The following is a 56,816-nucleotide window of genomic DNA, read 5'->3' as shown; positions in this document are numbered from 1 at the left end:
GAGCATTTGCTGTGAGAGCTGAAAGGGACAGCGCCAGGGCAGCTCCGCCCAGACCGGCTACGGCCATCGTCCACAAACGCATACGGTGATCTCCTCGCGGGTTGGCTTTTTTAACTGAAGGATTGCGGGCCGGCAGGCAATTGAAGCAGAAGGCCTGCGGCAAGTTACATGCGGCCCGGTGATGTCACCGGGCCGCTGGTGTTCGAAACGTCGGACCAACGCGGTCGATCCTCAGCTGCTTGGGAGGGCGAACACCGTGAGTTGGCCACCAAGGTTGGTATAGTTGGCCAGCGACTCATAAGCGCCGACAGCGCCGAGGCCGGCAGTGCTTTCCGTCAGACCGGCCGCCAAGCCGATGCCTGCCCAACCGCCGATGCCCGACAGGATGGCAACATACTGCTTGCCGTCGTGCTCATAGGTATTGACGTTGCCGATGATGCCGGATGGCGTCTTGAACTTGAACAGTTCGTCGCCGGTTTCCGGATCGACCGCCTTCAGATAGCCTTCCAGCGTGCCGTAGAAGACGACGTCGCCCGCCGTGGCCAAGGCACCGGACCACACCGAGAACGGCTCCGGCTTGGACCAGACGATCTCGCCTTTCGTGGCGTCCCAGGCGATGAAGTTGCCCAGCCCGCCATGGCTGTCGGGCGCCGGGTACATGGAAAGCGTGGCACCCACATAAGGCTGGCCGGCCGTGTAGGAGACCTGGAAGGGCTCATAATCCATGCAGACGTGGTTCGTCGGGATATAGAACAGTCCAGTTTTCGGCGAATAGGTCGAAGGCTGCTGGTCCTTCGTGCCGAGCGCGGCCGGACAAATCCCCTGCGTGTTGACGTCTTCACCCTGCTGGCCGGTGGAGTAGTCGGCCACGACCTGCGGTCGCCCGGTTTCCATGTCGACCTCGGTCGCCCAGTTCACGACAGGATCGTATTTCTTGGCGACGAGCAGTTCGCCCGTTTCGCGATCGAGCGTATAGGCAAAGCCGTTGCGGTCGGGGTGGACGAGTGTCTTGCGCATTTCGCCGTCGATCTCCTGATCGACGAGCATCATCTCGTTGACACCGTCAAAGTCCCACTCGTCATGCGGGGTCATCTGATAGACCCATTTGGCAGTGCCGGTATCGAGATCGCGGGCGAAGATGGTCATCGACCAGCGATTGTCTCCAGGCCGCTGCACCGGATTCCACGTACCGGGGTTGCCCGAACCGTAGTAAATCAGATTCAGTTCCGGATCGTACGTCGTCCAGCCCCAGGTGGTACCACCGCCGAGCTTCCACTGGTCGCCTTCCCAGGTGGCCGTACCGGAGTCCGCCCCCACCGGCTCACCGAGATGGGTCGTGTTTTCGGGGTCGAGGAGGGTCATGTCGTCCGGCCCGATCGAATAGGCGCGCCAGGCGATCGAGCCGTCGGAAATGTTGTACGCGGTGAGGTGGCCCTGGACGCCGAACTCGCCGCCGGAATTTCCGATCAGCACCTTGTCGCCTGCCACCAATGGTGCGGCCGTTCCGGTTTCACCCTTGGAAGGGTCGCCGTTCTTGACGGACCATTTCACCTCGCCCGTCTTGGCGTCGAGTGCGACCACCGTCGTGTCGGCCTGATGCAGAAAGATCGTTCCGTCCGCATAGGCGACGCCACGGTTGACCGTGTCGCAGCACATGACCGGAATGACGTTCGGATCCTGCTTCGGCTCGTATTTCCAGATCATCCGGCCGTCTTCGTTGAGGTCGAGTGCGAAGACCGTGTTCGGGAAAGGCGCGTGGATGTACATCACGCCGTCGATGACCAGCGGACCACCTTCATGGCCGCGCAGGACGCCGGTCGAGAAGGTCCACGCGACCTGCAGATCGCCGACATTGCCCTTGTTGATCTGGTCCAGTTCACTATAGCGGGTGCCCGCATAGTTCCCGAGCGGCATGACCCAGTTCTTCGGGTTTTTCTGCATCTCGACCAACTCGTCGTTTGCTAACCCGTGTGATGGGGCGAGGCCGATGACTGCAACCAACGAGCTGGCCGCCAAGAGTTTGAATCCGTGCATTTCCATCCCCTGATAAGTGGTTATTGGTCTGCAGTTCGCACCAGCGTCCGCTCCTGTTGCGAAACAACGCAGAGCAGGGATTCGAGCCTTGGTGCAGGTTACTTCGAGAGTTTGAATTGGCCCCTGTTTAATGTCGATAGAACCATAGTACTGACTTCAGAGAACGATGTGATCGGCGCGCAGGAAAACTTTCGTTCTCAAATATTGCGCCGCACAAATTATTGCGCACCTGCGTAAAGAGCTGCTGCAATTGGCTATCGCCTGTTCAAGCGCCGGTCCCGGTACTTGTGTCCACTTTTACCGTTGCCGGCGAAGACGCAGCCTAAGCGCGAACCGTTTGCGCATGATTTCGGGTCAATTCGTCGAGGAATTGCTGCAGGCGGCCCCCTAAGCGTTTCGAGCGCTCCATTGGAACGGCGACATCGCCGACGATCCTGGCCGGCCGGCCGTTCATGAGGAGCAGGCGGTCTGCGAGCTGTACGGCCTCGCGGACGTTGTGCGTGACCATTAGGACCGTAACGGCGTGCCTCCGCCACAACTCGATAAGCAGTTCACGCAGGCGCTCGGCCGTATGTTCATCCAACGATACGAAGGGTTCATCCAGGAGAAGAACATCTGGCATGACGGCAAAGGCCCGTGCGAGCGCCACGCGCCGCTCAAGCCCGAGCGAAAGCTCGCTTGGGTACCGATCGAGCATCGCCTGCAGGCCGAGCGTTGCAAATAGCGGTTGGATATCCGGTGTTGCGCCGGGCGGCAGGGCCAGGCGAACATTCTGCTCCACCGTACGCCAGGGCAACAGGCGCGGTTCCTGAAACACCGCCACTGTACGGACGTTGCCCGCCGGCATGGTCACCGTGCCGGAAAAGTCACGATCGAGTCCGAGCAGAATGCGCAGCGTTGTCGTCTTTCCGCATCCCGATGGTCCGATGAGGCAAGTGAAGGTTCCCGCCTGCAACGTGAAAGCGAGGTCGCGCAGGATTTCGCTTTCCTCGCCATCAGCGGACACGAACGCCTTGCGGGCTATGCAAACGTCAAGCGGGCTTTGGCCGCCAACGGGTGAGATGGTGTTCAAGGGGCTGGACCACGCTGAACTCGATGGCGAGCATGACGATCACGAAGGCCAGAGTATAGCCGAGGATCGCCGCCACATCGAAGAGTTGGAAATAGAGGTGAATCTGAAACCCGACCCCGTTGGACCGTCCCAGCAGTTCGACGACGAGCACGATCTTCCAGATGAGAGCCAATCCCGAGCGGCCGGCGGCCGCGATAAAGGGCTGCAGTTGCGGCAGCACCACGTGTCGGATCGTGCGCATGCGGGAAAAGCGGAAGACACGCGCCATCTCCGAGAGCTTCGGATCGAGCGACCTGGCACCTTCGCGCATTGTGATGACGACATTGGGAATCTTGTTGAGTGCCACGGCGGTGACCGCAGCGACTTCCGTAAGCCCCATCCAAATGTAGCACAAAACGATGATCACCAGGGCCGGTAGATTGACGAAAATGATGATCCACGGATCGAGAATCCGGTCGACGGCACGGTTCTGTCCCATGACGATGCCGATTGCCGAACCTACGATCAGTGAAATCAGAAAGGCCGCGGCAACCCGGCTCAAGGTGACTACCAGATTGTAAAACAGCTCGCCCGACAAAGCCTCACGCGCCACGAAAAGGCCGACTTCCGCAGGGCCAGGGACGTCGGGAGAATTGACCGCCGCGGCGATAACCGCCCATAGCAGGAAGAAACCCAGGACAGACAGAAGTTTCAGCGGTGCGCGCTTCACCTGTCAGGAGCCATCGACCAGGATGGACCAGAATGTGCCTGGCGCCATCCTCTTCGCCTTGCCGACCAGTTTTTCTCCGCCTATCTCCGCCAGGACCTCGTAGACTTTCGCCGTGTCGTCTCGTTCTTCGCTCAAGGGTCGGGAAGGAATCCCTTCGCGGAAGCGGTCACGGAGCGCCTGCAGCGTCTCGTCGTCCTCGGCGCCGGTCTTCTCGCGCAGTGTCTCCCATTCTTCGTTCGAGGTCCTGAGCAGGGTCTTGGCCTCGCGCGAGGCGTCGAAGAAGGCTTTGGCGGTCTCCGTGTTCTGCGCGGCCCACCCTTCATCGAAGACATAGCCGACGGCGGAGATCGGCCCATCCGCGCCAAGTTCCATGGCTGCTTCGTTGCCTCCGATCACCTGCCGAAAGCCCTTGGCTTCAAGGCGGGCGCTGTAGTGCCAGTAATTCAGCACGGCATCCACCTCGCCCTGCATCGCCTTTTTTGCGAGAAGGGGAGGGGCACCGAACACCTGTTCGCTCTCCGCTTCCAGGTCCAGGCCGTAATTGCGTTCGGCAAGGCCGCGGAGCAGCAGCCAACCCTTGTCCAGAGGGCCGCCGGCAATGGCGATCTTCTTGCCTTTCAGATCCGCCAAGCTGCGAATGTCGGAGTCCGGCGGCACCATCAGCGTGCCGACGGATGATGAGAAGGGAACGAAGGTGTAAGTTTTGCCGCTCGCCCGCTGACGCGACACCCAAAGCCAATCGGAGACGATCATATCGACCTCCCCCGCCTGCAGCGCAACCGTTGTAGCCTGGTTGCTGGCGAGGTTCACCTGGTCGATCTGGATTCCCTGTTTCTCATCGAGGCCGTGCCGCTTGATGACATCAAGCTCCCAGTTGACGGTGCCGAATTCGAGAACGCCAATGCGGATTGTGCTTTCGGCATGCGCCGAAAGGCTCCACACGCCGGCCACCATAAGCACGGCGGCCATGATCATCGACCGTGAGCGCATTTTCTCCTCCAACGTCCCGCCCCGACAACAGCCGAACGAGCGATATCTCTTCCCTCCACGAATCGTACAGAAGGCACCCAGCTTTGAAAATAGTGCCAAAGAGCTATGCCAGGGAGCACATTGATAAGGCAGAAGATTTCCGCGCCCCAGCTCAGCGCGTCATCTGCTCAGCGGCCTAGTAGGCCGGTTTTTCCATACGTTGCGCGAGCAGCCATTCCGTCAGCGCCAGTGTCGCCCCGCTCGCTGAAGGATTGGAGACCAGCCAGTAGCCGCAGTCCTCCCGCGCGATCTCGGGACCGACGGCGACGAGGGTGCCGCTTGCCAAATGGGCATCGATCAGGCCGAGCCAGCCGAGCGCGATCCCCTGTTCGGCCAGTGCGGCCTGAATGACGAAGCCGTATGTGTTGAGGCCGAGATCTCCTTGCGCCACCTCACGCGCCAGACCGTGCGCGGCGAGCCAGGAAGTCCAGGTGAGCCAACGCGGCTTGCCGACCGTGTCGAGGTGGAGGAGCGGAGCCTTGGCGAGTGCCGCGGCATCCGCAAACGGACCGAAGCGGGCAAGGAAGCCCGGGCTGCAAACCGGCACAACGCGCTCCGGGATGAGGAGATGGGCGTCCTCCCGGAAGTCACCTCTCTTGCCGAACAAAACGGCAGCATCGGCAATTCCCTCCACACCCTCCTCGAGCCCTTGAGAGGCGACGACATGCACCTCCACCTGTGAGTGCAGGCGGCGGAAATCGGCAACGCGCGGCATCAGCCAGAAAGCGGCGAAGCCGTAGTCGGTGAAGATGCGGATAACCGGCGTTCGCGCCTTTTGCCGGATTTCGCGCGCTGCCTCGTCTATCCGCTCGAGCCCGGAATGAATGGCCCGGTATAGGGTCTCTCCCGCCTCCGAAAGCGTGCTGCCGCGGTGCTGGCGGTGAAACAGCGACGCACCGAGCTGCTCCTCAATGCGCCTTATCTGATAGCTGACAGCCGGTTGCGACAGGCCCAGCTCGTCAGCTGCCCGTGTCAGGCTGCCGAGCCGTCCGACCGCCTCGAAAATGCGTAACCAGCCAACGTCCAGGTTCCGATGAGGCATAAATGATCTCTATGGCTGCGATCCAAAATCAGCAGCTTCAAAGATAGGCACATATGGAGATTTAATGGAAGCCGGCCTGGCACACGCCCAAAGCACAAACAAAGGGGAACTCCACATGAGAAACCGTTGCTTCAGCCTCGCAGCTGCCGCCATCCTTCTTCTGAGCACCCCGGCTCTGGCAGCCGATCCGGAAAGCTGCAGGAGCATTCGTCTTTCCGACCCCGGCTGGACGGACATCAATGCCACCAACGCCATCGCGTCCGTCCTCCTCGAAAGCCTCGGCTATGCGCCGGATGTGAAGACGTTGTCGGTGCTGGTTGGCTACCAGTCGTTAAAGAACAAGGACATCGACGTTTTCCTCGGCAACTGGATGCCGGCACAGCAGAATTTCGTCGATGAACTCAATGCCGAGAACGCTGTCGAGGTGCTGACCCAAAACCTCAGCGGTGCCAAATTCACTCTGGCGGTGCCGAGCTACGTGGCCGAAAAGGGTATCGCCGATTTCAAGGACCTTGCCGCCAACGCCGAGGCGTTCGGCAAGGAAATCTACGGCATCGAGCCCGGCGCGCCGGCCAACGAGAACATTCAGAAGATCATCGATTCCGACGACTTCGGGCTTGGCGACTGGAGCGTCGTGGAATCGAGCGAAGCTGGAATGCTGGCTCAAGTGGCACGCGCGGAACGGGCGCAGGAGGCGATCGTCTTTCTCGCCTGGGCTCCGCATCCGATGAACACGAAATTCGACATCGCCTATCTCTCCGGCGGCGACGAGTATTTCGGCCCGAACTACGGCGGTGCCGAAGTCTTCACGCTGGCGCGCACCGGCTGGTCCGATGCATGCCCGAACGCCGCACAGTTCTTTCGCAACCTGCAATTCACCATCGACATGGAAAACGAGATGATGGGCAAGATCCTCGATGATGGGCAGGAGCCACAGGCCGCGGCAGCCGACTGGCTGAAGGAGAAGCCCGAGGTTCTCGACCCCTGGCTTGATGGCGTCACCACGCTCGACGGCGAGCCCGGTCTACCGGCAGTCAAGGCCGCGCTCGGTCTTTGACGGCGCTTGAGCGGAGCGCGAGCGGCCCCGATGCAATCGGGGCCGCATGTTTCAGCACACATTTCTTGCGAGAGTCCAACACATATGCAGCGCCCGAATATCCTCGTCTTGATGGTCGACCAGCTGAACGGGACACTCTTCCCGGACGGCCCGGCAGCCTTCCTGCACACGCCGAACCTTTCCGCCCTTGCCGCACGGTCGGCGCGTTTCGTCAACACCTACACGGCAAGTCCGCTTTGTGCGCCGGGGCGCGCTTCGTTCATGTCCGGTCAGCTTCCCTCGCGCACTCGGGTCTATGACAACGCCGCTGAGTTCACCTCCGACATCCCGACTTACGCGCATCATCTGCGCCGTGCCGGCTATCACACCTGTCTCTCAGGCAAGATGCATTTCGTCGGGCCGGACCAGCTCCACGGCTACGAGGAGCGGCTGACGACGGACATCTACCCGGCGGACTTCGGCTGGACGCCGGACTATACGCGCCCCGGCGAACGCATCGACTGGTGGTATCACAACCTCGGCTCCGTCACCGGCGCCGGCGTCGCCGAGATCACCAATCAGCTCGAATACGACGACGAGGTTGCCTATAATGCCACGCGAAAGCTTTACGACTTGGCGCGCGGGCATGACGAACGCCCGTGGTGCCTGACCGTCAGCTTCACCCACCCACACGACCCTTATGTCGCGCGGCGGCGCTTCTGGGATCTTTACGCCGACTGCCCTGCTCTCGATCCTGCCGTCCCACCCATCCCATTCGAGGAACAGGATCCGCATTCGCAGCGGCTGATGCTGGCAAGCGACTACAGGGCCTACAACATCACCCGGGAGGACGTACGCCGCTCCCGCCGGGCCTATTTCGCCAATATTTCCTATCTTGACGAGAAGATCGGCGAAATCCTCGATGTCCTGGCGCGCACCCGCCAGGAAGACAATACCATCATCGTCTTCCTGTCCGACCATGGCGATATGCTGGGCGAGCGCGGCTTGTGGTTCAAGATGAGCTTTCTGGAGGGCTCGGCCCGCGTACCGCTGATGATAGCGGCGCCGGGGCTTGCGGCCGGCCGCGTGGATGCGCCCGTCTCCACCCTCGATGCGGTGCCGACGCTCGCTGAGCTTGCCGTCGTGGATCTCGACGAGGTGCTGCCCTGGACGGACGGCGAAAGCCTCGTAGGGGTCGCATCGGGTGCGCGCCGTCGCGGCCCGGTGCCGATGGAATATGCGGGAGAGGGCTCCTATGCGCCTCTGGTGGGCCTGCGTGAGGGCCGTTACAAGCTCGCGCTCTGCGAGCTCGATCCCCCGCAACTCTTCGATCTTGACGAAGACCCACACGAGCGCGCCAACCTTGCAGCCGACCCTGCCCATGCTGCCGTACTGGCCGCGATGAGGAAAGCGGCAAGCGAGCGTTGGGACCTTGGCCGCTTCGATGCCGAGGTGCGGGCAAGCCAGGCGCGCCGCCGCGTGGTCTACGAAGCGCTACGTCACGGTGCCTACTACCCTTGGGACTACGAGCCCCTGCAGCGTGCGTCGGAACGCTACATGCGCAACCATATGGACCTGAACGTGCTGGAAGAGGCCAAGCGCTTCCCGCGCGGCGAGTAACGAGCATTGGCCGACAGAAATTTCCGGGAAACCTTATATAGTTTCCTCGTAGAGGGCGCGGGTGTTCTTCCTGTCCATCGGCACGGGATTGCCTCCCGCCGTAGGGTCGACCAGCGCCATTTCCACCATCTCATCGATGCGGTCGCGCTCCACGCCGAGCGCGGATAGCTTGTCCGGCACACCGAGCTCGGAGCGCAGGCTGAGCACGAAATCGTAGAAGCCGTCGAAGCCGCCGGAAACACCCATATAGGCGGCCGCCTCCGCAACACGCGCCTCGATGGCCGGGCGGTTGAAACGGAGCACCGGCGGCATGACGATGGCGTTGGTCATGCCGTGGTGGGTGTTGTAGAGAGCGCCGACGGGGTGTGAGAGCGCGTGGATGGCGCCGAGGCCCTTCTGGAAAGCCACCGCGCCCATGGCGGCGGCAGACATCATGTGGCCGCGGGCATCGAGATCGCCCGGATCGGCCGCGACCTTGGGCAGGTTCTCCTTGACGAGCCGCATGCCTTCGAGCGCGATGCCCTGGCTCATTGGGTGATAGAAGGATGAGGAATAAGCCTCCAAGCAGTGGGCGAAGGCGTCCATGCCGGTGCCGACCGTGATCGCCTTCGGCATGCCGACGGTCAACTCCGGATCGCAGATGGTGACCGCGGGCAGCATCTTCGGATGGAAGATGATCTTCTTCACGTGGGTTTCGGAATTGGTCAAAACGCCGGCCCGACCGACCTCAGAGCCTGTGCCGGCGGTGGTCGGCACCGCGACGATGGATGCAATCTTCGTGGCATCCGCCCGCGTCCACCAGTCGCCGATATCCTCGAAATCCCAGACAGGCCGCGTCTGACCGGCCATGAAGGCGATAAGCTTGCCGAGATCGAGGCCGGAGCCGCCACCGAAGGCGACGACGCCGTCATGTCCGCCGGCATGATAAGCGATGATGCCGGCGGCGAGGTTCTTGTCGTTCGGGTTCGGGTCGACTTCGGAGAAGATGGCTCGGCCAAGACCCGCTTCCTCCAGTATGTCGAGCGCCTTCCCGGTGATTGGCAAGGGCGCCAGCCCTCGGTCCGTGACGAGGAGCGGGCGTTCCATGCTGGCCGCCTTGCAGGCGTCCGCCAGTTCCGTGATGCGGCCCGCGCCGAAGCGGATGGATGTCGGATAGGACCAGTTGACGGAGACACTCATGCTTGACGCTTCCTCAGGTGGTAGGATTTGGGGCGGGTGAGGTTGTGGTAGCCGATCTCCGACAATGCTCCGCCGCGGCCGGTGTTCTTGCAGCCGGTCCAGCAGAGCGCCGGGTCCAGATAGTCGGCACGATTCATGAAGACGGTGCCCGTTTCGATCTCCGCGCCGAGGCGCTCGGCCCGCTCGGGATCGGCCGTCCACAATGAGGCGGTCAGCCCATAGGGGCTATCGTTCATCAGCGCCAACGCCTCCGCATCGTCCTTCACCGGCATGATGCCGGCGACGGGACCGAAGCTCTCGTCGCGCATGACGCGCATCTGATGGTTCACGTCGACGAGGATCTGCGGCATGAGGTAAGTGCCGCCGTCATCCTGCGGGAAAAGCCTTGGGTCGATAAGGGCCCGCGCGCCCTGCGCCACCGCGTCCCGCGTCTGGCCACGCACCTCATCGGCAAAGCGCCGGTTGGCCATCGGGCCGATGGTGGTCTCCTGGTCAAGCGGGTTGCCAAGCTTCAGCTTCTCCACCCAGGCGACCGATTTCTCCACAAAGATATCGAAGAGCGGAGAGGCCACGTAGAGCCGCTCGATGCCACAGCAGCACTGGCCGGCATTGTACATGGCGCCGTCCATCAGCACATCGACCGCCCAGTCGACGTCGGCATCCTCCATCACATAGGCCGGGTCCTTGCCGCCGAGTTCAAGCCCGAGCCCGGTGAAGGTGCCGGCCGCCGCGCGCTCGATGGCCTGCCCGCCGCCAACGGAGCCGGTGAAATTGACAAAGCCGAAATGGCCGGCGGCGATCAGCGCCTCGGTGCCCGCGTGGTCGAGGAAAAGGTTGATGAAGACATCCTCGGGCACCCCCGCCTCATGGAAGGCGCGCACGATGCGCTCGCCGACGAGCAGGGTCTGCGTCGCGTGTTTGATCGCCACCGCATTGCCGGCGATCAGCGCCGGGACGACCGTGTTGATGGCCGTCATATAGGGATAGTTCCACGGCGCGATGACGAGGACCACGCCGTGCGGCTCGCGCCTGATGGTGCGGCTGAAAAGATCCGAATTCTCGATCTCGATGGGCGCGAGCGCGCGCGCGGCAATGGAGGCCATGTAATTGGCGCGCTCGTTGACGCCGCCGAACTCGCCGCCATAGCGCACCGGCCGGCCCATTTGCCAGGCAAGCTCCGGCACCACCTCGTCGGCCATCTCGTTGAGGCGCGCCACACCCGCCTTGACGAGCGAAATCCGCTCCTCGAGTGGCCGGCGCGCCCACGCCTTCTGCGCCTGACGCGCCTTGGCGAGGCGGCCCGCCGCCTTGTCGGCGGGCATTACCGGTCGCTCGGCATAGACGGAGCCGTCTATGGGCGAGATGCATTTCAGTGTCTGTGTCATGTCATGCTCTTTCAAAACCGCGCCTGACTTCCCAATCGGTCACGCGGCGGTCGAATTCGGTCTGTTCCCAGCGGGCTGCGTGGACATAGTGATCGATCACCCCGTCACCGAACGCCTCGCGCAGCATTTTGGAGCCGTCCAGGGCCGTCGTCGCGTCGCGCAACGTCGACGGTATCTCGCGGATATTGTGCCCATGGTAGGCGTCGCCGACGAATGCCGGCTCCAGCGCGAGTTTGTTCTCGATGCCGTCCATACCGGCGGCAATCAGCGCGGCAAAGGCCAGGTGCGGGTTCAGGTCGGCGCCGCCAACGCGGCATTCCGCCCGTACCGCCTTCGTGTCGGCGCCGCACACACGGTAGCCGGCCGTGCGGTTGTCCATGGACCAGATCGCCTTCGTCGGCGCGAAGGTTCCAGGGGCGAAGCGTTTGTAGGAGTTGATGTACGGCGCCAGGAAATAGGTGATCTCGCCCGCATGGGCGAGGAGGCCGGCGAGATAGTGCCGCATCGTCTCCGACATGCCATGTTCGGCATCGGGATCGTAGAAGAGCGGCTTGCCCTCCAGCGACCAGAGCGACTGGTGGATATGGGACGAGTTGCCGGCGGCTTTATCGTCCCATTTCGCCATGAAGCTGACGGCACGGCCGTTCTTCCAGGCGATCTCCTTGCAGCCGTTCTTCACGATGGCATGCCGGTCGGCCATGGTCAGCGCGTCCGTGTAGCGGACGTTGATCTCTTCCTGGCCGGCGTCGGCCTCGCCCTTGGAATTCTCCACCGGAACGTCGGCGCCGTTGAGCCCGTTGCGGATCGCCCGCATGACCGCCTCTTCCTTGGTGGTCTGGAAGATGTGGTAGTCCTCGTTGTAGGTGCTGATGCGCTCCAGGCCGCGATAGCCTTTCGCATGCACCTCCTCAAAGCTGTCGCGGAACAGGAAGAACTCCAGCTCCGAGGCCATCATGGCCTTCATACCCAGGGCTTCCAGCCGCGCGACCTGTTTCTTCAGGACGGCGCGCGGGGAATGCGCGACCTCCGCATGGGTATGGTGGTCGAGCACGTCGCAGATCACCAGCGCCGTGCCTTCCAGCCAGGGAATGCGGCGCAGCGTCGAAAGGTCGGGCTTCATGGTGTAGTCACCATAGCCGGCGGCCCAACTCGTCGCGCGGTAGCCTTCGACCGTGAACATTTCCAGGTCCGTGGCGAGCAGATAGTTGCAGCTATGCGTCTCCTCGAACGCGCTTTCGAGGAAGAAGTCGATATGGAAGCGCTTGCCCATGAGGCGGCCCTGCATGTCGACAAGCGCAACAAGCACGGTGTCGATCTCGCCCGAGGCCGCCGCGGCTTCCAGATCTTCCAGTGTCAGTTTTCCCGCCATTCAACTTGTCCTGTTGTAGCGTTATGCGGCTGGGCCTCGAACCCGGGACGAGTATCCCGGGTCCGAGCTATCGGCCATTGTGGCGTCAGCCGTAGCGGTAGGGTGGGCCGGCCTTGCGCATGACCTCGCGATACTCGCGCAGGATCTTCACCACCCGCTCGCGACGTCCACCCTCGGCGGCGATCTCGTCCCAGAACTTTTCCGCTTCCTCCTCGACCGTCGCCCACTCGGCGTCGGGGATGGTGGTGAGTTCCATTTTGGGACCGTTGACCCGCAGATCCGCCTCGCCGGCCCAGTACCAGTGGAGCCGGTAATAGTGCGAGGAATCCATCGTCAGGCGGAAGAGCTCCTTCAGATGGTCCGGCACCTCGTTCCAGCGCTCCGAATTGGCGAAGAAGGAGCCGATCCAGGCGCCGCAGATGTTGTTGGTCAGGAAGTAGGGGGTCACATCGGCCCAGCCGACCGTATAATCCTCGGTGATGCCGGACCAGGCGATGCCGTCGAGTTCGCCGGTCTGTACGGCCACCTCGACATCCTCCCAAGGCAGTGTCACCGGTACCACCCCGAAGCGTGACAGGAAGCGCCCCGCCGTCGGGAAGGTGAAGACGCGCTTGCCTTTCAGATCTTCCAGGCTGTTGATCGGATCCTTGGTATTGAAGTGGCAGGGATCCCACGAGCCGGCCGAAAGCCAGGTGACGTTCTCCACCTCGCCGTAGGCCTCTTCCCAGATCTCGGCCAGCCCGTACTTGTAGAACAGCGCCTGCACGTCCAGCGAATAGCGGGTGGCGAAGGGGAAGTAACCGCCGAAGACCGAAACATCCACGGGTGCGGCCATGGAGTCGTCGTCCGACTGCACGGCATCGATGGTGCCGTTCTGCATGGCCCGGAAAAGCTCGCCCGTCGGCACGAGCTGGTCGGCATAGTAAAGCTCGATCTCCATCTCGCCGTTCGCCGCCTTGTTGAAGGCGTCGATGGCGGGCTTGATAACATGTTCGGCGAGCGCCGGGCCGGCATAGGTTTGCAGGCGCCAGCGGATGGGCGACTGGGCCTTTACGTATGGTGCGGCCAGCGTGGCCGAGCCGGCGGCGGCGGTCGTCAGGCCCGCCTTCTTCAGGAATTGCCTTCGGTTTTGCATGTCTTGTTCTCCTCTGGTTGCTTTTCGGTTTCGTGCCGCTTTTCTTGCCTCCTCCATTCCGTCACCTCCGTCAGCGGATGTAGTAGTGCTGGGGCAGCCACAGCGCGATCTGCGGGAACGCCATGACCATGACGAGCGCAAGGATCATCACCGCCACGAAGGGTATGATCGATCGGTAGATATCCCCCAGGCTCACCTCAGGGGGAGCCATGGCGCGCATGAGGAAGAGGTTGTAGCCGAAAGGCGGCGTCATGTACGCGATCTGGCAGGTGATGGTGTAGAGCACGCCGTACCAGATGAGATCGAAGCCAAGCATCTTGACCAGCGGGATGTAGAGCGGCGCGACGATGACCAGCATGGCCGTGTCGTCCAGGAACATGCCCATGATGAGGTAGGAGAGCTGCATCAGGATCAGCACCTCCCAAGGCGACAGGCCGAGCTGCTCCAGGAAGAAGTTCTCGATGGCCCTGACCGCGCCGAGCCCATCGAAGATGGCGCCGAAGCAGAGCGCCGCGACGATGATCCACATGAACATGCAGGAGATGGCGAGCGTCTTCCTCACCGTGGTGTGGAAGACGGCACGGGTGAGCCTGCCGCGGATGGCGGCAGCGAGCGTGGCCGAGACGGCGCCGATGGCCGAGCTTTCCACCAGGCTCGTATAGCCCATAACGAAAAGGCCCGTCATGGCCATGAAGATGAAGAAGGGCAGGATGCCAGCCGACAACAGGCTGAGCTTAACGCTCCACGGAATGCGGCGCTCTTCGGCGGAAAGCACGGGGCCGAGGTTGGGCTGAAGCCAGCAGCGGATGGCGATATAGAGGATGAACAGCCCTGCCATCAAGAGACCGGGGAAGACGCCGGCAAGCCACAATTGCCCCACCGGCTGGCGCGCGATCATGGCATAGAGCACCAATACCACGCTGGGCGGCACCAGAATGCCGAGGGAGGAGCCCGCCTGGATGACGCCCGTCACCATCACCTTGTCGTAGCCGCGACGCAGGAGTTCCGGCAGCGCGATTGTGGCGCCGATGGCCATACCGGCGACGGAAAGTCCGTTCATGGCCGAGATGACGACCATGAGGGCGATGGTGCCGATGGCAAGGCCGCCGCGCACCGGGCCGAACCAGACGTGGAACATCTTGTAGAGGTCGTCGGCGATGCCCGACTCCGACAGCATGTAGCCCATGTAGATGAAGAGCGGGAGCGTCAGCAGCGCGTACCACTTCATCAGCTTCATGGCCGAGGAGAAGGCGATCTCCGAGCCGCCGGTTCCCCACAATAGAAGCGCGAAAGCGACGGCGATGAAACCGATGGCGCCGAAGACGCGCTGCCCGGTCAAAAGCAGGCCCATCATGCCCGAGAACATGAGAATGGCGGTCATCTCGTAGCTCACGGCAGTTCCTCCCCGCGCGCTTGTGCCAAGTCGCGGAAGAACTGGGCGAAAGCCTGAAGAAGCATCAGCGCGATGCCGATGCACATGATGATCTTGACCGGCGCCATGTAGGGCGACCATGACGAGTAGCTCGTCTCGCCGTAGCGGATTGCATAGGCGGTCGAGGAGAAGCCGCCATAGAGCATGACGCCAAGATAGAAGATGAGGAACAGGATGGTGACGGTGTCGATCATCGCGCGAGTGCGCGGCCTCCAGCGCGAATAGAGGAGGTCCATGCGCACGTGGGCGTCGTTCTGCAGCGACCAGCCACCGCCGAGCATGTAATAGGCGGCCATGACGAACTGCGCCATTTCCAGGGTCCACAGCGGCGGGATGGTGACCGCCTTCATGATCGACGAGTAGAGCAGGATGCCGATCATCGCCACGATCAGATACATGGCGAAGAGGCCGACGACGCTGTTCACGCGGTCGATGAGACTGACATAGCGGCGCACGATATCAGGCATGGCAGCCCACCCGCTGGTTTCTGGTGATGCCGTCCGCTTGGTTCATCGTCCCACTCATTTCGCCACCATTTCGCCGGTCGGCGCGGCAAGCGCCTTTTGCAAGTGCCGCGCAAGGAGGCGGGCGACCTTCTCCTGTCCCGCCGCGTCGGCGATCAGGTCGTTGCGGATTTCGATCATCACGTTGTCGAGGCCGCGCGGCAGAGCCTGGTCGGCCAGCGTGTGCGTCACGCCATCCTCGGGCCCGTAGGGCTCGTTGCGCCGCACGATCCAGCCGCTTTCGCCCGTAAGCGAGGTCAGGAGTATGTCGGCCAGGCGGCGGTCGCGGTCGTGCAATATGCCGAGGCCGACATCGCGCGGGACACCGAAATAGACAGGCGTGAAGGAATGGATCGTCACGAGCGCCGGTGCGGTCGTCCCCGCGAGGCGTGCATCCAGGCAGGCAGCAAGGGCAGCACGAAACGGCTCGTAGTAGAGCTCGGCGCGACGTGTGCGCTCGGCCGCGGTCAGACCGGCATTGCCGGGAATTGTGTAGGTCTCGCTCTGCGCCGGCATGGCGTCCGCCGAGTGCGGCGGGCGGTTGCAGTCGTAGACGAGGCGCGAGACACGCTGGGCAACAAGGGGTGCATCGAGAAGCGCGGACAGCCGAAGTGCCACGGCGCGGGCACCGGGATCCCAGGCGATGTGGCTTTCCAGCGCTTCCGCGCCCAAGCCGAGATCGGTGAATTCCGCTGGAACAATGTTGGAGGCATGCTCGCAGGCCAGCACCACCGGCCCCGCGCCTTCGGCGTTGATCGTCTCCACGACCCCCGCTTCCCCGGCTCCTTCTCGTCCCACTTGCCTGCCCACCAGTGCGGCCCCTCTTGCCGAAACAGAAAATATCTTTTCATATCTATCTGCGCGGTCAAGATTAATTCTGAAATTTTTGTTACAGGCTCTTCGTAAATGTCTAAATTTTGCGCAATTGCCAATTTGGTCGGCAGCAGAAGGCGGAGGGATCGCAGGGAATGGACGGACCGAACGGGAAAACGGTGGTCGAGCGCTTGCGCGGCGCGTTTGACACGTTGACGCGCGCCGAGAGGCAGCTCGCCAACGCGCTCGTCGACAACTACCCGATGCTCGGGCTGGAGAGCATCACCACGGTGGCTGAGTCGGCGGGCGTATCGACGCCCACCGTCGTGCGCATGGCCAAGAAGCTTGGCTTCGGTGGCTTTCCCGAAATGCAGGCGACCCTTCGGGCGGAGTTGCAGGCGACCATATCCAGCCCTATCGCCAAACATGACCAATGGGCCGAGAACGCGCTGGAAGGTCACCTCCTGAGCCGCTTCGCAGACGCTGTGACGGAGAATATCCGCCAGACGCTGAACCAGATCGACAAGCGCACCTTCGACGCGGTGGCGGAGCTTCTTTCCGACCAGTCGCGCAACGTGCATGTGGTGGGCGGGCGCATCACCCGCTCCATGGCGGACCACTTCTTCACCCACATGCAGGTCATCCGCCCCGGCGTTACCCAGATCGCCTCCAATTCCAATAGCTGGCCGCACTACGTGCTCAACATGCGGCCGGGCGATATCCTCGTGGCCTTCGACATCCGCCGCTACGAGCACGACATCCTGCGCCTTGCCGAGATGGCGCGGGCGCGCGACGTGACTATTGTACTCTTCACCGACCAATGGGGCTCGCCCGCCGCCCGCCACGCCGCCCACCGCTTCCACGCACGTATCGAAGTGCCCTCGGCGTGGGACTCCACCGCCGTCATCCTGTTCATCGCCGAGGCGCTGATAGCGGCAATCGAGACCCATACCTGGGAGACGACGCGCGCGCGCATGAACGAGTTGGAAGAACTCTTCGACAGGACGCGGCTGTTCCGGAAGTTCGTGTAGCCCTGTCCCGGCCGGCAACACCGGGTATATCCGTACCGGAACCTAGGCGTCATGGGTGCGCAGGGGCTGTTTCAGCGTAGGCATCCGGCGGTAGGTCAGATCGGCGTCCCGCGTGCTGGATGCCGCCTCCGCGGCAGCCAGGAGGTCCGCGTGGAGCGTCGATTTCGAGCAGGCAGGGTCGGTGGCGGCGGCATCGCCGGCGAGCGCCATCGCCTGGCACCGGCATCCGCCGAAATCGACCGCCTTGCGCGCGCAAGACCGGCATGGTTCCTGCATCCACTCATCACCGCGGAAGGCGTTGAAGGCATCGCTGTGCATCCAGATATCCTTCAGCGGACGCTCGTGCACATTGTCGAATGTCAGCCACGGGATGGTCGGCGCCGCGTGGCAGGGCAGAACCTGCCCGTCCGGGGCAATGTTCAGGCTCGTGCTCGCCCACCCGCCCATGCAGGCCTTCGGATAGGTGGCGTAATAATCGGCGGGTACATAGTCGATGACGAGCACGCCCTTCAGCCGCCGTCGTCCCGCGTGAACGGTCTCTCCAGCTTTTTGGACCTGCTCGCGCGTCGGCATCAGCGCTGCCTTGTTCTTTTCCGCCCAGCCGTGAAACTGAACCGTCGCCACTTCGAGCCGGCGGGCGCCGAGATCGACCGCGAGATCGATCATCAGATCGAGCGTCGACAGGTTGTGTCGGTGCATGACCGCATTGATGGTCAGCGGAAGTCCGAGCTTCACGGTCCATCCGGCAACGGCGATCTTCCTGTCGAAGCCGCCCTTGTAGCCGCCATAGAGATCGGCGGTTTCATGATCGACACCCTGCAGCGAAAGCTGCACGTGGTCGAGCCCGTTTGCGGCAAGCTTTTCCAGCCGCGCCTCGGTGAGGCCGACGCCGGACGTGATCAGGTTGGAATAGAGCTCGGCGCCCGTCGAGGCGGCAACAAGTTCCTCGAGATCATGCCGGGCCGCCGGCTCGCCGCCGGAAAGATGCAGATGCAGCACGCCCAGATCGGCGGCTTGCCGGAAGACATCCACCCATTCCTGTGTGGAAAGCTCTCCGGAGCGGCGCACCAGATCGACCGGGTTGGAACAGTAAGGGCAGGCGAGGGGACAGCGATGCGTCAGCTCGGCAAGCATTGCCATCGGCACCTGGATTCGCCGGCCTGCCCGCGTTGCGGAAACCTGTGTCATGGCACATCGATCTCCAGCATCCGTCGCTCCACCAGCGATGACAGGAATGTCCTGACATCCGCTGAAATCCTCTCTCTTGGCGCATCATATTTGGCCATCAAGACGTCGATCACTTCGCCGAAGCTGCGCTCGCCGTCGACCTCGGCGAGGATCGCGGCCGCCACAGCGTCAAGCTCCAGTGTGCGTTCCGGCGCAAGCAGCAACCATGTGTCGCGCGCTTTGTCGAAGCGAGTGCGCACGCCCTTCAGAAGACGCGGTCGGGCTGTTTCCGGGATCTCTGTGGTCATTCGTGCAGCCCCTCTCCGGGGCGCCAGGCGCCGGGTGGGATGCGCCCCGGCTCTACATAGGCCGAATAGAGCGCGTCCAGCATGGCCCAGAGCACATCGGTCTTGAATGTCAGCGCCGCCGCGGCCGCCTCCTGCTTTTCGGCGGTGGTGGCATGGTCGAGCACATAGGTGAGCCCGAAGGCGACGTCCTTCGGCGCCTCGTCGAGCCTGTTGCGGAAATAGCTGATGCTGTCCTCGTTGGCGAAGTCGTAATGCTCGAGCAGCCCGGCGATGCGCTCGATGTGGATCCTGGGCGCGAAAAGCTCCGTCAGCGAGGAGGCGATCGCCTCGAGCAGGCTACGCTCGCGAACGAAGCGGATGTAAGCCTCGACAGCAAACCGTGTCGCCGGAAGCACGCCGACGGCAGAGGCGACATAGTCGCGGTCGAGCCCGACGGCGGCGGCGAGCTTCAGCCAGCGCTCAATCCCGCCAGGGCGTTCCGCACTGCCGTCGTGGTCCTCGATGCGCGAGCGCCAGATACGCCGCAGCGCCGGATCCTCGCAGCGCGACAACAGCGCGGCGTCCTTCATCGGGATGCGGCTTTGATACATATAGCGGTTGATCACCCAGGCTCGCACCTGGTCGGGCGTGCACTGCCCGGAATGAAGCCGGTGATGGAAGGGGTGCCGGTCGTGATAGCGCTCCTCGCCGATGCGGCGCAGGCGCGCCTCGAAATCCTCGCGGGACAGTCTGACCGGCTGCTGTGTCACCAGCTCAACTCCATCTGATCGTAACCGATTTCCCAGCCGGCCTCTTCGGCCGCCTTTCGCTCGGCCGAAGCCGGGTCGAGCACGGGATTGGTGTTGTTGATATGGACGTAGACCTTCCGCTCCACCCCAAGCCCGGCAAAGGCCTCGATCGAGCCCAGCGGACCGCTCATGGACATATGTCCCATCCGGGCGCCTGTCTTCTCGCCGACGCCGGCGCGCTGCATTTCATCCTCGCGCCAGACAGTGCCGTCGAAGAAGACCAGCGGTGCGCCGGCGACCCGCTCGGCCAACTGCCGGGTCATCTTGGCGCAGCCGGGGATGTAATAGGCCTTCGCATCGCCGCCGATTTCCACACCAGCCGTCTGTTCGCCTTCGATATCCGTCTTTACCTCGCCGGTTTCGGCATAGAGCGGTACTTTTCCAGGTACCGCAAAAAGTCGCGCCTTCACATCGGGAAGAAGCTCGAATTCCTCTTCCAGCCCGACACATGTCTGCTTGACGCAATCCACATCGAGCGCACGGAAAACCGGGTTGGCTGCGAGAATGTCGGCAATTTCGCGTGTGACGAGGAGCTTGAACGGCTGCTTTTCCCGTAGGGTCAGCAGGCCCGCGATATGATCGAGGTCGCCGTTCGTAATGAGGACGCTGACTATCGGCGACGCCCGCAGACCCGTCGGATGCAGTGCCGGCGTCAGGTTGATCTGCTCGCGAATATCCGGAGAGGCGTTCAACACAGCCCACCGTTTGCCGTCCGCCGATACCGCGAGGGAAGACTGGGTCCGCGGCAGAAAACCTTCGACGTTTTCACGGACGGCCCTGCAATTGCGGCAGCCGCAATTCCATTGCGGAAAGCCGCCGCCCGCTGCCGCGCCAAGCACGACAGCGCGCATTGGTAACGTTCTCTTTTTGATTGCCGTGTGTCTGCTACTTAGAACTGCGGATCGCCGTCATCGGCGGGGGCATAGCGGCAGATTTCCATGCCGCATTCATATTCCCGGATCGTCGGTGTCGACCACGTCATGAACGTCTCCTCCTGAATGTTCCTCGCCTACGAGTTTCATGAAACTCGGCCGATATTAGAGGTGGAGAACAGGTCAGCGTCAAGGACGGGGAGCCAGTACTTTGGTCCTGCCAGAACTGTATCGGACCGTGGTCAGGCTGGCATGGAAATGTCCGCGGGAGGAGGATCGAAGCCTAAAGCCGCAGGTCACGCAGGTAAGGATTGGCTGCCGCCGAGGCGGCGAAATCCTGCGGCCGGATATCGGCGAAGAGGAGTGTCTCGGACGTCTCGTCAGCCTCCGCAAGCAGGTTGCCATCGGGTGCTGCAATGGCGGAAAGGCCGGCATAGGAGAATAAGTTATCGGCGCCGCAATGGTTGGCATAGGCGACGAAAACCTGGTTCTCGAAGGCACGGACGGGGATCATCTTTCGGGCGATCAGTTCGGCGTGGTCGCTGGCAGGTAGCGCCGTCGGCACGGCGACGAGCTCTGCGCCGGCTTGTGCCAGCCGGCGGACGTTCTCGGGAAACTCGACATCATAGCAGATCAGGATACCGATCCTGAGGCCACCATGCTCCACGATGCAGGCCGAGGGCGGCTCGGCGGCGAACAGGTCGCGCTCGTAATCGCCGTAGAGGTGCGACTTTCGGTAGATCACCGGCTCCTTCCTTCCATCGGCGAATACGGCACTGTTATAGGTTGAGCCTTCCGCCGCCTCGGCGAAGCCTGCAAGGATGGCTATCCTTACCTCAAGTGAGATCAGGGTCAGCTTTGCGACGACTTCACCGCCCGGCGGCTCGGCCAAGTTGCGCATGTCGTCTCCGGAGCCGTAACCTGGCAGTGCGAGCTCTGGCGCAACCAGCAGTTCTGCGCCGCCTGCCGAGGCTTCGCGGGCGGCTTTCTCGATACGGGCGAGATTTGCCGCCTGATCGGCCGCGACCGCCTTCATCTGGAACGCGGCGATGCGCATCAGCTTTCGTCCGAAGCCATTGCCCCGAGCAGCCGTGGCAGGTCGCCGAAGCGGGCGATCAGCGCGAAGACGACGGCCGCGATCGCCACGAAGAACACCGAGACCGAGGCCATGGTCGGCGTATAGCCGTAGCGCAGCGCATTGAAGATCTTGATCGGCAGTGTCTCCATGGTGAAGCCGACGGTCATGTAAGCCACGATATACTCATTGAGCGACAGCACGAAGGCGAAGGCATAGCCGGAAACGAGATAGGGCAGGATCAGCGGCAGGACCACCGTGCGCAGCACGAGGCGGTCGTCTGCGCCCATGGTCGCGGCGGCCTCGACCAATGAACGGTCGATCGAGGAGAAGCCGAGCGAAAGCGTGACCAGCGGCAGCGTTACGAAGAAGATCGCGTGGCTGATCACCGCCGTCCACGGCTGGCCATAGAAGCCGATCGTCGCCCAAAAGGTGAGCAGGCCGAGCGCTGTGATGACCGGCGGCAGGATGAACGGGGCGACGCCGAGCAGGCGAAAAACGTTGGCCCAGGGCGCGATACGCCGCCACAAGAACCAGGAGAGCGGCAGCGCGATCAGGACGGCGAGCGCCGCCGAGAGCGCGGCGAGAAGGACCGAGGCGACGAGCGCGGCACGCCAGCCTGGATCGGTGAAGATCTGCTCGTACCAGGCCATGGAAAAGCCCTCTGGCGGGAACGTCAGCGACTGCTTCTCGTTGACCGAGACACCGGCAACGATGATCAGCGGCCCCGCCAGAAAAAGCGCAACGACGGCAAAGCCGAGCCTGTGCAGGAATGTATCCATCATGCAGTAGCCTCCCGACGCCCGCCGACGAGCAGCGTCAGCCCCACCAGCGCCAGCGAGATCAGAACCAGGAACACCGCCATCGCCGCGGCGAAGGGCATGTTGGACTGGTAGATCGCCTGGTCGGTGATGAGCACCGACAGCGTCCAATGCTGCGGTCGCCCAAGGATCTGCGGCAGTAGATAGGAGCCGAGCGCGAAGACGAAGACCATGATCAGCGTGGCGACGATCGTGTTCCTGAGCGCCGGCACGATGATATTGATAAAGCCGCGCAGCGGGGAGGCGCCCAGCGTGCGCGCAGCCTCGAGAAGTGTCGGGTCGAGCCGGACGAGCGCCGGGTAGAGGACCAGGATCGTATAGGGCAGCGCCTGGTAGACCATGCCGGTCAGTACCGCTCCGAAGCCGGGCAGCAGGGCCTGCGGCTCCGACATCAACCCGGCGGCTACGAGGAGATTGGTGATGCCGGCCGTGCGCGAAAAGAGCGTCGACCAGGCAAAGCCGATGATGACCTCCGAGAGTGAGAGAACCGACAGCAGACAGACGAGCCACACAATCTGCACACGCCGCGAGGTCTTGGTCAAAAGGTAGGTGAAGGGGAAGGCTATCGCGACACAAATGACGGCGACCATGATGGCGAGCATCAGCGAGAAGCCGAGTACCCCGCCGAAGAAGGCGCTCAGGAAGCGCCCGTAGTTGTCGATGACGAAATCGGGCGTATAGAAGCCGCCCTGCTGCCGCCTGAAGAAGCTGACGGCGATCATGGTCGAGAACGGGACCACGAAGAAGATGATCAGCATGATGGCGGGAAAGGCCAGGGGCGTGTAGTCGGCGATCGTGCGGGGCGGTTCACGTCTCATTGCTTGAGCACCACGCAGCTTTCCGCCGGCAGCGTTACCCCGACCTCGGTACCCGCCTCGATGTCGCCGCGCTCGCGAGGCGTTGTCACGGCGACGATCGTCGTGCCGCCGACCTCGACGAAGGTTTCGATGGTGCCGCCGAGGTCTCGGACGAAGGTGACCTTGCCGCGGAAGGCGCCGTTTGCGCTTCCCGCCAGATGCACATCCTCGGGACGGATGGAGACAAGGCCCCTGGCCATCCCTTCGGGCAGCGAGAGGCCGGCGATGGGCTGCCCCAGGGTAATGGCACGGCCGGCTCTGTCCGCTTTCACCTCAAGCAGGTTGGTCGAGCCGATGAAGTCGGCGACGAAAGCATCGGCCGGCTTGCGGTAGATTTCGATCGGAGACGCCGCCTGCCTGATGCGCCCTTCGCCCATCACCACCACGAGGTCGGCCATGGTCATGGCCTCGCGCTGGTCATGGGTCACCACGATGGTGGTGATGCCGAGCTTCTGCTGAAGTTGGCGCAGCTCCACCTGCATCGCCTCGCGCAGCTTGGCGTCGAGGGCCGAGAGCGGCTCGTCGAGCAGGAAGAGGCGTGGTGAAAGCGCCAGCGCCCGGGCAATCGCCACGCGCTGGCGCTGCCCGCCGGAAAGCTTTGATACCGGGCGGGCGGCATAGCCGGGGAGATGGACGAGGGCGAGGAGCTCCTCGACGCGCTTTCTCTGCCCATTCTTGTCGACGCCGCGGATTCGCAGCGGATAGGCTATATTTTCTCCCACAGTCAGATGCGGAAAGAGCGCCAGCGACTGGAACACCATGCCGAGATTGCGCTTGTGCGTGGGAACCGGCGTCATGTCCTCGTCGTCGAGGAGGATGGCGCCGGCCAAGGGTTCCTCCAGCCCCGCGATCATGCGCAGGAGCGTGGTCTTGCCGCAGCCCGAAGGCCCGAGCATGCAGACGAAGGTGCCGTGCGGCACGGTGAGATCGACATCGTCGACCGCGGTGAAATTGCCGAAGCGCTTCGACAAGTCCTTCAGATGCAATCCCGACATGAGCAAATCCACCATGAGGGCCGTACCGCCGTCGCTTCCAAGAAAAGCGGTGCGGCGGCCAGGAAGTATGATTCCGGACGGAAGCACATGCGCCCGGCTCGTAGGCGGCGACCCCCAATCACGTCACCCGACGATCATCTCCGTCCACTTCTGGTTCAGCCAGTCGGATTTGCTGGTGTAAAGGTCGTAGCGCGGGATGATCGGGTCGATCTCCGACGATACGGCCGCGAATTCCTCGTCGGTTAGGTCGAGCTTGTCGCGCTTCAGCGTGGGGGCTGTGCCGACCTTGCGCGACATGAGGCTCTGGATCTCCGGCCGGCTCATGTAGTCGATGAAGATATGCGCCTCCTCGACCTTGTCGGACGCCCGCGACAGCACCCAGTTGCCAGAATCCTGAATGCCGCCTTCCTTGGGGAAGGTCGAGCGCACCGGGAAGCCGTCGGCGGCGGCAAGCCCCGTGACGTCGTGGTAGTACTGGCCCATCGGAATCTCACCCGACTTCAGCGCCTGCTCGAACTGCGCCTCGTCGCGATACCACAGCCGCACGTTCGGCTTGACCTCGGCAAGCTTCTCGAATGCTTCGATCTGGCCTTCTTCGGTATCGAGCGCATCCGTTCCGCCCATGAACGTCTTGGCGGTCACCTCGAGCAGGAAGGAGTTGGACACCAGCGCCAAAAGGCCGAGCTTGTCCTCATTCGCAGGATCCCAAAGTGCTGCCCAGGAGTCCGGCGCCTCGGGATAGACATCGGTGTTGGTGACCAGCGTGATGTACCACGCAACCGCCCCGATGCCAGCGACGCGGCCATCGGGATATTTTGCGACGAAGGGTTCGAGCAGGTCATCGTAGTTCCCGATCCTGGCGGGGTCGAGCGGTGTCCACAGCTCGGTTTCCTGGCCTTTCAGCGTCGATGTCTGGGACATCATCGAAAGATCGGCCGGCGCCTGCCCGGCGCGGGCGGCCTGCTCGAGCTGCACCAGCCACGCCTCGCCGGTCGGCTCGGCGACCGATTCTACCGCAATGCCCGTCGCCTTGGTGAACTCCGGGAAGATGTTTTCGTCGAAGGAGTCCTTGAAATAGCCGCCGTAGACGCCGACCTTTAGCGACCTGTCCTGTGCGCGCAGAATGGAGGGCATTGCAAGCATGCCCACGCCCGCCACGCCCACAGTCAATATCTTGCGTCGGCTAACGCTTGTCTTATGAAGTTCCTTCATCTTCGTTCTCCTGTAGAGGGCCGTGTTTTTCCGGCCGGTTCCCTTATTTTTATTATAGCACTTATCAGCCTTAGCCCGACTTGCCGGCTATGGTCGGGCTGAACACCATCAGGCTGAGAATCTCGAACAAGACCTGCGCGCCGGCATGGGCGGTATTGGCGGTCGTATCGTACTGCGGCGCGACCTCGACGACGTCGCCGCCGACCAGGTTCACGCCCTTCAGGCCGCGCAGGAGTTCCAGCACCTCGCGCGTGGTAAGTCCGCCCACTTCCGGTGTACCGGTACCTGGCGCGAAGGCCGGGTCAAGGCTGTCGATATCGAAGGAGAGGTAGGTTGGGCCATCGCCGACGATCTCTTTCGCCTTCTCGATGATCGCCGGGATTCCTATTGAGGAAATCTCTTCGGCATGGATCACCGTCATGCCCGACTCGTAGGAGAATTCCCACAGATATTCGGCAGCGCCCCGGATGCCGATCTGGATCGTGCGGGTCGGGTCGAGCACGCCGTCGAGCACAGCGTTGCGGAACGGTCCGCCGTGATGGAACTTGGTCTGGTCGAAGGCACCGCCGGTGTCGCAGTGCGCGTCGATATGGATCATGCCGACCGACCGCTTGCCGCCGACCACCCTCAGGATCGGGTGAGTGATCGAATGATCGCCACCGACCGAGAGCGGCACGACGCCCGCGTCGATCATCCTGCCCACGTAGCGCTCGATATCGTCGTGGCATTGCTCCAGCCGGTAACGGCTGGCGAAGGGCACGTCGCCGATATCCGCCACGCGCAGGTCGAAAACGGGAGCGCAGTCGAGCACGTGGTTGTAGGGACCGATGCGCTCGATCGTGCGCATTGCGCGCGGTCCGAAACGCGAGCCTGGCCGGTTGGTCACACCGAGGTCCATGGGAATGCCGAGGAGAGCAATCTGAAGATCGCCGAAATCGGGATCGGCGGCGTCGATCTGACGGTAGGGGGCTGTCAGGAAAGTGGGGATGCCGGCATAGGGCGCGAGGCGGGTTCCGGTCTCGGAGAAAATCTTGTCGGCGACACGGCGGAAGCGCGGATCGAACAATTCTCCGCCGTGGCTTTCGCTGTATTTCTTCCTGAGCGCTTCGAGCTTCTCGTGATGCCAAGCCATCCAGTCCGCTCCTTGCCTGCCTTGGCCGACGGGTGACTATCATCGGAGGTAGGGCGTGCCCGTTCGGCCAACAATCTTTTCAAGATTGCTGAATGCTGATGCAGCGGAGTTGAAAATGCAATTGAGATTGTTATAGGGCTTTATGTGAGGAAATCTAACAATAAGGCCAACCGGTGGCCAAGCGCCTGCCTCCGCTCAATCCCCTGCGCGCCTTCGAGGCGGCGGCACGGCACGGCTCGCTGACGAAGGCAGCGGGAGAGCTGCACGTGACCCACGGCGCGGTGAGCCATCAGATCCGCGCGCTGGAAGCCTCGCTCGACGTCAAGTTGTTCGAGCGGGCGGGGCAGCGCCTGAAGCTGACGGCGCATGGCGCGGAACTGCTGCCGGCGGTTTCTTCCGCCTTCGAGGAGATAGCGGCGGCGACGGCGCGTATGACGCGGCCGACAACGTCCGGCACGTTGTCGCTCACTTGCGTTCCCGCACTGCTGTCGTTCTGGCTCCTCCCGCGCATCGGCAGCTTCATCGCCCGGTACCCGGATATCCGGCTGACGCTCGATGCTTCGAACGATCCCGCCAATATCTTTTCGCCCGACGTCGATGTCGCCATCGTCTATGGCGATGGAAGCTGGACCGATTGCTGGCTGAAACTGTGGACTCCGCTCGACCTCTTCCCCGTCGTCAGCCCGACGCTCATCAACAACCGCCCGATCCGCACCATCCGCGACATGAGCAACCATGTCATGCTGCATGGTGATGACGGGCGGGAGTGGCATACCTGGCTCGCCGCCGCCGATGCACTGGACCTCAGGCCCAGTCAGCAGCTTTTCCTGTCTGATGCCCGCCTCGCGGTCGAGGCGGCAGTGCACGGTCACGGGGTCGCGCTCGGCGATACGATGACGGCGGCCAGTTTGCTGGCGAAAGGGCAACTCGTCGCCCCGTTCAATTTGGCGGTGCCGGCTGTCGATGCCTTCTATGTCGCCTGTCGGAAGGATCTCAGGGCTGCGCCGATCGTCAACGTGTTCATCGATTGGCTGTTCGCCGCCCTGCAGGAAGACAACGCCCGCGCCGAGCCGCAGGCCTCCGCCCGGCGGGCCATCCGCCCCGTGGCGGGCAAACCCGCCGGATCGATACGCATTCCACAACCGGCGCCGCGGCGTCCTGCAAAGCTCAAATCCGTAAGGAAATAGGCAATCGCGCCCCTGCCGGTGCCCAATCCGCGCGATGGCCGCTGCTGCCCTCAGACGACCCGCACTTCAAGATCGCCGATGCCTTCGATATGGCCCTTGAGAACGTCGCCGCGCTCGACCGCGCCGACACCCGCGGGCGTTCCGGAAAAGATGATGTCGCCCGGAGCAAGCGTGAACAGGCCGGACAGATAGCTGATCATCTCCGGCACCTTCCAGATCATCTGGTTAAGGTCGCCCGTCTGCTTGCGCTCGCCGTTGAGGTCGAGCCAGATGGCTCCCTCGCGGGGATGGCCGGTCGTGGCGGCCGGTACCAGCGCAGTGCATGGAGCCGAGGCTTCGAAGGCCTTTCCGACCTCCCAGGGGCGGCCCATGTCCTTCGCTTTTCCCTGCAGATCGCGCCGCGTCATGTCGAGAGCGACGCCATAGCCGTAGACGCAGTCCAGCGCCCTTTCGACCGGAATATCCCTGCCGCCGCTCTTCAGTGCCACCATCATCTCGATCTCGTAGTGCACGTCGTTCGACGCCGGGGGATAAGGAAAGGTTCCGCTCGTATCGAGATTGTCGGGGTTCTTCTGAAAGAAGAAGGGCGGCTCCTTGTCGGGGTCGTGACCCATCTCCACTGCGTGCGCGGCATAGTTGCGGCCGACGCAATAGACCCGGTGCACCGGAAAGAGTTTCTTGGAGCCCGCCACGGGAACGGCGGGAAAAGCCGTGGGCTCGATGACGAAGTTTGCCGCACCCTGAATGTTCATTGTCTTGCTCCTGCGTAATACTCGACTTTGCCTTCGATCCGCTCGATAAGCTCTGCGATCAGCATCGCGAAGGCGAAAAGGATGATGGTAAGGGCCCAGAACTCTGCCATACGGAAGTTGCGCGAGAAGGTCTCGAAGAGCGCGCCATAGCCGACGATGGCGACGAGCAGTTGCCCAATGACGACGCCTTTGACGCCGCGGATGAGGCCGAGCCGGATACCGGCAAGGATCTCCGGCAGAGCGGCCCAAAGGATGATCTTGGCGTAAAGCGCGGGCTTCGTGGCCCCATAGGACCGCGCCATCTCGATGAGTGAGGGCGAGACGTGGCGCACGCCGGCACGGGTGTCCAGAACGATGATCCAGACGGCGAAGAGGAACACCGCCGCGATGATCGTCCTCTCCCCGAACCCGAACAGGATCATCAGCACCGGAACGAGCGCCGAGAGCGGCGCGCTGGAGAAGATATTGACCCACATGCCCAGAAGATCATCAGCGATCTTGACCCGCCCCATGAGGGCGCCTAGCGGCACGCCGCACATGATCGCCAGCGCCATGCCGGTGGCGAAGGCGCGCAGCGTCGTCACCGTGGCATCCTGCCATGAGGAGGTCTGCACGAGCTGGACCGCGGCGGCAAGTACATCGCTAAAGGGCGGGAGCAGAAAGACGAGGTCCAGCCGGCCAACGATCTCCCACGCAACGCACCAGACGAGGAGCGATGCCATCATCGGTATACGGTAGCCGAACGGTGTCACGGGCGATCACTCCACATATTGCTTCAGCCCTTGCCATATCTCCTCGACCGTATCGAGGTAGTGCTGGTCGCGGTGGATGCGGTCGGGATCGCCGGAACGGTTGATGTCCGGCTCGATCACCTGCGAGACCCGGCCGGGCCGGGGCGATAGGAGCACGATGCGGTCGGAGATGTAGACGGCCTCCTCGATGGAGTGGGTGACGAAGATGAAGGTCTTGTTCTGCTTACTGCGCAGCCGGATCAGGTCCTCCTGGAATTTCCGCCGGTTCTGTTCATCGACAGCCGAAAAAGGTTCGTCGAGAAGCAGGACCTCGGCATCCACGGACAACGCCCGGGCAAGCCCCACACGCTGGCGCATACCGCCGGAAAGTTCGTGCGGATATTTGTCCTCGAAACCCGAAAGCCCGACCTGGGCGATGTAGCGGCGCGCGGTCTCTTCACGCTCGGTCTTGCCCGTTCCGCGCAGTTCGAGACCGAAGGCCACGTTGCGCAACACCGTCGCCCAGGGCATCAGGGCAAAATCCTGGAACACGAAGGCGCGCTCCGGTCCCGGCCCGCTGACGTGCTTTCCATCGACCGTCACGGAGCCGGCGCTGGCGCCTATCAGGCCTGCAATGATCTTCAGGAGCGTGGTCTTGCCGCAGCCGCTCGGTCCCAGGAGGCTCGTTAATTTGCCGCGCGGGAAGTCGAGGTCGATGTCGCGCAGCGCCTCGACGTTTCCGTAGGACTTGCAGATTCCCTTCACCTCGACGATCGCCTCCACCGAGGTGTGAACCGCGGATTGTTTCTCTCGCAATGCGGTGACGGCCATCTCAGGCTCCCCTCTTCTCGGGCCGGAAGACGCGCACTTCGATCCACTGCAGGAAGACGAGCGTGAGAGTCGAGAGGGCGATGATGGAGGCTATGGTTGCGTACATCTCGGCATAATCCGCACGTGAACGGTGGAATGTGATGAGGTCGCCGATCCCAGTCGGCGTGATCAGTAGCTCGGCCAGGACGACGCCGACGAAGCCGGCGGCGACCCCAAGGCGAAGACCGGCGAAGATGACCGGGCTTGCATCGGGAAGGATGATCCTGGTGATGGTCTGCCAGCGCGTGCCGAGGAAGGAACGGCACATCACGAGAAGCGACTCATTGACGTTTCGAACTGCCTTGTAGGTGTTGAGCACGATCACCGGCAGAGCCAGGATCATCACCGCGATGGTCTTCGCGGTCATGCCGATGCCGTAGACGAAGGTGACGAGCGGAATGAAGGCGGCGACAGGGGCCGCCTGAAGCACGATGAAGACGGGGATCAAGAGCCATTCCCCCGCGCGCGACAGGCCGCAGACAATCCCGATGCCGACGCCGAGAAAGGTCGACAGTAGGACGCCCAGCACCAGTGGCTGCAGCGTCGAGAGATAGGCTGCCGGCATGCTTCCGTCCGCGATCAGCCCAAAAAACGCAGCGATCGTGTCGGAAAAGGTAGGGAAGGCGAAGCTTACGGGAATACGCCCGGCGATTTCCCAGATCCCCGCGAAGAGAGCGATTGATACGAGGCGGAGGATGATCGGCCGATCCCTCAGCCCTATCGCCTCTTCGCTGGTGGCAGGGAGAGTGAGGTTGGTCGCCTCGCTCTCCGTTCTGACGTTTGTCGCCATCGGCTGGGGCAACCTAGTTCGTGCCGAGTTTGGCAAGAGCGCGATCGAGCGGCCGGAGGTCCCAGAAGTCTTCAACCTTCAGTGATGCCGGATCGCCCTCGATCTGGTCGGCGAGCGTGAAGAACTCGAAATCGTCGGCTGCCGCCTCGGCGCCGCCGCCATTGATCGCCAGTGCGCCGGCCTCTGCAGTTTCCTTGTAGTATTCCTCGACCTCCACATCCGCCTCCGCGCCTAGGTCCGGCAACAGCCCGTAGGTGTTGCGAAACTCCACCGCGACGGCTGGGTTCTCCGTGATTTCACGCCCGGTTTTGATCAGTTCCTCAACCAGGATGTCGACATCGGCAGTGTTGCCCTCCAGATAGTCCACGGTCGCGAACACGGCCTCGTCCGTGGCACTCAGATCCTCCACTGGCAGGACGATGAACTTGCCGGGCGCTTCCGCTTCGAGTGCACGCCGGTTGGCCGCGTCTACAATAGAGGCCTTCACCGTGCCCTGGAGAAGCGCGCCGCGCCGCACTTCCGAACCGGGGACGTAGCTGATATCGCCGTAGGTGATGCCATGGTTCTTGGCCATCAGGAGCATGACGGCTTCAGTGCCCGAGCCGCGGGCATGAACGGCGATCTCCTGCCCATCTAGATCCTCCCAGCTTTTGTAGAACTCGCTGTTGACAACGGGAAAGAACCGCAGCGTCGAGATTTGTCCGAAGATGCGGACCGGCACGCCGACCTTCTGGATCAGCGTGTAGGGGGCACCGATGCCCACATCGGCCTGACCACCGACAATCGCCTGCGCCGCAAGGTCTTCATCGTTGAGGATAATCAGCTCGACATTCACTCCGCGCTCCTTGGTGCGCTCGATAGCGGCGAGCGTCTGGATCGACTCGATGCCTGGCAGGTCGCCGAAGGCAATCCGCATGTCGCCGGCCTCCGCGGCGCCATGCAGTAAGGCGCTCCCCATTGCCGCAGCCAGGACGGCAGCAAACATTGCGCGTCTCGTGGTCATTGTCGTCTCCTCCCTTGGTCTTGTAACCAATGACCAGAATGGTTAAAGAACGAAGCTTGATTGGTCAAGCACAATTGGGTGCCGGGCGACACGGTGCCCTTGCGGAGATGCCCATTGATTGACGCCCGGCTACAATCGCTTTAACAGCAAGAACCGAGAATCAACGGAAAATTGGTTAAACCAATGGAGAATCTGGGGAATGGCGGTCACGCCGCATTGGTGCAGCTTCAGGCCTATCTCGCGCAGATGGACCTGTCCGGCGAGACGCGGCTGCCGCCTGAGCGGGAGCTCTGCGAGAGCCTGGGTGTGTCGCGCGGCGACCTGCGCAAGGCGCTGGCGATACTCGAGAAGGACGGCCGCATCTGGCGCCACGTCGGCAAGGGAACCTTCGTCGGCAGCGGGCCGATCGAGGAGACGATCGGCATTTCCGAGATCGCCGGCCGCACCAGCCCTGCCGACGTGATGCGGGCGCGGCTGATCATCGAGCCTGAGATCGCGCGCGAGGCGGCCTTGCACGCCACCCTCGATGACATCGCCGCGATGCGCCAGTCGATGGCGCAGACGCGGGTCGCGGAGACGTGGCGGCAATACGAGAACATCGACAACCTCTTGCACCGGCAGATTGCGCAAGCGAGCCGGAACAACGTCTTACTCGGCCTTTTCGACGTGCTGAACGCCGTGCGCCGCACCGTGGTGTGGGGTCGCCTGCGCTCCGATGGCACCCGCCCGCCGACCGACCACCACAGCTTCACCGACCATGAGCGGATCGTCGATGCCATCGCCGAGCGCGACCTCACCGGAGCCGCCGCGGCCATGCGCCTGCATCTGCAGCAGGTCGGCCGACGCCTTATCCCGCTTCATGAAGCAGCCGAATAGCTCCGCGTCGCCGAGTGAGCCGATCCGTAGCGCGCCGACGGCGGGGGCGATCCGATCGACAATCTCCTCAACGCCGTCCGGCACCGTCGTGGGAACAAGTCGCGCCGACGCGCGTTGGAGGCGGCGAGCACGCGCGAGGACTGAATGGACATCCCCCTGCAGATCGCCTTCCACAGAGCTGAGAAATCCGACTGGGCGGAGGCGGAGATACGCTCCCGTGTCGATAAGCTGCAGTCCTTCTACGACCGCATCATCGGCTGCCGCGTGACGGTGGACCAGCGGGCGCGTAACGTCGAGGGCACGCTGCCGCCGGTGGTGCGCATAGAAATAAGCCTGCCCGGCACGGCCCCGCTCGTCGTCGCCTACGAGCCCGATCGCCTCCAACAGAAGTTCCAGACCCCAGAACTCGGCAATGCGATCAACGACGCCTTCGAGATCGCCGAGCGCCGGCTCGTCCGGTTGAAGGAGGCGCGTGAAGACCGCGAGAAGGCCCCGCCGCACGACACCCAGAGCCAGTTCCTTGGCCAGGTGGCGCAGATCTACCCTGGCGAGGACCACGGCTTCCTGCTGACGAAGGAAGGTAGCAGCCTCTACTTCCATCGCAACGCCATGCTGCAGGGCGACTTTGACAAGCTCCGGGTGGGCGACGAGGTTCATTATGTGGAGGAAGTGGGCGACACAGGACCGCTGGCCACCAAGGTGCGCGTGGTCTCGGCGAGACGGAAGTGAGTGTTTCCCCCGGGGCGCGCGAAGGGCGCCGGTCTTTCCATTTTGGAACCAAACCGCACGAGGAGGACGCAGGCCGGATTCTGCCTTGAACCGGCCTGGCATTGGAGAGGTGCCAGCGGAACATCTCTAGCCGGCAGTCGTTGACTTTGCGTGAATTGAGTGGAGTTGACGCCATGGCGCCCAGGGCAACATGGAAAGGATATGTGAAGCTGGCCGAGCTGGCCTTCCCGGTCTCGCTCTATGCCGGCGTAACAACATCGAAACGCATCTCTTTTCACGTGCTGAACCGGAAAACGGGCCATCGCGTCCACCGTCAGTACTTCGACGAAGAGACGGAGGAACCGGTCGAGCGCGACCGGCAGGTCAAGGGTTATGAGGCCGGCGACGCCCAGTATGTGATCCTTCAGCCGGAAGAGATCGCCGAGGCGGTTCCGGAGAGCGACAAAACACTGCGGATCAAGGGCTTCATTCCATGTCCGGATATCGACACGGTCTACTTCGACCGGCCCTACTTCCTGGCGCCACCGGACGGCATTCTCGGTGAATCCTTTGCGGTCATAAGAGAGGGTATGCGGCGCAAGAACGTGGCAGCGCTTGCGCGCGCTGTACTTTTCCGGCGCGTCCGCACCGTCCTTCTGCGTGCCCAAGGGCCGGGGTTGGTCGCCAACACCCTTAACTTCGATTACGAAATCCGTGCAGCAGCGGACGTGTTCAAGGATCTGCCCGAGATGAAGATCGAGGGCGAGATGCTCGATCTTGCGAAGCACATCATCGAAACCAAGGCTGGTGACTTCGACCCGCGCGCGTTCGACGACCGTTACGACCAGGCTCTCGCCGAACTGGTCAAGGCGAAGATGGAGGGCCGCGAGATCAAGGCGCCGAAGCGGCCGAAGGAGACCAAGGTCGTCAACCTGATGGATGCGCTGCGTGAGAGCGCCAGGGCCAAGACGGGGCAATCGAAGAAGCCCAGTACCGCCAGGCGAAAGAAGGCCGAGCCGGCCCAGCGCCGCAAGGCCGGTTAAAATGGCTCTGAGCAGCTACCGCAAAAAGCGGAACTTCAAGGCCACGCCGGAGCCACGCGGCAAGGACGGGAAAGCGGCCACCGGCGACAGCTATCTCATCCAGAAGCATGCTGCACGCCATCTTCATTACGATCTGCGCCTGGAGATGGACGGCGTACTGAAGAGCTGGGCGATAACGAAGGGGCCGAGCCTGGTGCCGGGCGAGAAGCGTCTTGCCATCCACGTCGAAGACCACCCGCTCGAATACGCCGACTTTGAAGGCACAATTCCGAAGGGTGAGTACGGTGGAGGCATGGTCATCGTGTGGGACCGAGGCCGCTGGACTCCAATCGGCAATGCAAAAAAGGGATATGCCAAGGGGCACCTCGACTTCGAGATCGAGGGTGAGAAGCTCGGTGGCCGCTGGCATTTGGTGCGGATGGCCCATAAGCCACGCGAGAAGAAGGAAAGCTGGCTGCTGATCAAGGGCAACGATGACTTTGCACGCAGCGAGGACGATCCGGACATTCTCGATGAAAGGCCGGAATCTGTGAAGACCGGCAGGGTGGTCGAGGAACTCGAAGGCGAGGCGCCGGGCTGGTCGTCCAAGACCGGCAAAATCGAGAGTTCGGAAAAACAGAAGCTCGAACTGCCGAAGCAGCGACTGGCGGATGCCGGCCTTGAGAGCTTCGTCAAAACCTCCGGGGGCAAAGGCCTGCATGTGGTGGCACCCCTCGTGCCGCGGGCGGAGTGGGATGCGGTAAAGGCCTTCGCAAAGGGTCTTGCCGACGGAATGGCAGCAGTCAGCTCTAAGCGTTTCGTCGTGACCGTCACCAAATCCAAGCGGAAGGGCAAGATCCTCGTCGACTATCTCCGCAACGGCCGGGGTGCGACAGCCGTCGCCCCTTATTCGACACGAGCAAGGCCTGGCGCTGCCGTCTCGGTGCCGCTTGACTGGGACGAGCTCAGCCCGGCGATCGGACCGGACTATTTCACTGTGGAGAATACCCCGGGGTTGGCCGCGCTCCAGGCAGATCCGTGGGAAGATTTCTGGAAAGCCGCCGTCGTCGGGCATCAGGTAGTAGGGTTTGTCGTACCAGATCCACTCGATAGTGTCGGCGGCAACGAATTGGTCGATGTCGATTGTGCGGGTGCTTTCCAACCCCACCGCCTGGAACTCTTCGTCCTCGATGATGACGTGGCGTCCCTCATCGGTCTTATAGCCCTTTACTTCGTCCTCGTCGGCCACTGGCTTGCCGGTTTCCGCGTCGACGTATCGGCTGCGAACCCGGTGCCCCGTATCGCTGTTGATCGTATGGAAGTGCACCTTCTCACGCTCGGTGGTGGCCGGCGTCAGGGACACGGGACAGGTGACGAGGGAGAGCTTGAGGTAACCTTTCCAGTAGGGGCGCGGCGCCATTCTCATACTCCGGACAGAGCGAAAGAAACGCGCAATCCGGTGCTGGGGTTCCTCTCGTGTGGCAAGCCCGCGTAGACCCGCTCGCTATGTGCTAAAGCCAAAGGGCGCTAGGAAGATGCGTATGGCGACGCCCTCCTCACGGCAACCGAAACGAATCCCGGACCTATTCAACCTCCGCCAGTGATCCCCAATAGCCGGGCTGATAGTCGATCTGCAGGAACTCGTCGTGTAGCTGCCGGAAGGTCTCGTCCGGGTCGAGATCGGAAAACAGCTCGGGATGGAACCACTTGGCCAATTGCTGGACGGCCACGAACTGGTAGGGGCTGTTGTAGAACTGGTGCCACATGGCGTGGAACGCCATCGTCTTCTGGGCTTCGATGCCCGTATAGGCGGGGCGGGTGGGATAGAATGAGAGCTTGCGCCTGACGTCTTCCTGGTCCGCGCCCGGGCCCACGGGCACCCAGTTGCCGTCATGGACATAAGCTTCCCAATCGGCGGTGGTGACGAGGATGTGGGCGGGGTCGGCGGCGATGACCTGCTCGGCATTGATCTGGCCGAAGGTGCCCGGGACCAGGTCCTTCGCGATATTGCTGCCGCCGGAAAGCTCGACGAAGCGGCCGAAATTCTCGTTGCCGAAGGTGTGGCAGCAATCCTCGTAATAGCCGCCGGCTCGGTCGATGAAGACAGCCGGACGTTCCGGGTTCTCTGAGGTGATCACGTCGGTGACTCGCCTGATCTGTTCCTCGCGGAAGGTGATCAGCGCCTCCGCGCGCTCTTCCTGCCCGAAGAGTTTGCCGAAGAGCCGGATTGTCGGCTCGGTGTTCTCCATCGGCTTGTAGCGGAAATCGACATAAACGACGGGAATGCCGAGCGCGTCCAGCTTCTCGATATACTGTGCGTCGGCGGTCGCCTGCATGGTCTCGACGTTCAGGAACACGACATCGGGCTTCTGCGCGATCGCGGTCTCGATGTCGATCAGACTTTCCTCATAGCCGGCGAACGTAGGGATTTCGGCCAGCTTCGGAAACTTCGCCAGATAGGCTTCGTATGTTTTAGGGTCGGCTTGGATGAGGTCGTTGCGCCAACCGGCGATGCGCCCGGCCGGGTCCTCCCGGTCTAGGGCCGCCACGATATAGAGCTGCCGCCCTTCGCCAAGGATGACACGCTCGACGGGTGCATTCACCTCGACCTTTCGGCCCGCCACGTCGGTCACGGTCACGATCTCAGCCAGGGCGCCGGAGACATTCAGCGCGAGCCCGGCGGCCGCAACCAGCGCCGCTGTGGCGGCCTTCACGATGCCTGGGCGGCCATTTCTCCACATTTCCTGTTCTCCCGATCCGGATTGCGAATACTGGTTTTGGCGGTGGGCGGGGCGAATGTCCGGCGCTCGGCCGCCACCCCGTCGACGATGACGTGTCCGATCCCGCGCGAGCAGGGCTCGATGCGTGCATCGACGTGATAGACCTCGCGCAGCAGCGCCGGCGTGACGATGTCGGAGGAGGGCCCGCAGGCGATGAGCCGGCCGTTTGCAACCACCATCGTCTGGTCGCAGAAGCGCAGGGCGTGGTTGAGGTCGTGCAGCGCGACCAGCACGATCATGCCGCGCGCGCGGGCAAGGCCCTGCATGAGGCCAAGCACCTCCACCTGACGGGAAAGATCGAGGGCGGAGGTCGGCTCGTCCATCAGCAGGATCTCCGGCTCGCGCACCAGTGTCTGAGCGAGGCTCGCGAGCTGCCGCTGGCCGCCGGAAAGCTCGCCGATGTTCCGGAAAGCGATGTCGGAAATGCCGAGCGCTTCCATCGTCTCATCGATGCAGGCGAGATCGTCGTCGCCGACGGACCAGCCCGCCCCCTGCTTGCGGGCGAGCAGCACGGACTCATAGACGGTAAGCACCGCGTTGGCAGAGGTGTCCTGTGGCATGTAGCAGATGCCGTTCCGCCCTCGAAGCGCGCCCTCGACATGCACCTTGCCCGGCCCCCACAGAAGGCCGGCCACACGCTTGAAGAGTGTGGACTTGCCGGCGGCGTTCGGGCCGATCACGGCCACCATGTCGCCGCCCTTGAACGCCGGCGTCGTCACGTCTTCGAGCAGGAGCCTCCTACCGTAGCGCGCGCCGAGCGTTTCGAGCTGGATCGTCACCATGAGCGCCTCGCACTGGACAGGATGAGGGAGATGAAGAACGGGATTCCGATCAGCGATGTGACGATGCCGATCGGGAAGATCGTGCCGGGAATGAGCAGCTTGCTGACCACGGAACTGGCCGACAGGATCAGCGCGCCCGAAAGCGCGGAAGCCGGCAGGAAGAAGCGCTGGTCTTCGCCGATGATCATGCGCGCGATGTGCGGGCCGACGAGCCCGATGAAGCCGATCGTGCCGACGAAGGCGACGGGAATGGCGGCAAGCAGGCTGACCATCATAAGCGTCTCCAGCCTGAGGCGCGAGACCTTGATGCCGAAGCTCGCCGCCTTGTCCTCGCCCAGCCGCAGCGCCGTCAGCGCCCAGGCGCGCCGCGCGAAGACGGGCAGGACGGCCAGGAGCACCAGCGTTGTGAGGCCGAGCTTGGGCCAGGTGGCCTTGGTCAGGCTGCCCATGGTCCAGAAGACGACGGCCGCAAGCGCTTCGGCAGACGAGAGGAACTGGACTAGGGAAAGGAGCGCGTTGAAGGTGAAGACCAGCGCGATGCCGAGCAGCACGATGGTCTCGACCGTCACGCCGCGCTTGACACTCAGCATGTGGATGAGGAGGGCGGCGAGCATCGCCATCACGAAGGCGTTGATCGGCACCACATATTCGATGGCCGCGGGGATGAGCACCACGCCGAAGGCAAGCGCCAAGGCCGCGCCGAAGCTGGCGGCGGCGGAAATGCCCAGCGTGAAGGGACTTGCGAGCGGGTTGTTGAGGATGGTCTGCATCTGCGCGCCCGCGACGCTCAACGCCGCGCCGACCACGACGGCCATCAGCGCCACGGGCATGCGGATCTCCCACAGGACCACGCGCACCTGCTGTGAGACGGTATCGGGTGCGAACAGCCCCTGCACCACCTCGCCAAGGCCATAGCGGGCGGGCCCCAGGGCCAGGTCGACGCAGAGACTGAAGAGAAGGGCCGCGCCGAGGCCCGCGAGAATCAGTTGCCGCCGCCAGACGAGGGCGCGGTAATGCCCGCGCCCCCCGTCGGTATCGAGCGCGGTGGCGGCTGCCCGATCACTCGCCATCGGCGAGCGAAACCCAGTGGCCGGGCTTGTAGGCGACGGGCAGGAACCTCTCGTGCAGCTCTTCGAAGGTCGCCTCAGGGTCGAGATCGGCGAAGAGCTCGGGATGCAGCCACTTCGCCATCTGCTGGATGGCCACAAACTGATAGGGGCTGTTGTAGAACTGGTGCCAGATGGCGTGCACCTGGTCGTTCTTCACGGCCTTGACACCGGTGAAGGCCGGACGCTCGGTTAGCCCCTTGAGCTTGCGCAGCGCCTCGGCCTCGTCCTGGCCGGGGCCGACGCCGACCCAGGCGCCACCCGGCACGTAGGCCTCCCACCAGCCGCCGGTGGTGATGAACTGATCGGGATCGGAGGCGATGATCTGCTCGGGGTTCACCGTGCCGAAGGTGCCGGGGATGATGTCCTTGGCGATGTTCTCGCCGCCCGCCATCTCGACAAACTTGCCGAAATTGTCGCTGCCGAAGCTCATGCAGCAGTCTTCCGAATAGCCGCCTGCACGCTCAATGAAGACGGTCGGGCGTTCCGGGTTTGCCTTCTCGATTACATCGGTGACGCGTGCGATCTCGGAAGCGCGCCAGGCGATGAAGTCTTCCGCCCGCTCCTCCTTGCCGAAAAGCTTGCCGAACAGGCGCATGCTAGGCTCCGTATTGGCAAAGGGGTGCTCGCGGAAGTCCACATAGACGAGCGGAACGCCGGCGGCGGCAAGCTTCTCGATGTATTTCGCGTCCTCGGTCGCCTGCTTCGACTCGATGTTCATGACGACGGCGTCGGGCTTCAACGAGACCGCCTGCTCCACATCGAAGGTGCCGTCCTTGAAGCCGCCGAAGGTGGGCAAATCCGCCATCTGCGGGAATTTTTCGAGATAAAGGGCGTAGTTGTCGGGATCGGCGCTCTTGAAGTCGTCACGCCAGCCTACGATCCGCTTGAATGCTTCCTCCGTGTCGAGCGCCGCCACCAGATAGATCTGCCGGCCTTCGCCCAGGATCACCCGTTCGACAGGCACGTTGACCTCGACCTCACGCCCGGTGACGTCGGTCACCACTACCGCTTCGGCGCTCGCATCGAGCATGGGCGATAAGACGACGAAAACGGCAGCCGCTGTACCTGCTGCGACGTTGCGGAAATCCATGGCGCTCTCGCTTGAAAGTTGATTGTGTGGGTGGCTTATAAAATACGACTTCTTTTCTCAAGAAATATCTTTTAGAGCGATTCCAAAATGATGAGACAGTGGGAGAGGGAATGACGGGGCAGGGCAACTATTCGTTGCGCGAGGAGATACGCGACTATTGGTCGGTGCGCGCCGAGACTTTTGATCTCTCGGTGGGGCATGAGATCTTTTCGGGAGAGGAGCGTGCGGCCTGGCACAGGCTGCTCCTAAAACATCTGGGACCGGGGGAGGGGCGGCGGGCGCTCGACCTTGCCTGCGGCACGGGTGTCATCTCACACCTCATGCACGACCTGGGCTTCGCCGTCATCGGACTTGATTGGTCGGAGCCTATGCTCGCTAGGGCGCGCGCGAAGGCGGTGGAAAGGGGAAGCGGCATTCGCTTTCTGCTGGGCGACGCGGAACGGACGCTCGAAGAAAAGGAGAGCTACGATGTCATCGTCACCCGCCATCTTGTCTGGACGCTGGTCGACCCGCAGGCGGCCTTCGCCGAATGGTTCTCGCTCTTGAAGCCCGGCGGGCACCTGCTGATCATCGACGGCGATTTCGTCACGGAAAACTGGGCGAGCCGTCTTCGCAAGGCAATTGAAAAGCTCCGCCTCGGAAAGCCTGCGAGCGACAGTGATTCAGGGTTGCAGGCCAGGCATCGCAGCATCCTTTCCCGCGTCTACTTCTCCCAAGGTGTCAGAGCGGAAGACGTAAGTAGACTTCTCGACGAGGCGGGTTTCGAGGCACCGGTGATCGACCCGCGGCTCGACGCTATCCATCGCGCGCAGGCACGGCGGATGGGCTTCCTCAAGGCGCTGGAGCGCGCGATGCAGTACCGCTACGCCATCTGCGCGCGGAAGCCACCCCTTTCCTGACCCGGTGGCGAGGTAGATCAGTCACTTCGGCGGCAGTGCGCCGACAAAACGTTCGTCGTCAGCGCTCCGAGAATGCACGCGACATGCTGTCGGCGATCGGCCTAGTGATATAGCTGAAGAATGTACGCTCGGCTGTTTGAATAAGGATTTCGGCCGGCATTCCTGGAGTCGGAGAGAAACCTCTGACCCTTGCCATCTCGCTCGGAGGCAGGCGGACGCGTGCGAGGTAGACTTCCTGATCCTGCGCTGCCTTCTCTCCCGGCAGCGCGTCGGCAGAAACGTAAAAGACTTCGCCATTCAGAACGGGAGTGGTGCGCTGGTTGAGCGCAGTCAGTCGCACAGTCGCCTTCTGCCCGCGTCTCACGCTGTCGATCTCGGTTCGCGGTATCTGTGCTTCGATGATGAGCGGTGCTCCCGCTGGCAGGATTTCCAGTATGCCTTTACCACTCTCGATCACGCCGCCTGGAGTGTGATAGTTCAACCGCACCACGGTTCCGGCAACTGGCGCGTTGATCGTCGCCCGCTGCAGAATGTTTTCCGCTGCCCGAGACTGCTCTCGAATGGAGTCGAGTTCCCCCTGGATGCCCTCCAGCTCATCGAGCGCGGCTTCCCGATAGGTACTCTCGGTCTGGATGATTTCCTGCTCTTGTTTGCTGATCTGTGAGTGGGTCTCGGAGACTTCCGCCGTCAGGCGGCCGATCTGGCCGTTCGCTTCGGCGATCGCCCGCTGGATAGCCTTTATCTCTGTCTTGCGCATCAGGCCCTTCTTCAAAAGGATCTCCTTCCCTTCCGCCTCTTCCCGCAGAAGCTTCAACTGGAGGACCATCGCATCGCGCTGCTTTTCGTAACCTTCAGCGCGATACCGCAACGCCTCGATATTTCGCTCGAGCAAAGCTATCTCGCTGTTACGCTTGGATTTCCAGGCTTCAAAGTTGAGCCGCTGCCCTTCCAGCATTGGAGCGATATCGACATCGCCCTGATTGTCCGCAACGAGGGATGGAAACACCAGCTCATCGGATCCGGCGAACTGGGAAGTAAGCCGCGCGGCGATGGCCTCAAGCCTGATGCGTCGCAAGAACAGCTCCCGTTCCCTGGCCAGCGCAGCCGTCTCGTCGAGGCGTACCAGTGGCTGATCGAGCTCGACCCGATCGCCTTCGTTGACCAGGATTTCCTTGATGATCCCTCCCTCGAAATGCTGGATGACCTTGTTTTGTCCAGTGGCGACGAAACTGCCCTGCGTGATGACTGCCGCCGCAAGCGGAGCTGTAACCGCCCAGCCTCCGAACCCCCCGAATGTCAGGGCAAGGAGTGCGAGGCCTACGGTCGTCTGCTTCCGGATCGACCGAGGGACGTCGGAGTACCATTCGATGTCATGAACTTTCGCAATGTCGGACATTTTGCGATCGCCTTCAGCTTATCTGGTGCCCGAAGGAACCGTTCTCTATGCTCACCCCGCGCGCCGAAAGCGCTTGCAGAACGTCTTTGCGCACACCGAACAGAGCAACGGTGCCGTTCACCAGAAGCAGGATCTTGTCGACATTGTTAAGCAGTGCCGGCCGCTGCGTGATCGTGATCATGGTGATCCTATTTTCCTTGGCGTGCTCGAGCGCGCGTACCAGCGCTGCCTCCCCGGCGCTGTCCAAGTTGGAGTTGGGCTCATCGAGCACGACCATGCGCGGATTACCGAAGAAGGCCCGGGCGAGGGCGATGCGCTGCTTTTGGCCGCCGGAGAGCGGCGCTCCGTCGGCGGCAACGACCGTTTCATAGCCGTGCGGCAACGTCGCGATCATCTCGTGGACATCCGCGAGCTTCGCCGCCTGGTAGATCTGCGCATCTGTCGCATCGTCGCGCATGCGCGCGATGTTGGCCTTGATCGTGCCGGGAAAGAGCTGAACATCCTGCGGCAGGTAGCCGATATTCTCGCCGAACTGCCGCTGATCCCAGTTGCGCAAATCCATGAGATCGAGCCTGACGCTGCCCGACGTCGGAAGGATGGAGCCGACAAGCATCTTGCCGAGCGTCGTCTTGCCGGCGCCGGAATTTCCGATGACGGCCAAAGAGTCCCCCGGCGCCAGTGCGAAGGAAATGCCGTTGAGAACGACCCTTTTGGTTCCCTGTGGTACGTAGAGCAGCCTTTCCACATCCAGGCGCCCTTCCGGCCGCGGCAGATTCAGACGCTCGAAATTGAGCGGCGATGACTTCAGCAGTGTCGATATGCGTTCGAACGCCGAGCGGGACTGGCTGTACTGGTTCCATCCCTCGATGGCGCCTTCGATTGGCGCCAGCGCGCGGCCCGCGATGATGGAAGCGGCGATCACCATGCCGCCGGTGATCTCACCTTCGATCGCCAGATAGGCGCCCCACCCGAGCATGGCGACCTGTGTGAGGAGCCGCGAGCCCTTCGACAGGGCGGCAAAGACGATGTTGCGATCCTGCGCGACGACCTGTGATTTCAAGGATCCGGCCGTGTCCTTGCCCCAGATCTGCACGGCTTCCGGTATCATCGCCAGCGCATTGATAATCTGCGAATTGCGCGACATGGATTCCAGGTGGAGGTTGGCTTTGACCTGCGCGGTGTTCGCCTCCCCGAACGGCCCCGCGGTGGCGCGCTGGTTGATGAGTGTAAAGACAAGCAGCAGAAGGGCCGTCACCACGACGATCGAACCGAGATGCGGATGGATCAGGAACACCGCGAGCACAAACAGCGGGGCGATCGGCGCATCGAGGAAGGAAAGTAGCGTGCGTGAGACGAGGAATGAGCGGACCTGCTGTAGATCGCCGAGTGTCTGATACTCACGGCCGTTTCCATGCAGCGAAGCCCGTGCTGCCGCACTGAGGATAGGCGAACCCAATTGTGCAGCGAATTCGACGGCCGTCCGCATGAGAATGAAGCGCCGTATCGCGTCGAATACCGCCTGCAGAACGACCGCCCCCACGATGACGATTGTCAGCATCACGAGCGTGTCGATCGATCGGCTCGTCAGGATGCGATCCGAAATCTGGAAAAGATAGATCGGGATCGCCAGCACCAGGGCATTGCTCGCCACCGTGAAAACCATGACGACCAGGAGATTCTGTCGGACCGCGGTCAAACCAGCCTTGAGGCTGGCAGCAAAGTCCACAGGCCCGAGCCGCTTGTGAAAAACGCCATCACCGCCACCCGGTCCCTTCGGTCCTTTACCACTGCCGGGATCGGCTGGCTGGTCGGCCGGACGCTCGCGCACTTTGATCGGGGCGCGGTCGCCCTCGATGGTGACAATGCCTTCGGGGCGGTCGCCATCTTTCATGGCCGGCTTCGGTAGTTCCTGTATATGCCGCGTCTCTGCTGACGCTGAGCCGTTCTCCCGTGGGCGGGGTTCCTCGGCGTCTTCTCGCCTGTCGGCCATCTCCTGCCGTAGGGACTCTCGCCGAACCTCTTGAGGTCGATGCTCGTCACCATTTCGGGCATCGTCGGGCTGATACCGCTCAGCGGGATCCTGCCGGGCGTTCCCCGAGCCGTCATTTGCGGGCGGCTTCACGGCGGATATCGGCCGTGCGGCTTCGCGTTCTGCTAGGTCGCTGGCTCTTTTCAACGCCGCCTCCTCGAAGATTTCCTGCACCAAACGATCAATCTCTGATATCCCTCGCTCGATCTTCGCCTCCTCCCGGCGCGGTGGATGTGAAAGACTTTCACCTGCCCTAAATTGCCGCATAGCAGCCTCTGGTTGCGGAACGGCCCACCCTGGCATTTTGCCGGGCAAGCCTGGTGATATGTCGCGTTCGTCCCCCACTGATACCGCCCAGGAAATCCGTTATCCGATCATTGTGCTCAGGCCGTCCGACTGCAGATAGTCCGCATCGTACTGGCCAAAGTTGCCCTGCGGCTGCTCGCCGGTGTCCATCATGTCGTCGTCGAGAAACGCAACGGCTTCGTTGACCAGCACGTTCGGGTCCTGGCCGCCGAAATCCGGTTCAGTGGATATGATATCCGCATGTACGAGAACCTCGTTTGAGTAGTGGCCGCCGCCGACATAGGTTTTCCCGACCGAATCCAGATCCTGGATAGCAGCGTTGTTCAGAAGCGCATTTCCGCCGGTCGAGACAGACCATGCAGCATCCGGATAGGCATCCTTCGCATGCATCGCCAAGGCGAGTTGGTCGTTGTCGCCCAGAATATTCGTCTGCTTGATGTACTGAAGGTTGAGGAGGTCGCCCTTGACGTAAAGCACACGCAGAGGGCCGTATCCGGCAAAGGCGGAATCCGATAGCAATTCATTGTTCAGGTAATCGTTGCCGGCGGCAAGATCGTTCGCCGCTTCAAGATAGTGGGCCGGCAGTGTTTCGAACCGGTCTGCTGCGCCCACGTTGTAGATGCTGGCTTGATTCCAGAGCAGATTTCCCGACGTTGAAATGGAGCCGTTACCCGTGGTCTGGAAACCGTCAACGGCCCCGACAAAGTCGTTATCACTCAAAATGTTCAGCTGTTGAATGATGTTCGCATCGAAGACGTTTCCGCCGATGATGATGAGATCGTAGCCGAAGCCGAGCTCCTCGATCGAGATATCGTTGAAGGCCTTGTTGTCACCGGAATAGACGCGAGTGGTAACGCCCGAAGAGGAGAGAATGCCGACGTCGTTGTCCATCATGAAGATGAACTGCTCAAGCCAGTTCATCATCATGAGATCGCCGTCGATTTCCTTGATCACCCAATGTTTGGGGAAGCTCATCGCTCCATTTGGCGTGTCATCGTCAAAGGAATCGAAGCGCTCGAACTTTGCGATATTGAAAGCCTGCGTCGCGGCAGTGTCACGTATCCATCCGCCTACCGCAGAGGAGATATAGTCGTTATCGCACCAGGCGTTGACTTGGAAGATGGCGTTTATCTCGATGTGCTCGCCGACAACTGCCGTTACCGGCGACGAGGTCCAGTAGTTCTGCAGAACGGCATTGTTGAGCAGGGTGTTGCCACCGGTCTCCACGTCGACCGACTGCTCGATGACGAGGCCGTTTTCCGTAAGCTGGACATTCCCGGAAGGAGCCTCTTCAGGCTCTTTGTCGAACATGTGGTAATCCTCGAGCTTGGAGGCTTCGTCGACTTCTTCGCCGTTTTCGAACGTCCCTTCGATGGTCGGGGACTTCTTCACAGACGCGTCGCCCTCGGGATCCTCGGGAAGCTCGTCCAAAAGCTCCGAAGCAGCAGTCACGAAGGCCGCGGCTTCCGCGGAAGAGCCGGGCATCTCAAGTTCGAGGATGGGCATCAGGTTCGTCGCCGCACCGGTCAATGCCGCGATTTGAAAGTTGCTGGCAGGGACCGGGTTGAAGAACAGGCCATGCCCGCCGACGCCGAAGTAGTCGTTGTCCGACAGGCTGATGTCCTGTTTGATGTAGTTGGCGAAGGACCCCAGCGTCTCCACCTCCGGGAGGATGATCCTGTGGGAAGCGTAGCTTATGATGGGTAGGGAGAAGGAGATCGGAGTGGCTATCTCGTATGCTCCCGGCAGCTCGACATCGGGGGGAACAAAGTTGATATAGCTCCACGGGTGCACGACGACCCATTCGGGCGCAGGAGCGCGATAGGCGAGATCGGGCTCAAAACCGACGAACCGGAAGGGAGCGGCGAACGGTATCGCGGCCGCGTTCAAGTCTGCAAGCTCGGGATCGTCAGTCTTTTTGGCACGAAACTCGTCATATGCGTCCCGAAGCCGCGCTTCTTCGACCGTAATCTCGAACAGGCCGATAAAGTGTGCGATGGCTTCCGTAATCCTGTCCATGTGCATGACACACCGCTCCTGACGAGGTCGGCTGGCCGCGTGGCCGGTCGTACTTGGTTAGGGTGGACTGCGCGGAGAACCGCGCAGTCCTTGTTGTTTGGTTTCGCTCGGAGGCGAACCGGGGGCGCCTTTAGGCAGTGGCGTCGTCGAAGTCCTCGCCAGCAACGCTGCTGTTGAGGTCGCCGCCCACAACGGTCATGTCGATCGCGTTCTGCTGCAGGTTTGCACCCATCACGATCTCCTGGTTGAAGGCGCTGGTGTTGACGATGGAGTCTGCCGTCGCGGTGCTATGACCGTTGACGTAGCCGTCATCGCCATTATTGGAGCCCCACGTTCCACCTGCGCCGCCGTTACCGCCGTTGCCGTTGGTCGCGAAACCGCCATTGCCACCGGCGCCGCCGCCGTCGGCGAACGCCCAGCCGCCGAAGCCGTCACCGCCGTCGCCATTGGCCCAGGCGCCGCTCAGAGCATGACCGCCGTCGCCGCCGCCGGCATAAGCGTTGCCGCCGTCGCCGTCGCCGCCGATGGCCCAGCCGCTCGTGGCGTCGCCGCCGGCACCGTTGCCGCCGTTGCCGCCATCACCGCCCACGCCCAAGCCAGCTCCGGCACCAACGCCGCCGCCAAAACCGGCACCGAGAGCATTGCCGCCAGCACCGCCGTCGCCGGCATCGTCAGCGTTGCCGCCGTTGCCGCCGTTACCGCCTTCGCTGGTGCCGCCGTTGCCGCCTTGGCTATTGCCGCTGTTGCCGGCGTTGCCGGCATCGCCACCGAAGTTGAGGATGGGAACGCCGGCGAAGAACGCATCCACAGCGTCTCCACCTTCGGCATCGCCACCGTCACCGGTTTCCTCAGCGTCGCCGCCATTGGCTTCGTCGCTGTCACCACCGTCGCCGGCGTCGCCGCCTTCGCTGTCGCCACCTTCGTCGCCGTCACCGGCGAACGCGGCACCAACACCGAGGCCTAGGCCAAGGCCGAGGCCAACACCGACGCCTGTCGCGCCGTTGCCGCCATTACCGCCTTCGCCCTTGCCGCCGTCGGCCTTGCCAGTGTCGGCCTTGCCGCCTTCACCCTTGCCGCCTTCGGCATCGCCGCCGTCGCCTTCGCCGCCGGCCGCTATGCTGACGGCTAGACCGCCATCGCCTTTGCCGCCGTCGCCTTTGCCGCCGATGGCAAAGCCGCCATGGCCACCGTCACCACCGTTTGCGTCGGCGTTGGAACCGCCAGAACCGCCACCGCCACCGGCATCGATCCCGTCGTCCGCCTTAGCGAAGCCGCCGTGAGAATCGATCTCTTGCCAGAACTGGTCGTCGTTCTTGACCTCGGCGTTGTACAGCGTGTCGTCATCAGAGATATTGGCGGCTTGGTTGATGACGTTGCCAACGTCATTCCCGGCGCCGTTGAGGGATTCTTCGAGAACATCCTCGAAGTTGGTGTTGAACATGCCCTCGATAGTGTTGAAGCCCTTCATGTCGATGTCGGCGAAGTCGTCATCTGAGGGCTTGTAACCGTGCAGATCGATGCCAACGTCTACATCCACGTCCACATCGGTCTCGTTCTTGTTGATATTGACACTCTTGTTCAGGTTGGCATTGGCGTTTGCGTTGCCGTTGAAGTTGCCATTACCGTTGAGGTTGCCGTTGCCATTCAGGTTGCCGTTCCCATTGAGGTTCAGGGACGTGCTTTCCTGTGTTTGTTCCTGTCCCTGACCCTGACCCTGACCCTGACCTTGTCCCTGTCCTTGGCCTTGTCCCTGACCTTGATTCTGTTCCTGTTCCTGGTCAGGATCAAACCAACCGAAAAGGTTGTTCCAGGTACCCATGATCGTGTCCTCTCTTTCGAGGCCGCGACAGCTTAACCGCTATTCATCTCCTTAGGGCTTTCGCTGCGCGGGCGTTGAATTTCACAAGCTTCGTTTGGCGGCCGGACGCGCATCGACGCGGACGAACGCCATTTCCTTCTTCGCTCAGTTTCGGTGATGCAGTTCCTCCCGTTCTTGTCGCCGGGAGATGGCGGACTGCTTCCGCTTCCCGGCCTACGAGAGGCAGTGTGTGGCCGGTAATGAACCGACAGAAGACACCAGTTCGGCCTAAGCTGGTGGGTGGGGAGCCCGCAAGTGAAGTAGATGTCGGCCATCGGGTAGGCCCATCTAATCAAAATCGGTGGGGCCCCTCGTCTGGAAGGTGTTGCCCATAAGGCCTTGGGTCTGGCCGGAGGTTAGCCCGTTCGGACTATTCCGGCTGTCAATTGCCAAGTCTACATTCTACCCTGTCGCGATTGAAAAACGGGGAAGATCGAAGGCCGGCCATCGATGCCCAAGCTCCAGGATATCCTGCTTCTCGTAGGGCAACTGAACTACACGTGGACCAACACGGAAAGCCTGCTGATTTACCTGATCGCGGGGCTTGCCGGCGTGGACAAGGAAACGGCGATCATAATTTTCCTGACGCTGAACACACCACGCGCCAGGATCGATCTCGTCGAGCGTCTTGCAAAGATGCGGAAGACGCCAGCGGCGTGTAGGTCGGAAATCCTTGAAGTCACTCGGCAGTTATCGAAGGAAGCAAGCCTTCGCAACAAGTTCAACCACTGTATCTATTCCTTCGATCCCGAGAGCGGGCGTGGTATCACGCAGCTGATGCGCATTTTCGAAGGCAAAGACGACATCAAATACGGCAAGGTCGAGAGCCTCGATGAATTGGAGGTCGAGAAGATAAAGAAGAGCATCTCCTCGCTTGCCGGGATAAACAAGACAATCTGGGCCATCGCCCGTAAGTACGATTTTCCAACGTCGTGAGTGCTATGCCACCAGTCGCCACTCGCTCGCCGCGGCGGATGCGGCTCTCAAAAGATGGGCAAGCAAGATATGATCATCCTTTCAGATCGATCCAGACAGGGGCATGATCGCTGGTATCCCGATGGCCTCGGATTTCCCTGTCGACACCTGCATCAGACAGGCGGTGCGCCAACGCCGGGCTGAGCAGTAGATGGTCGAGGCGCAGGCCGGCATTTCTCTGCCATCGGTTCCGTCGGTAGTCCCAGAAAGTATAGACGGTCTCGGCCGGATGAATCTGGCGGATCGCGTCAACCCATCCCTGGGCAAGCAGTCTCCGGTAGGCCTCCCGGCTCTGCGGTTGGACGAGGGCGTTGTTGTCGTAGGAACGGGTGGGATAGATGTCGTGTGGCTCCGGGACAACGTTGTAGTCGCCGGCAAGAACGACCGGAACGCCTGCTGAAAGGAGTTCGGCCGCGTGAACGATCAGCCGTTCAAGCCAGGCAAGCTTGTAGTCGAACTTCGGTCCCGGCTGCGGGTTTCCGTTGGGCGCGTAGAGCGAGGCAATCAGGATACCGTTCACCGCAGCCTCGATATAGCGTGCCTGGCCGTCGTCGGAGGCGCCCGGCAGATCCGCTCGCGTAAGCACCGGCTCGGCATCGCGGGCAAGAATCGCAACGCCGTTCCAGGTGGACTGCCCCTGCCAGACGGCGCTGTAACCGGCTTTTTCAAGGGCTGCACGCGGAAACTGCGCATCGGTCGCCTTCAGTTCCTGCAGGCAGACCACGTCCGGCTCTGCCTCGTGGAGCCACGCGAGCAGATTATTCAAACGCCGGTTGATGCCGTTAATGTTGAAGGTCGCGATCTTCATGCGTTTGCGGCCGTTAACGCGTGACCTTTTCGGCCCATGAACTCACCGCTCCCGCCATCGTCTTCAGGTGATCGGCAGCAGAGTAGCCCGATATCGACTTCCGGGGTTTCAGATCGTGATCTCCATCCTCGAGCCAGAGGATCTCGATACGATCGGATAGCGCGTAGCCGGCGACTTCCTCGCGGGTGCCGAACGCATCGCGCGTGCCCTGGCAGATCAGCGCCGGTGTTTTCAGGCCAGACAGATGCTTCGTCCTGAGTTGCGTCGGCTTTTGAGGTGGATGGAAAGGATAGCCGAGGCAGAGCAGGCCGGCGGTCCTGTTCTCGGCAAAAAGATCGTCTGCCACCATGCTGGCGACGCGGCCACCCATCGACTTGCCGCCAATGATCAGTGGAGCATTCGCGCCGACCTCGGCGACTGCGGCTCGATACTCGTCCTTTAGAGTTTCTGCTCGAGGCGGAGGCTTCCGCCCGGCCGATGTCCGGCGGCCCGCCATGTAGCCGAATTCGAAGCGGGCGACGCGAAATCCGGCGTCGCCCAGCGCTTTTGCGGCAGCCGTCATGGACTCGGAGTCCATCGGCGCACCGGCGCCGTGGGCGAGCAGGATCGTCGTGCGGGCATCCTGAGGACCATCGAAGAGGAACCGTCCGCTCATTCAGCCCGCATTCCTTGTGGCGAAATGAAGGTCGACGAAGTGGACGCCCTTGGTGGCATTGCGCGCCCACTCGGAGTTCTTGTCCAGTTCGAGATAGCGGGTCCACCACCTGCGTGCATCAGCAAGATTATCGGCCTCGAACTCCAGGGCCGCCAGATTGTAGATGGCATCCGCATAACCGTCGTCGAGAACGATCGCCTTTTGCAAATATTTGCGTGCCGAATCCGGATGCCCCGTTTCTTTCAAGAGGCTAGCAAGATTGAACCAGGCCTCGACGAACTCGGGATCGAGCTTCAGAGCAAGGAGATATCCGCGGCGCGCTTCATTTGATCGGCCGATCGCTCGCAGGCTGTTTGCGCGATTGAAAGCGGCAACCGCGTCGCCCGGATCAAGGGACAGACACCGCTCGTAAAGCGCCGCGGCCTGGTTATACCGCTCCCCTGCCTCCGCCTCCTCCGCCTGCTCGAAAAGTTCTTCCAGCTCTACATCGCCTGCCCGGTCCATCGGCAGCAGCAGCTGACCGTCAAGCTCACTCAGCCGTTCGCCCATGCGGGCGTAGATCGCATCCCGCCCTTCCGCCTCGAGCGACAGAGAGGTGAGCGTCGTCACGGGATTTGACGATCGATGTACGGATTTGACGATGGCACTCCAGCCGGCCCCGCCTGCGATCAGACTTGCATATTTCTTCGCCAGGATCAGATCGCGGAACGAGTAGGGCTCGCAGTTATGTTCAAAGGCATCGAAGAGAGACAAGAGTGCAAATTGGCGTTCAGCAAGCTTCGACTGCTCGAGCAATTCCAGCCGGCTAATGGACGAGGCTGCGGGCGCCTGCAAAAGCCCCAGGAGCCGGAGGAAGCCATTTTCGCTGACCGGATAACGGCCGGCACCACATTGGGCATCGAAACGCGCCTCGATCTCCGCCTCGCTGTCGCGTGTCAGAAGCTTCCGGCCGAAGACGACGTGCGAGGTCTTGCGGGTTACGCCGCTTCGGAGATGCCCCTGCTGCCTTTCCACCTCCCGTGCTGCCAGTCGCCTGGGAAAGGCCGCCAGGGCGCCGACAATACCGAACGTTTTTCCCGCTACCGAGGTCACGCCTTCTTCCGATTGGTGCGCTTGGAAGCCGGCTTCTCACCGCCTGCCGCTGCCTTGGCCGCCGGCTTTGCCGCCGGTCCGGACTTGGTCTTGCTCCTAGCCGGAGGCTTCGGCTGCGAAAGGCTGGCCTTAAGCGCATCCATGAGATTGATGACATTGCCACGCTCGGGCGCGGCGGCGACAATAGGTTTGTGCCCCTTGAGCTTCTCCTTGATCATTTTCATCAAGGCGATTTCATAGCGGTCCTCGTAGTCGGCGGGATCGAACTCCGTCGTCTTCTGCTCGATCAACCTTTCAGCAAGCTCCAGCATTTCCGGATCCGGGTTGCCCACCGGAATGTTGCCGAAATACTCCGCCGTCCCGCGCACCTCGTTCGGGTTCCTCAACGTGCAGACGAACATACCTGTTTCGCGCGGGGAAATCGTGATCACGCGCTCGCGGCTCGAAAGCACCAGCCGGGCGATTGCCAGCTTCCCGGATTTTCGCAGCGCCTCGCGGAGCACGACAAACGTTTCTTCGGCCATCGCACCGTCGGGAGCGAGATAATAGGGCGAGTCCTGATAGATGATGTCCACCGAATCCTCGTCGACGAAGGCCTCGATGTTCATCGTATGGTTGGACTCGATACGCACACTTTCCAGATCCGAGTCTTCAATGATGATGTACTGCTTGTCCTCGTACTCGTAACCCTTCACGAGGTCGGACCGCTCGACCAGCCCCAGTTCGGGATCGACCGGCTTCATGTTGATCCGATTGTGCGTGTCCTTGTGGAGCTGATTGAAGCTGATGCGGTCCCTCGAACTCGTGGCTGGGTAGAGCCGTACGGGGCAGCTCACCAGACTCAGCTTCAGGTAACCCTTCCAACTGGCTCTTGGCGCCATGACAATCTCCTACGCAACTACTTCCTTGCCGCCTGCAGGGCAGGTAGGTCCCGAGCAAAATCCGAGATTCCGGCCCAAGGATCGCCGGAAGTCGTTAACAAGCCCGGAAGAGAAGAATAATTCAAATCTTCCGGAGCGTCGATGGATTCCACGTCGGCCCAGCTCAGCGGCGTCGATGCCGGCAGGTTGGTTCTAGCGCGCAGGGAATAGGGTGCGGCAGCCGTGGCGCCGCGCGCGTTGCGGTGGAAATCGATGAAGATCCGGCGTTTCCTGTTCTCTTTCCCCATGGTTGTCGTGAAGGTTCCGGGCGCGGTTGCTGCGATCTTGGAAGCGATATCGCTCGTTCGTTGATGGACCAGTTTCCAAGCGAGCTTCGGCTTGATCGGCACCACCACATGGATGCCCTTGCCGCCCGACGTCTTGACGAATGGGAAAAGCCCGAGACTTTCGAGCTCGGCACGGATGTGAACCGCCGCCTCAACGACCTCCCGCCAACTGATCCCTTCGCCGGGGTCGAGGTCAAAGACGATCCGATCCGGCTTCTCGAGCTTCCTGCGCATCGCACCCCATATGTGGAACTCGACAACGCCGAATTGAGCGAGCGCCAGATAGGCCTTTGCGTCTTCCACAGCGAGATAAGTCTTCGTCTCCCCCTCGGAATTGACCGCGGGGAAAGTTGCGACGGATGCGGGCATGCCGGCGAATGCGTGGCGTTGGAAGAAGCAGTCCTGCGGCTTGCCCGTCGGGCAGCGCATCAGCGACACTGGGCGGCCCATGACATGCGGCAGCATGAAGTCGCCGACCAGCGCATAGTAGACGGCGATGTCGAGCTTGGTCGGCCCCGATTTTCCGAACAGGCGTCGTGTCGGGTTGGTCACCCATATGGAGGCGAGATCGGCATCGGAAATCAGCCGCTTCCGCTCGACCGGGGACGTGTTGCCGGATAGTTCAGCTTCGCGCAGACCCTTGAATACGGCATGGCGAAGCATGTTGTCGGTGGTGCGGTTGGCGTAGTGGATATGGGCGGAGAGAACCGGGCGGACCCAGATGACATCCTTGGGTGTGCCTTCAAGCTTCACTGCGCCTGGTCTGAGTGGCTCCAACCGCTCGCGAAGCCGGCCGAGCGTCTCGGCGTCGAAGCCGGTGCCGACTTTGCCGCGATAGGAAAGTTCGCCATCCTCCCACTCGCCAAGCGCCAGCGCGGCTATTCCCTCTGCAGCCTCGGAAACCGTGTAACCGGCGATGACGAAGTCGCCCACCTGCAAGGCCTTGATCTTCGTCCACGTCTTCGAGCGGCCCTGATGATAGGGAGCCGAGGCGCGTTTTGAAACGATCCCCTCCAGCCCCATCTCGCATGCCTGATCGTAGAACGCCCTCCCTCCGCCGATGATATGGTCGCTGAGCTGAATGGCGGAGCGCCCCGTCACGTGAGCGGAAAGCAGGCCCGCCAGCAGTTCCTTGCGGTGTTGGAGGGAGACATTGGTGAGATCCCAGCCGTCGAGATACACGAGGTCGAATGCGTAGAAGAGTAGTTTGTGGCCAAGCCCCTCGGCGAGCGCATCCTGCAGCAGCGCAAAGCGGCTGATGCCGTTCTCATCAAGGACGACAACCTCGCCGTCGATGATAGCTTGGCGGCAAGGAAGCGACGTGAATGTGGCGGCAAGATCACGGTAGCGCTTCGTCCAGTCCAACCCGCCACGGGTCGTCAGCCGCACTTTGCCGTCCGATATATGCACCATCGTACGGTAGCCGTCGAACTTGATCTCGTGCAGCCAGTCGTCCCCCGTCGGAGGATTGTCGGAGGGGGTGGCAAGCTGAGATTCGATACGGTCGGGGAGAGGCGCCTTCACCGCTCCAGCGAGCGTGCCGGGTTTCAGCGGGCCCGAATGCTTCCGCTTCTCGATCAGCTCCTCGATCAGTCGGCCGCTTTTGACACTTTCGGGCCGTGCGGCGAGGATATCGACGGTATTGTCCGCTGCGAGGTCTTTTTCCTTGAAGAGAAGCCAATTCCGCTTCTGCTCGCCGGGCTTGGGCTTTAGGCGCGCCAGCATCCAGCCGCCATTCAGCTTTTCACCGGCCAGGCGGAACTTGAACGAACCGGAGGCCAGACTCTCCTCGACGTCGTCCATGGGTGCCCAGACGCCGCTGTCCCAGACGATCATTGAGCCGCCGCCATACTCGCCTTCCGGGATGACGCCCTCGAAGTCTAAATATTCGAGAGGATGATCCTCGGTCTCGACTGCCAGCCGCTTTTCTGCCGGATCAAGCGAAGGCCCCTTTGGAACGGCCCAGCATTTGAGTATATCGCCGACCTGGAGCCGCAGATCATAATGGTCGGCCGTCGCCCAGTGCTTATGAACCACGAAACGATTGTCCTCACCCCCGCCGACGCCTCCGACCGGCTCGGAAGTTTTCGAGAAGTCGCGTTTGCTCCGGTATTCTCGCAGCTCGGTCTTGGCCATGACATGACTATGACCGAAGGATCATGCATCGCAAGCTCATTGTGGACGCATCACAACCGGTCGTTCAGCCGCTTCCCGGAAACGAAGGCATTGGATCACAAGCTGCAGCCACGTCATCGAAACGTTCACAACGCGGCTTATTCCAGGATCGCGCGATCGAGGTTGAGGGCTTGGTCAAGGCCGATAGCCTTGTCCTGGCCGATCGCACCGGCCAGTCGTGTCGAGGTGAGATCGGCGCCGGTGAAGACCGCTCCTTCGATCGTGGCGCCGTCGAAACTAGCACCGCCGAGCAGCGCAGAGGTAAAATCGACCCCCGAGAGGTTCGCCCCGCGCAGGCTCGAAAATTCCAGATCGGCGCGGGAAAGGTCGGCGCCGGTAAGGTCGGCGCCGTCGAGAGAAGCTGACTTGAGAACGGCGCGGCCAAGCCCCATGGACTGGTTGCGCATGTCGGCGCCAAGCCGAGCATCCACGAGCCTTGCGTTCCTGAGGCTGGCGCGTGTCAGATCGCCGATAATGCGGGCGCCGGTGAGGTCAGCGCCGTCGAAGCGGGCGCCGACGGCCTGGGCGGCGAACAGACTGGCGCCGGTAAGGTCGGCGCCGGAGAGATCGGCGTCGAGCAGCCACGTTTGATCGAGCGTTGCGTTCGCAAGACGCGCGTTGACAAGGCTCGCATTGTTGAGCACGGCGACGCGCATATTAGCCCCGGTGAAGTCGAGGCCTGAGAGGTCGAGGCCGGCAAGGCGGCGCCCCGAGAGGTCGGCGGGCTTATCGGCTGTCGCCGCAGCGAGGACTTCCTCCACCTCGGCGCGCGTCATCTCGGCCTGCGTCATCTGTGGAGAGCTGAGATCCACACCGCCGAGCATGCCTTGTGTTAGGGCCGGCCCGGCGCTGGCGTAGACGGCCGCACAAACATACGCAGCCATGATGGCGCGCAGCATTTCGACATCCTCCCGCCAGCAAGCCGTTGCCGGCAATTGTGCACAAACTCTGCCCGCCGTAGATACAATTGCAACAGCAATATGCCGAGGGGTCAAGGTCGGCATCTTCGCATATGCCGGCGGTGCATCGGCGGCAAGCGCGCGAGGTCCGAAACTCCCTCTGCGGCATTTGAGAGACCGCA

Annotated in this window: 51 protein-coding genes and 3 pseudogenes (1 of these 54 only partly in view); 10 read left to right on the top strand and 44 right to left on the bottom strand. The window is 62.3% G+C overall.

Annotation, left to right across the window (positions count from 1 at the left end; all coding sequences use genetic code 11):
* The 6 genes from GM910_RS07325 to GM910_RS07300 form a co-directional block, all read right to left on the bottom strand.
* Positions 1-82: the start of a c-type cytochrome gene (locus GM910_RS07325; RefSeq protein WP_246225899.1), read on the bottom strand. The gene continues 398 nt to the left of window position 1, outside the view; only the first 82 of its 480 coding nucleotides appear in the window; it begins with the start codon at positions 80-82; its stop codon lies beyond the left edge, outside the window.
* 149 nt (positions 83-231) lie between these two features.
* Positions 232-2,034 (bottom strand): methanol/ethanol family PQQ-dependent dehydrogenase, encoded by a 1,803-nt coding sequence (locus tag GM910_RS07320; RefSeq protein WP_159586861.1) that lies wholly within the window; start codon positions 2,032-2,034, stop codon positions 232-234.
* 322 nt (positions 2,035-2,356) lie between these two features.
* The gene (locus tag GM910_RS07315; RefSeq protein ID WP_246225898.1) at positions 2,357-3,040 is read right to left on the bottom strand and encodes an ABC transporter ATP-binding protein; all 684 of its coding nucleotides are present in this window, start codon (positions 3,038-3,040) and stop codon (positions 2,357-2,359) included.
* Between the two features lie 25 nt (positions 3,041-3,065).
* Positions 3,066-3,815, bottom strand: coding sequence for an ABC transporter permease (locus GM910_RS07310; protein WP_246225897.1), 750 nt, complete (start codon positions 3,813-3,815; stop codon positions 3,066-3,068).
* Between the two features lie 3 nt (positions 3,816-3,818).
* Positions 3,819-4,805, bottom strand: coding sequence for an ABC transporter substrate-binding protein (locus GM910_RS07305; RefSeq protein WP_159586860.1), 987 nt, complete (start codon positions 4,803-4,805; stop codon positions 3,819-3,821).
* Positions 4,806-4,980: 175 nt separating this feature from the next.
* Complete coding sequence (locus GM910_RS07300) at positions 4,981-5,886, bottom strand: choline sulfate utilization transcriptional regulator (RefSeq protein WP_159586859.1); 906 nt, start codon at positions 5,884-5,886, stop codon at positions 4,981-4,983.
* A 115-nt stretch (positions 5,887-6,001) separates the two neighbouring features.
* Between GM910_RS07300 and GM910_RS07295 the strand changes: the two genes are divergently transcribed.
* Both GM910_RS07295 and betC read left to right on the top strand, forming a co-directional pair.
* Positions 6,002-6,943, top strand: coding sequence for a choline ABC transporter substrate-binding protein (locus GM910_RS07295; RefSeq protein ID WP_159586858.1), 942 nt, complete (start codon positions 6,002-6,004; stop codon positions 6,941-6,943).
* An 84-nt stretch (positions 6,944-7,027) separates the two neighbouring features.
* Positions 7,028-8,542 (top strand): choline-sulfatase, encoded by a 1,515-nt coding sequence (gene betC, locus GM910_RS07290; protein ID WP_159586857.1) that lies wholly within the window; start codon positions 7,028-7,030, stop codon positions 8,540-8,542.
* Between the two features lie 33 nt (positions 8,543-8,575).
* On the opposite strand, the gene GM910_RS07285 is transcribed toward betC, so the two are convergent.
* From GM910_RS07285 to GM910_RS07255, 7 genes are all read right to left on the bottom strand, one after another.
* Positions 8,576-9,721, bottom strand: a complete 1,146-nt coding sequence (locus tag GM910_RS07285; RefSeq protein WP_159586856.1) for an iron-containing alcohol dehydrogenase — start codon at positions 9,719-9,721, stop codon at positions 8,576-8,578.
* Complete coding sequence (locus GM910_RS07280) at positions 9,718-11,106, bottom strand: aldehyde dehydrogenase family protein (RefSeq protein WP_159586855.1); 1,389 nt, start codon at positions 11,104-11,106, stop codon at positions 9,718-9,720. Before GM910_RS07280 ends, GM910_RS07285 begins: the two co-directional genes overlap by 4 nt.
* A 1-nt stretch (position 11,107) precedes the next feature.
* Positions 11,108-12,475, bottom strand: coding sequence for a glutamine synthetase family protein (locus GM910_RS07275; protein ID WP_159586854.1), 1,368 nt, complete (start codon positions 12,473-12,475; stop codon positions 11,108-11,110).
* 85 nt (positions 12,476-12,560) lie between these two features.
* A complete protein-coding gene (locus GM910_RS07270) occupies positions 12,561-13,610 on the bottom strand; it encodes a TRAP transporter substrate-binding protein (protein WP_159586853.1) in 1,050 nt (349 codons plus the stop codon).
* Between the two features lie 70 nt (positions 13,611-13,680).
* The gene (locus GM910_RS07265) at positions 13,681-15,003 is read right to left on the bottom strand and encodes a TRAP transporter large permease (protein WP_159586852.1); all 1,323 of its coding nucleotides are present in this window, start codon (positions 15,001-15,003) and stop codon (positions 13,681-13,683) included.
* A complete protein-coding gene (locus tag GM910_RS07260) occupies positions 15,000-15,509 on the bottom strand; it encodes a TRAP transporter small permease subunit (protein WP_159586851.1) in 510 nt (169 codons plus the stop codon). Before GM910_RS07260 ends, GM910_RS07265 begins: the two co-directional genes overlap by 4 nt.
* A gap of 54 nt (positions 15,510-15,563) precedes the next feature.
* Positions 15,564-16,310, bottom strand: a complete 747-nt coding sequence (locus GM910_RS07255; protein WP_246225896.1) for an N-formylglutamate amidohydrolase — start codon at positions 16,308-16,310, stop codon at positions 15,564-15,566.
* 203 nt (positions 16,311-16,513) lie between these two features.
* Here GM910_RS07255 and GM910_RS07250 point away from each other — a divergent pair, with 203 nt between their 5' ends.
* A complete protein-coding gene (locus tag GM910_RS07250) occupies positions 16,514-17,389 on the top strand; it encodes a MurR/RpiR family transcriptional regulator (protein ID WP_159586849.1) in 876 nt (291 codons plus the stop codon).
* A 42-nt stretch (positions 17,390-17,431) separates the two neighbouring features.
* On the opposite strand, the gene pqqE is transcribed toward GM910_RS07250, so the two are convergent.
* The 11 genes from pqqE to speB form a co-directional block, all read right to left on the bottom strand.
* Positions 17,432-18,577: a pyrroloquinoline quinone biosynthesis protein PqqE gene (pqqE, locus tag GM910_RS07245; protein ID WP_159586848.1), complete on the bottom strand. Its 1,146-nt coding sequence runs from the start codon at positions 18,575-18,577 to the stop codon at positions 17,432-17,434.
* Complete coding sequence (pqqD, locus tag GM910_RS07240) at positions 18,574-18,864, bottom strand: pyrroloquinoline quinone biosynthesis peptide chaperone PqqD (protein WP_159586847.1); 291 nt, start codon at positions 18,862-18,864, stop codon at positions 18,574-18,576. The genes pqqE and pqqD overlap by 4 nt, the downstream gene beginning before the upstream one ends.
* A complete protein-coding gene (pqqC, locus tag GM910_RS07235; protein WP_159586846.1) occupies positions 18,861-19,613 on the bottom strand; it encodes a pyrroloquinoline-quinone synthase PqqC in 753 nt (250 codons plus the stop codon). The genes pqqD and pqqC overlap by 4 nt, the downstream gene beginning before the upstream one ends.
* Positions 19,610-20,503 (bottom strand): pyrroloquinoline quinone biosynthesis protein PqqB, encoded by an 894-nt coding sequence (gene pqqB, locus GM910_RS07230; RefSeq protein ID WP_159586845.1) that lies wholly within the window; start codon positions 20,501-20,503, stop codon positions 19,610-19,612. The genes pqqC and pqqB overlap by 4 nt, the downstream gene beginning before the upstream one ends.
* A 38-nt stretch (positions 20,504-20,541) precedes the next feature.
* A complete protein-coding gene (pqqA, locus tag GM910_RS07225) occupies positions 20,542-20,634 on the bottom strand; it encodes a pyrroloquinoline quinone precursor peptide PqqA (RefSeq protein WP_159586844.1) in 93 nt (30 codons plus the stop codon).
* A gap of 173 nt (positions 20,635-20,807) precedes the next feature.
* Positions 20,808-21,581 carry a carbon-nitrogen hydrolase family protein gene (locus GM910_RS07220; protein ID WP_159586843.1) on the bottom strand — a complete coding sequence of 258 codons (774 nt, stop codon included), beginning with the start codon at positions 21,579-21,581 and terminating at the stop codon, positions 20,808-20,810.
* Positions 21,581-22,381, bottom strand: coding sequence for an ABC transporter permease (locus tag GM910_RS07215; RefSeq protein WP_159586889.1), 801 nt, complete (start codon positions 22,379-22,381; stop codon positions 21,581-21,583). Before GM910_RS07215 ends, GM910_RS07220 begins: the two co-directional genes overlap by 1 nt.
* Positions 22,381-23,238 carry an ABC transporter permease gene (locus GM910_RS07210; RefSeq protein ID WP_159586842.1) on the bottom strand — a complete coding sequence of 286 codons (858 nt, stop codon included), beginning with the start codon at positions 23,236-23,238 and terminating at the stop codon, positions 22,381-22,383. Before GM910_RS07210 ends, GM910_RS07215 begins: the two co-directional genes overlap by 1 nt.
* Positions 23,235-24,272 (bottom strand): ABC transporter ATP-binding protein, encoded by a 1,038-nt coding sequence (locus GM910_RS07205; RefSeq protein WP_159586841.1) that lies wholly within the window; start codon positions 24,270-24,272, stop codon positions 23,235-23,237. Before GM910_RS07205 ends, GM910_RS07210 begins: the two co-directional genes overlap by 4 nt.
* 123 nt (positions 24,273-24,395) lie before the next feature.
* On the bottom strand, positions 24,396-25,484 hold the full coding sequence (locus tag GM910_RS07200; protein WP_159586840.1) for an ABC transporter substrate-binding protein: 1,089 nt from the start codon (positions 25,482-25,484) through the stop codon (positions 24,396-24,398).
* Positions 25,485-25,554: 70 nt separating this feature from the next.
* A complete protein-coding gene (gene speB, locus GM910_RS07195) occupies positions 25,555-26,616 on the bottom strand; it encodes an agmatinase (protein ID WP_159586839.1) in 1,062 nt (353 codons plus the stop codon).
* A 173-nt stretch (positions 26,617-26,789) separates the two neighbouring features.
* Here speB and gcvA point away from each other — a divergent pair, with 173 nt between their 5' ends.
* Positions 26,790-27,803 (top strand): transcriptional regulator GcvA, encoded by a 1,014-nt coding sequence (gene gcvA / locus GM910_RS07190; protein WP_159586838.1) that lies wholly within the window; start codon positions 26,790-26,792, stop codon positions 27,801-27,803.
* A gap of 50 nt (positions 27,804-27,853) precedes the next feature.
* Here the strand turns inward: gcvA and GM910_RS07185 are convergent, their stop codons facing one another.
* The 5 genes from GM910_RS07185 to GM910_RS07165 are packed head-to-tail and all read right to left on the bottom strand — an operon-like array spanning position 27,854 to position 31,949.
* Positions 27,854-28,555 carry a fumarylacetoacetate hydrolase family protein gene (locus GM910_RS07185; protein ID WP_159586837.1) on the bottom strand — a complete coding sequence of 234 codons (702 nt, stop codon included), beginning with the start codon at positions 28,553-28,555 and terminating at the stop codon, positions 27,854-27,856.
* Positions 28,552-29,307: an ABC transporter permease gene (locus GM910_RS07180; RefSeq protein WP_159586836.1), complete on the bottom strand. Its 756-nt coding sequence runs from the start codon at positions 29,305-29,307 to the stop codon at positions 28,552-28,554. Before GM910_RS07180 ends, GM910_RS07185 begins: the two co-directional genes overlap by 4 nt.
* A gap of 6 nt (positions 29,308-29,313) precedes the next feature.
* On the bottom strand, positions 29,314-30,117 hold the full coding sequence (locus GM910_RS07175; protein ID WP_159586835.1) for an ABC transporter ATP-binding protein: 804 nt from the start codon (positions 30,115-30,117) through the stop codon (positions 29,314-29,316).
* Position 30,118: 1 nt separating this feature from the next.
* Positions 30,119-30,946, bottom strand: a complete 828-nt coding sequence (locus GM910_RS07170) for an ABC transporter permease (RefSeq protein ID WP_159586834.1) — start codon at positions 30,944-30,946, stop codon at positions 30,119-30,121.
* A gap of 13 nt (positions 30,947-30,959) precedes the next feature.
* Positions 30,960-31,949 carry an ABC transporter substrate-binding protein gene (locus tag GM910_RS07165; RefSeq protein ID WP_159586833.1) on the bottom strand — a complete coding sequence of 330 codons (990 nt, stop codon included), beginning with the start codon at positions 31,947-31,949 and terminating at the stop codon, positions 30,960-30,962.
* A 183-nt stretch (positions 31,950-32,132) separates the two neighbouring features.
* On the opposite strand from GM910_RS07165, the gene GM910_RS07160 reads away from it, so the two are divergent.
* The 4 genes and pseudogenes from GM910_RS07160 to ligD (GM910_RS07145) form a co-directional block, all read left to right on the top strand.
* Positions 32,133-32,825: a FadR/GntR family transcriptional regulator gene (locus GM910_RS07160; RefSeq protein WP_159586832.1), complete on the top strand. Its 693-nt coding sequence runs from the start codon at positions 32,133-32,135 to the stop codon at positions 32,823-32,825.
* 144 nt (positions 32,826-32,969) lie between these two features.
* Complete coding sequence (locus tag GM910_RS07155) at positions 32,970-33,554, top strand: HPF/RaiA family ribosome-associated protein (RefSeq protein ID WP_159586831.1); 585 nt, start codon at positions 32,970-32,972, stop codon at positions 33,552-33,554.
* Between the two features lie 173 nt (positions 33,555-33,727).
* Positions 33,728-34,576: a non-homologous end joining protein Ku gene (ku, locus tag GM910_RS07150; RefSeq protein WP_159586830.1), complete on the top strand. Its 849-nt coding sequence runs from the start codon at positions 33,728-33,730 to the stop codon at positions 34,574-34,576.
* 1 nt (position 34,577) lies between these two features.
* Positions 34,578-35,585, top strand: a pseudogene (ligD, locus tag GM910_RS07145) (non-homologous end-joining DNA ligase LigD); the annotation flags it as partial.
* A gap of 90 nt (positions 35,586-35,675) precedes the next feature.
* Here ligD (GM910_RS07145) and GM910_RS27150 read toward each other — a convergent pair.
* The 5 genes and pseudogenes from GM910_RS27150 to GM910_RS07125 all read right to left on the bottom strand — a co-directional run.
* Positions 35,676-35,975: pseudogene (locus GM910_RS27150) on the bottom strand (Ku protein); the annotation flags it as partial.
* Positions 35,976-36,138: 163 nt separating this feature from the next.
* Positions 36,139-37,296 carry an ABC transporter substrate-binding protein gene (locus GM910_RS07140; RefSeq protein ID WP_159586828.1) on the bottom strand — a complete coding sequence of 386 codons (1,158 nt, stop codon included), beginning with the start codon at positions 37,294-37,296 and terminating at the stop codon, positions 36,139-36,141.
* Positions 37,297-37,367: 71 nt separating this feature from the next.
* Positions 37,368-38,117: pseudogene (locus tag GM910_RS07135) on the bottom strand (ABC transporter ATP-binding protein); the annotation flags it as partial.
* Complete coding sequence (locus GM910_RS07130; protein ID WP_159586826.1) at positions 38,111-39,187, bottom strand: FecCD family ABC transporter permease; 1,077 nt, start codon at positions 39,185-39,187, stop codon at positions 38,111-38,113. The gene GM910_RS07130 and the pseudogene GM910_RS07135, both read right to left, overlap by 7 nt.
* Entirely contained in the window at positions 39,177-40,316 is a 1,140-nt protein-coding gene (locus GM910_RS07125; RefSeq protein WP_159586825.1) for an ABC transporter substrate-binding protein, read from the bottom strand. The genes GM910_RS07130 and GM910_RS07125 overlap by 11 nt, the downstream gene beginning before the upstream one ends.
* Before the next feature lie 110 nt (positions 40,317-40,426).
* On the opposite strand from GM910_RS07125, the gene GM910_RS07120 reads away from it, so the two are divergent.
* Entirely contained in the window at positions 40,427-41,215 is a 789-nt protein-coding gene (locus GM910_RS07120) for a class I SAM-dependent methyltransferase (protein WP_159586824.1), read from the top strand.
* A 58-nt stretch (positions 41,216-41,273) separates the two neighbouring features.
* Here the strand turns inward: GM910_RS07120 and GM910_RS07115 are convergent, their stop codons facing one another.
* From GM910_RS07115 to GM910_RS07100, 4 genes are all read right to left on the bottom strand, one after another.
* Positions 41,274-42,611 (bottom strand): HlyD family type I secretion periplasmic adaptor subunit, encoded by a 1,338-nt coding sequence (locus GM910_RS07115; RefSeq protein ID WP_159586823.1) that lies wholly within the window; start codon positions 42,609-42,611, stop codon positions 41,274-41,276.
* Between the two features lie 13 nt (positions 42,612-42,624).
* Positions 42,625-44,907: a type I secretion system permease/ATPase gene (locus tag GM910_RS07110; RefSeq protein ID WP_246225904.1), complete on the bottom strand. Its 2,283-nt coding sequence runs from the start codon at positions 44,905-44,907 to the stop codon at positions 42,625-42,627.
* A gap of 99 nt (positions 44,908-45,006) precedes the next feature.
* On the bottom strand, positions 45,007-46,971 hold the full coding sequence (locus GM910_RS07105; RefSeq protein ID WP_159586822.1) for a hypothetical protein: 1,965 nt from the start codon (positions 46,969-46,971) through the stop codon (positions 45,007-45,009).
* A gap of 124 nt (positions 46,972-47,095) precedes the next feature.
* Positions 47,096-48,784 (bottom strand): hypothetical protein, encoded by a 1,689-nt coding sequence (locus GM910_RS07100; protein WP_159586821.1) that lies wholly within the window; start codon positions 48,782-48,784, stop codon positions 47,096-47,098.
* A gap of 489 nt (positions 48,785-49,273) precedes the next feature.
* Here GM910_RS07100 and GM910_RS07095 point away from each other — a divergent pair, with 489 nt between their 5' ends.
* Positions 49,274-49,759, top strand: coding sequence for a hypothetical protein (locus tag GM910_RS07095; RefSeq protein WP_159586820.1), 486 nt, complete (start codon positions 49,274-49,276; stop codon positions 49,757-49,759).
* A 73-nt stretch (positions 49,760-49,832) separates the two neighbouring features.
* Here GM910_RS07095 and GM910_RS07090 read toward each other — a convergent pair whose 3' ends face one another.
* From GM910_RS07090 to GM910_RS07065, 6 genes are all read right to left on the bottom strand, one after another.
* Positions 49,833-50,606: an exodeoxyribonuclease III gene (locus GM910_RS07090; RefSeq protein WP_159586819.1), complete on the bottom strand. Its 774-nt coding sequence runs from the start codon at positions 50,604-50,606 to the stop codon at positions 49,833-49,835.
* 13 nt (positions 50,607-50,619) lie between these two features.
* Positions 50,620-51,261, bottom strand: coding sequence for an alpha/beta hydrolase family protein (locus GM910_RS07085; protein WP_159586818.1), 642 nt, complete (start codon positions 51,259-51,261; stop codon positions 50,620-50,622).
* Complete coding sequence (locus GM910_RS07080) at positions 51,262-52,353, bottom strand: tetratricopeptide repeat protein (protein ID WP_159586817.1); 1,092 nt, start codon at positions 52,351-52,353, stop codon at positions 51,262-51,264.
* Entirely contained in the window at positions 52,350-53,234 is an 885-nt protein-coding gene (gene ku / locus GM910_RS07075; RefSeq protein ID WP_159586816.1) for a non-homologous end joining protein Ku, read from the bottom strand. The genes GM910_RS07080 and ku (GM910_RS07075) overlap by 4 nt, the downstream gene beginning before the upstream one ends.
* Before the next feature lie 17 nt (positions 53,235-53,251).
* Positions 53,252-55,696: a DNA ligase D gene (ligD, locus tag GM910_RS07070; RefSeq protein ID WP_159586815.1), complete on the bottom strand. Its 2,445-nt coding sequence runs from the start codon at positions 55,694-55,696 to the stop codon at positions 53,252-53,254.
* 137 nt (positions 55,697-55,833) lie between these two features.
* Positions 55,834-56,634: a pentapeptide repeat-containing protein gene (locus tag GM910_RS07065; RefSeq protein ID WP_246225895.1), complete on the bottom strand. Its 801-nt coding sequence runs from the start codon at positions 56,632-56,634 to the stop codon at positions 55,834-55,836.
* Between the last annotated feature and the right edge of the window lie 182 nt (positions 56,635-56,816).

Source organism: Chelativorans xinjiangensis, from assembly GCF_009812055.1.
Lineage (GTDB): Bacteria > Pseudomonadota > Alphaproteobacteria > Rhizobiales > Rhizobiaceae > Chelativorans > Chelativorans xinjiangense.
This window is presented reverse-complemented; position numbering and strand designations above follow the sequence as displayed.

What these genes read in the sequence shown, in the direction of transcription:
- GM910_RS07320 (WP_159586861.1), bottom strand. Translation starts at nt 2,034, where the DNA reads ATGCACGGATTCAAACTCTTGGCGGCCAGCTCGTTGGTTGCAGTCATC.
- GM910_RS07305 (WP_159586860.1), bottom strand. Translation starts at nt 4,805, where the DNA reads ATGCGCTCACGGTCGATGATCATGGCCGCCGTGCTTATGGTGGCCGGC.
- GM910_RS07300 (WP_159586859.1), bottom strand. Translation starts at nt 5,886, where the DNA reads ATGCCTCATCGGAACCTGGACGTTGGCTGGTTACGCATTTTCGAGGCG.
- GM910_RS07295 (WP_159586858.1), top strand. Translation starts at nt 6,002, where the DNA reads ATGAGAAACCGTTGCTTCAGCCTCGCAGCTGCCGCCATCCTTCTTCTG.
- betC (WP_159586857.1), top strand. Translation starts at nt 7,028, where the DNA reads ATGCAGCGCCCGAATATCCTCGTCTTGATGGTCGACCAGCTGAACGGG.
- GM910_RS07285 (WP_159586856.1), bottom strand. Translation starts at nt 9,721, where the DNA reads ATGAGTGTCTCCGTCAACTGGTCCTATCCGACATCCATCCGCTTCGGC.
- GM910_RS07280 (WP_159586855.1), bottom strand. Translation starts at nt 11,106, where the DNA reads ATGACACAGACACTGAAATGCATCTCGCCCATAGACGGCTCCGTCTAT.
- GM910_RS07275 (WP_159586854.1), bottom strand. Translation starts at nt 12,475, where the DNA reads ATGGCGGGAAAACTGACACTGGAAGATCTGGAAGCCGCGGCGGCCTCG.
- GM910_RS07270 (WP_159586853.1), bottom strand. Translation starts at nt 13,610, where the DNA reads ATGCAAAACCGAAGGCAATTCCTGAAGAAGGCGGGCCTGACGACCGCC.
- GM910_RS07260 (WP_159586851.1), bottom strand. Translation starts at nt 15,509, where the DNA reads ATGCCTGATATCGTGCGCCGCTATGTCAGTCTCATCGACCGCGTGAAC.
- GM910_RS07250 (WP_159586849.1), top strand. Translation starts at nt 16,514, where the DNA reads ATGGACGGACCGAACGGGAAAACGGTGGTCGAGCGCTTGCGCGGCGCG.
- pqqE (WP_159586848.1), bottom strand. Translation starts at nt 18,577, where the DNA reads ATGACACAGGTTTCCGCAACGCGGGCAGGCCGGCGAATCCAGGTGCCG.
- pqqD (WP_159586847.1), bottom strand. Translation starts at nt 18,864, where the DNA reads ATGACCACAGAGATCCCGGAAACAGCCCGACCGCGTCTTCTGAAGGGC.
- pqqB (WP_159586845.1), bottom strand. Translation starts at nt 20,503, where the DNA reads ATGCGCGCTGTCGTGCTTGGCGCGGCAGCGGGCGGCGGCTTTCCGCAA.
- pqqA (WP_159586844.1), bottom strand. Translation starts at nt 20,634, where the DNA reads ATGACGTGGTCGACACCGACGATCCGGGAATATGAATGCGGCATGGAA.
- GM910_RS07220 (WP_159586843.1), bottom strand. Translation starts at nt 21,581, where the DNA reads ATGCGCATCGCCGCGTTCCAGATGAAGGCGGTCGCGGCCGATCAGGCG.
- GM910_RS07215 (WP_159586889.1), bottom strand. Translation starts at nt 22,381, where the DNA reads ATGGATACATTCCTGCACAGGCTCGGCTTTGCCGTCGTTGCGCTTTTT.
- GM910_RS07210 (WP_159586842.1), bottom strand. Translation starts at nt 23,238, where the DNA reads ATGAGACGTGAACCGCCCCGCACGATCGCCGACTACACGCCCCTGGCC.
- GM910_RS07205 (WP_159586841.1), bottom strand. Translation starts at nt 24,272, where the DNA reads ATGTCGGGATTGCATCTGAAGGACTTGTCGAAGCGCTTCGGCAATTTC.
- GM910_RS07200 (WP_159586840.1), bottom strand. Translation starts at nt 25,484, where the DNA reads ATGAAGGAACTTCATAAGACAAGCGTTAGCCGACGCAAGATATTGACT.
- speB (WP_159586839.1), bottom strand. Translation starts at nt 26,616, where the DNA reads ATGGCTTGGCATCACGAGAAGCTCGAAGCGCTCAGGAAGAAATACAGC.
- GM910_RS07185 (WP_159586837.1), bottom strand. Translation starts at nt 28,555, where the DNA reads ATGAACATTCAGGGTGCGGCAAACTTCGTCATCGAGCCCACGGCTTTT.
- GM910_RS07175 (WP_159586835.1), bottom strand. Translation starts at nt 30,117, where the DNA reads ATGGCCGTCACCGCATTGCGAGAGAAACAATCCGCGGTTCACACCTCG.
- GM910_RS07170 (WP_159586834.1), bottom strand. Translation starts at nt 30,946, where the DNA reads ATGGCGACAAACGTCAGAACGGAGAGCGAGGCGACCAACCTCACTCTC.
- GM910_RS07165 (WP_159586833.1), bottom strand. Translation starts at nt 31,949, where the DNA reads ATGACCACGAGACGCGCAATGTTTGCTGCCGTCCTGGCTGCGGCAATG.
- GM910_RS07160 (WP_159586832.1), top strand. Translation starts at nt 32,133, where the DNA reads ATGGAGAATCTGGGGAATGGCGGTCACGCCGCATTGGTGCAGCTTCAG.
- GM910_RS07155 (WP_159586831.1), top strand. Translation starts at nt 32,970, where the DNA reads ATGGACATCCCCCTGCAGATCGCCTTCCACAGAGCTGAGAAATCCGAC.
- ku (WP_159586830.1), top strand. Translation starts at nt 33,728, where the DNA reads ATGGCGCCCAGGGCAACATGGAAAGGATATGTGAAGCTGGCCGAGCTG.
- GM910_RS07140 (WP_159586828.1), bottom strand. Translation starts at nt 37,296, where the DNA reads ATGTGGAGAAATGGCCGCCCAGGCATCGTGAAGGCCGCCACAGCGGCG.
- GM910_RS07130 (WP_159586826.1), bottom strand. Translation starts at nt 39,187, where the DNA reads ATGGCGAGTGATCGGGCAGCCGCCACCGCGCTCGATACCGACGGGGGG.
- GM910_RS07125 (WP_159586825.1), bottom strand. Translation starts at nt 40,316, where the DNA reads ATGGATTTCCGCAACGTCGCAGCAGGTACAGCGGCTGCCGTTTTCGTC.
- GM910_RS07120 (WP_159586824.1), top strand. Translation starts at nt 40,427, where the DNA reads ATGACGGGGCAGGGCAACTATTCGTTGCGCGAGGAGATACGCGACTAT.
- GM910_RS07115 (WP_159586823.1), bottom strand. Translation starts at nt 42,611, where the DNA reads ATGTCCGACATTGCGAAAGTTCATGACATCGAATGGTACTCCGACGTC.
- GM910_RS07110 (WP_246225904.1), bottom strand. Translation starts at nt 44,907, where the DNA reads ATGCGGCAATTTAGGGCAGGTGAAAGTCTTTCACATCCACCGCGCCGG.
- GM910_RS07105 (WP_159586822.1), bottom strand. Translation starts at nt 46,971, where the DNA reads ATGCACATGGACAGGATTACGGAAGCCATCGCACACTTTATCGGCCTG.
- GM910_RS07100 (WP_159586821.1), bottom strand. Translation starts at nt 48,784, where the DNA reads ATGGGTACCTGGAACAACCTTTTCGGTTGGTTTGATCCTGACCAGGAA.
- GM910_RS07095 (WP_159586820.1), top strand. Translation starts at nt 49,274, where the DNA reads ATGCCCAAGCTCCAGGATATCCTGCTTCTCGTAGGGCAACTGAACTAC.
- GM910_RS07090 (WP_159586819.1), bottom strand. Translation starts at nt 50,606, where the DNA reads ATGAAGATCGCGACCTTCAACATTAACGGCATCAACCGGCGTTTGAAT.
- GM910_RS07085 (WP_159586818.1), bottom strand. Translation starts at nt 51,261, where the DNA reads ATGAGCGGACGGTTCCTCTTCGATGGTCCTCAGGATGCCCGCACGACG.
- ku (WP_159586816.1), bottom strand. Translation starts at nt 53,234, where the DNA reads ATGGCGCCAAGAGCCAGTTGGAAGGGTTACCTGAAGCTGAGTCTGGTG.
- ligD (WP_159586815.1), bottom strand. Translation starts at nt 55,696, where the DNA reads ATGGCCAAGACCGAGCTGCGAGAATACCGGAGCAAACGCGACTTCTCG.
- GM910_RS07065 (WP_246225895.1), bottom strand. Translation starts at nt 56,634, where the DNA reads ATGCTGCGCGCCATCATGGCTGCGTATGTTTGTGCGGCCGTCTACGCC.